Genomic DNA, 47,500 nt, shown 5'->3' on the forward strand with positions numbered 1-47,500 from the left:
GCGAAGCTCTGAACTGAAGCCCCAGTAAACGGCGGCCGTAACTATAACGGTCCTAAGGTAGCGAAATTCCTTGTCGGGTAAGTTCCGACCCGCACGAAAGGTGTAACGATTTGGGCACTGTCTCAACCAGAGACTCGGTGAAATTATAGTACCTGTGAAGATGCAGGTTACCCGCGACAGGACGGAAAGACCCCGTGGAGCTTTACTGTAGCCTGATATTGAATTTTGGTACAGTTTGTACAGGATAGGCGGGAGCCTTTGAAACCGGAGCGCTAGCTTCGGTGGAGGCGCTGGTGGGATACCGCCCTGACTGTATTGAAATTCTAACCTACGGGTCTTATCGACCCGGGAGACAGTGTCAGGTGGGCAGTTTGACTGGGGCGGTCGCCTCCTAAAGTGTAACGGAGGCGCCCAAAGGTTCCCTCAGAATGGTTGGAAATCATTCGTAGAGTGCAAAGGCATAAGGGAGCTTGACTGCGAGACCTACAAGTCGAGCAGGGACGAAAGTCGGGCTTAGTGATCCGGTGGTTCCGCATGGAAGGGCCATCGCTCAACGGATAAAAGCTACCCCGGGGATAACAGGCTTATCTCCCCCAAGAGTCCACATCGACGGGGAGGTTTGGCACCTCGATGTCGGCTCATCGCATCCTGGGGCTGTAGTCGGTCCCAAGGGTTGGGCTGTTCGCCCATTAAAGCGGTACGCGAGCTGGGTTCAGAACGTCGTGAGACAGTTCGGTCCCTATCCGTCGTGGGCGTAGGAAATTTGAGAGGAGCTGTCCTTAGTACGAGAGGACCGGGATGGACGCACCGCTGGTGTACCAGTTGTTCTGCCAAGGGCATAGCTGGGTAGCTATGTGCGGAAGGGATAAGTGCTGAAAGCATCTAAGCATGAAGCCCCCCTCAAGATGAGATTTCCCATAGCGTAAGCTAGTAAGATCCCTGAAAGATGATCAGGTTGATAGGTTCGAGGTGGAAGCATGGTGACATGTGGAGCTGACGAATACTAATAGATCGAGGACTTAACCATATAATATGTAGCAAATGTTATCTAGTTTTGAAGGAATATGCCTTCATAGTTTGGTGATGATGGCAGAGAGGTCACACCCGTTCCCATACCGAACACGGAAGTTAAGCTCTCTAGCGCCGATGGTAGTTGGGACCTTGTCCCTGTGAGAGTAGGACGTCGCCAAGCAACTAAAAACACAAGTCTTTTGACTTGTGTTTTTTTGTGTTTTCAAACAGTATGCAAAAAGAAGTAATGGTAATACAAACACGTTGCCCAAGGATGAATCATATTATATAAGAGATTGATGTATATTTTTCTGTAAATTGTTAAGGAATAGAAGTATAAAATATGTCCATTTAAATAGGGAGGGAAAGATATGAAATCACAAAACGAAGTTTGTATTGTTTGTGAGACAGAAAGAAAAGAAGGGATATATGTTTATAATAATTTAATATGTTATGAATGTGAAAAGGACATGGTGAATACGGAAACAAATGATCCGAAGTATATATATTATTTAAAACAGCTTCGGAAATTAGAAGTATCATATTTTTAAATAGGCATATGCCTATTATTTTTTTTGTTCTGTATAATAGATAAAGAATGAAATAATAAGGAAGAGATATAGATGAATCAAAATCGCATACCTTTATATGAAGCATTAATAGAGTTTAAAGAAAGAAGGCCGTTATCCTTTCATGTCCCAGGTCATAAAAATGGTTTAAACTTCCCTCAGGAGGCGGTAGGAGAGTTTAAAGATATACTATCTATCGATGTAACTGAGTTGTCAGGATTAGATGATTTACATAGTCCGTTTGAATGTATAGATGAGGCACAACAATTATTAGCTGATGTATATGGAGTGAACAAAAGTTATTTTTTAATTAATGGCTCAACAGTCGGGAATCTAGCAATGATTTTGTCTTGTTGTGGGGAACATGATATTGTTCTTGTACAAAGAAATTGTCATAAATCCATTATTAATGGTTTAAAGTTAGCGGGAGCAAATCCTATTTTTTTAGATCCATGGATTGATGAGGCTTATAACGTACCAGTGGGAATTCATGATGAGATTATTAAGGAAGCAATTGAAAAATATCCGAATGCGAAAGCACTCATTTTAACGCATCCTAATTATTATGGTATGGGTATGGATTTAGAGGCAAGCATCGCTTATGCACATGCACATAAAATTCCTGTGTTAGTAGATGAAGCACATGGAGCTCATTTTTGTTTAGGCGGGGCATTTCCAAAGTCAGCGTTAGCATATGGTGCAGACATTGTAGTTCATTCTGCGCATAAAACATTACCCGCAATGACGATGGGATCCTATTTACATATAAATAGTCGCTTAGTGAAAGAAGAAAAAGTTTCTACTTATTTAAGTATGCTACAATCTAGTAGTCCATCGTATCCAATTATGACTTCTCTTGATATTGCACGCTTTACGATAGCGCGTATAAAAGAAAAGGGACATGATGAAATTGTCGAGTTTTTACGGGAATTTAAAGAAGAATTGAGTGCTATTCCACAAATAGCTATTTTACAATATCCATTACAAGACGAGCTAAAAGTTACCGTACAGACGCGTTGTCAATTATCAGGATACGAATTACAGTCTTTATTTGAAAAGGTTGGTATATATACAGAAATGGCAGATCCATATAATGTCTTATTTATTTTGCCTTTGCAAATAAATAAGACATATATGAAGGCTATAGAGATGATCCGAGTGGCATTGCAATATTATGAGGTGAAAGACAAGACGGAATCTATTCGTTATACTTATAAAGGGGAAATTTCTCCTTTACCGTATACATATAAACAATTGGAAGAATACGAAACAAAAGTAGTATCTGTAGAAGAAGCAGTTGGGATGGTAGCAGCAGAAATGGTAATTCCGTATCCACCTGGTATTCCATTGATTATGTATGGGGAAAGAATTACTTCAGAACATAAAGAGCAAATTATGCATTTAGAGAAAGCTGGCGCTCGTTTTCAAGGCAGCACGAAATATATGAAAGTGTATGATATAGAAAGTAGGTTTTAGAATGAAGGGATTATTTGTAACAATTGAAGGTCCAGAAGGTTCGGGTAAAACAACGCTAATTCAAGGTTTATTGCCATACTTTGAACAAAAGGAACAAAAGGTAATGGCGACGAGAGAACCAGGTGGTATTGCAATTTCTGAGGAGATTAGAACGATTTTGCATAAACAAGAATATACGATGATGGAAGCACGTACAGAGGCGTTGTTATATGCTGCTGCACGTAGACAGCATTTAGTAGAAAAAGTTATGCCGGCACTTAATAAGGATTACCTTGTATTATGTGATCGTTTTATAGATAGCTCTTTAGCATATCAAGGATATGCAAGAGGATTAGGTATGGATAAAGTATTTGAAATAAATCGTTTCGCAACAGAGGACTGTATGCCTAGTTTAACAATTTACTTAGATATTGAGCCAGAGGTTGGCTTAGCTCGAATTGCAAAAGATGCAGGACGTGAAGTGAATCGGTTAGATATGGAAGATATCTCTTTCCATAAACGTGTGCGTGAAGGGTATTTACAAGTTGTAGAACGTTTCTCGGATCGTATTGTATTGGTAAATGCTGATCAACCAATGGAAAAACTTATAGAAGAAGTTATTCAGGTTATAGAAGATAAATTGTTATAATAGAAGGAAAGAATGAAATAAGTGAGGTATGCATTATGATGAAGACGTGGGAGCAGCTTTCTGCTATACAACCCATCGGTGTAAAAATGTTGATGAATAGCATCGCAAAAGAGCGTATATCCCACGCTTACTTGTTAGAGGGAGGGAAAGGGACGGGAAAGTTTGCGACAGCAATTCAAATGGCAAAGAGTTTCCTCTGTTCTCAGCGGAATGGGGTAGAACCTTGTCATGTATGTACAAATTGTAAGCGAATTGATTCAGGTAACCACCCAAACTTACATATTGTAAAACCAGACGGATTATCTATTAAGAAGCAGCAAATTCATGATTTACAAGAAGAGTTTTCCAAAACAGGATTAGAAGCAAATAAAAAAGTATATGTTATTGAGCACGCAGACCGTATGACGGCAAACGCAGCGAATACACTGTTGAAATTTTTAGAAGAACCAAGTAGTGATACAACAGCTATTCTACTTACTGAACAAAGTCATCAAATTTTAAATACGATTTTATCTCGCTGTCAAGTTGTTACATTTAGACCGTTACCTACGGAATCTTTAATTAGAAGATTACAGGATGAAGGTATTACGGCATCTTTATCAACACTTGCTGCACAACTTACGAATAGTTTTGATGAAGCTTTAGCTTTATGTAGTGATGAATGGTTTGCACAAGCACGAGCTTTAGTGATAAAATTATGTGAAGCGCTCGAAAAAGATAAAGCCTCTATTTTTTTTGTACAAGAAAAATGGGGAAAACACTTTAGAGAGAAAGAGCAATTACAGCAAGGTTTAGATATGTTACTCCTTATTTATAAGGATTTATTATATGTTCAACTTGGAGAAGAAGATCGTCTTGTTTTTCATGAGCAGAAAGAGATGTTTGAATCTTTCTCCTACGCTCAGAAGCGCATTGTATCAGCTCTCTTTAATATATTAGAGGCAAAAAATAGAATCAACGCTAATGTAAATGCGCAGCTTGTGTTCGAACAGTTAGTGTTGCGGTTGCAGGAGGGATGACCGTTTTGTATGATGTAGTAGGTGTTCGCTTTAAGAAGGCCGGAAAGGTGTATTACTTTGATCCGAATCAGTTCGATATCTCTGAAAATGAGTTTGTAATTGTAGAAACGGTAAGAGGTATTGAATACGGAAAAGTAGTTATTACCAAAAAGCAAGTTGATGAAAACGACGTTGTATTACCACTAAAAAAGGTTATTCGCATTGCAAATGAAAACGATCGTACCATTGTTGAAGAGAACAAACATGCTGCAAAAGAAGCATATCAAGTTTGTCAGCAAAAGGTAGTAGAACATAATCTTGATATGAAACTTGTAGATGTAGAGTATACGTTCGATCGCAATAAAATTATTTTCTACTTTACTGCGGATGGTCGGATTGATTTTCGCGAACTAGTGAAGGACTTAGCAGCAATTTTTAGGACAAGAATTGAACTAAGACAAATCGGTGTTCGTGATGAAGCGAAAATGCTTGGTGGTATTGGTCCATGTGGTCGTATGCTTTGTTGTTCTACTTTTTTAGGGGATTTTGAACCTGTATCCATTAAGATGGCAAAGGATCAAAATTTATCATTAAATCCTGCAAAAATCTCTGGTTTATGTGGTCGCTTAATGTGTTGCTTAAAATATGAGAACGATGAATATGAGGCAGCAAAGGAACAACTTCCTGATTTAGATCAACGTATACAAACCCCGCATGGTACTGGCCGTGTTATCGGATTAAATATTTTAGAAAGATTAATTCAAGTGGAACTAGTAGACAAGGAACGGATAGTAGAATATACGTTAGATGAGTTAGTGAATAAAGGGGTCGTTTCGAGTCAAACCACAGATTAATGAGGTGGGTGCTTGTGGAGAAAAAAGATATTTTTGCATCGGTTTCTAGTATGGAAGAGCAAATTGGACATTTATACAAACAGTTGGGAGAATTAAAACAACATCTTGCAGAGTTACTGGAAGAAAACCAACATATAAAAATGGAAAATGAAAATTTGCGACACCGCTTTGAAGAAGTACAGATTAAAGAAAAACAAAAAACTCAAAAACGTAAAGAAGTGAAGCCGAAGACAGATATTGGTGAAGGCTACGATAATTTAGCAAGACTATATCAAGAAGGTTTTCATATTTGTAATCTGCATTATGGAAGTGTACGTAAAGAGGGAGATTGTTTATTCTGCCTGTCATTTTTAAATAAAAAGTGAAATTACCTTTCCAATAATAATTGGAAAGGTAATTTTTTATACATGAGAGTAGAATCGAATATGTTTTTTATTAGTAGAAGATGAAATAGGGTAGGTTAAGTGTAAGAAAAGGAGCAACATATGAATTTATATGAAGATGAACGTTTAGATTACTTATTAGCACAAGATTTGAAGATTATACAAAGCCCATCAGTATTTAATTTCTCGTTAGATGCTGTTTTACTTGCAGACTTTGCTTGGGTGCCAATTCAAAAAGGTAATTTACTTGATTTGTGTACAGGTAATGCAGTTGTGCCCCTTCTATTAAGTACAAGGACGAAAGGGAATATTACTGGTGTAGAAATTCAAGAACGCTTATATGATATGGGAATAAGAAGTGTCCAATACAATAAGTTGGAAGAAAGAATTCACTTAATACACGGGGATTTGAAAGATATGCCGGAGAAACTTGGGCGTCATCAATATGATGTTGTCACATGTAATCCGCCTTATTTCCAAACACCTGCAACTTCTGAAAAAAATATGAATGAACATTTAGCGATAGCTCGTCATGAAATTATGTGTACACTAGAGGATGTTGTATCTGCAAGTAGTCAGCTAGTAAAGCAAGGCGGGAAAGTAGCATTTGTACATCGTCCAGGTCGTTTATTAGATATTGTTACATTAATGCGTAAATACAAAATTGAACCGAAGCGTGTACGATTTGTTTATCCTAAGGCAGGGAAAGAAGCGAATACATTGTTAATTGAAGGAATTAAGGACGGAAACGCAGATTTGAAAATATTGCCACCTCTTTTTGTATATGAAGAAAATAATGAATATACAAAGGAGATTCGCTCGATTTTATATGGAGAAGAATAAGCATTGTTTTTATGTAGTGGAGTGCTCTGATGGAAGTTACTATGCTGGATATACAAATCATATAGAGAAGCGGATTGAGACCCATAATAGCGGAAAAGGGGCTAAGTATACGCGTGCTAGACTTCCTGTTGCTTTAAAATACGTAGAATTTCATGAAGATAAGCGTACAGCTATGCAAGCAGAGTATTATTTTAAGCAATTAAATAGAAAACAAAAAGAAGAATATATGCAAAAAGGAGAACGCTATGTGGCAACAAAAAAGCTTTCAACAAAGTGAAAAGGGAGTTTTATATTTAGTACCAACTCCTATTGGAAATTTAGAAGATATGACATTTCGTGCAATCCGAATTTTAAAAGAAGCGGATTTAATTGCTGCTGAAGATACGAGACAAACGAAAAAACTTTGTAATTATTTTGAAATTGAAACGCCTGTTATGAGTTACCACGAGCATAATAAAGAAGTAAGTGGAAAGAAAATATTAGAGAAGTTAGATGAAGGAAAGACTGTAGCACTTGTTAGTGACGCTGGTATGCCGTGTATTTCCGATCCAGGCTATGATATTGTTGTCGAGGCAGTAGCTGAGCAATATCATGTAATCCCGCTTCCTGGGGCAAATGCAGCCCTTACAGCATTAATTGCATCAGGACTTGAAACAAAACAGTTTTATTTCTATGGGTTTTTACAAAGAAATAAAAAAGAAAGGAAAATGGAGTTAGAGAAGCTTCGTTACATACAAACTACAATGATGTTTTATGAAGCGCCTCACCGCTTGGATGATACTTTAATCTCGATGCAAGAAGTATTGGGAAATAGAGAAATTGTATTATGTCGAGAGTTAACGAAAAAATTCGAGGAATTTATTCGTGGAACAGTTGAAGAAGCAATTGAGTGGACGAAACAAAATGAAGTTCGTGGTGAGTTTTGTATTTTAGTAGCTGGTTCAACGGAAGAACCTGCTCCAGAGGAACAATGGTGGGAATCTATTTCGGTATATGACCATATTGAACATTATATAAACGAAAAAGGTATGAATTCAAAAGAGGCGATAAAAACAGTTGCTAAAGATCGAGATTTGTCGAAACGCGATGTATATCAAATCTATCATGTCGATAAAAAATAAGCTTCTCATAATTGAGAAGCTTATTTTGCTGTTTCGATATAATCTTGAAGCTCGTTTAAGATTTGCTCAGCGCCTTCTTTGCTTAAGATAATTTTACCTTCAGCTAAAGATAGGTTACCATCAGATACTTCACCAGTTACTTGGCAAGTCATGTTTGGCTTATATTTTTTTAGGATGATTTTCTCGTCATCAACATAGATTTCAAGAGCATCCTTTTCTGCAATACCTAAAGTACGGCGTAATTCGATTGGAATTACTACACGACCTAATTCATCAACTTTACGAACGATACCAGTAGATTTCATAATTCTTTTCCTCCTAAAGAAATAGTTTATAAGTTTCGAGTCTATTTTTAGATTCGTCATTTTTCGACAAAATACCCTATGGACATATGATACCAATCATTTACATTTCCGTCAATTCTTTAATTCTATATTTTTTAAAAAGATTTATAGATTTCTTACTTCTTATATATAATAGAATGGGAGTAATTTCTACTATTATTTCATTTTATTTTCAGAAAAGTTTTTAAATTGTGAGTAGAGATTGTATATTTTCTTGAAATATGAGTAATAGATGATAAATATACTAATCATTAACTCGTTTTTATCACGTATTAACAAGCAATAAGATTCTAAATTTAAAGTTCATCCGGAGCAAAGAAGTTAAGTGGGGGTCGGGCTGCTCTTAAAGGCCCAATTGGTGCGGGCTAATAATCCGCGGGAGGGAACAAAACCCCGAAAGATTAAAGTTTCACTTTATATATAAGTTTTTGATATACTATTTATAAATACATATGAGGTTATCCGGGAGGTCCAAAACAATGACAAAGGAAAACAAATCCTTTTATATTACTACCCCAATTTATTATCCAAGTGGAAAATTACACATTGGACATGCTTATACAACAGTAGCAGGAGATGCGATGGCACGATATAAGCGTATGCAAGGATATAATGTTCATTATTTAACAGGAACTGATGAGCATGGACAGAAGATCCAAAAGAAAGCAGAAGAATTAAATGTTACACCACAAGCATATGTGGATAACATCGTTGCAGGAATTAAAGAGCTTTGGGAGAAAATGGATATCTCTTATGATGATTTTATTCGTACAACGGAAGATCGTCATAAAGATGTTGTTGAAAAAATCTTCAAGCAACTAGTAGATCAAGGCGATATTTACCTTGATGAATATGAAGGTTGGTATTCTGTACAAGATGAGACATTCTATACAGAGCACCAATTAGTAGATCCAATTATGGAAGGTGACAAAGTAGTTGGAGGAAAAAGTCCAGATAGTGGTCATGATGTAGAGCTTGTTCGTGAAGAATCTTATTTCTTTAGAATGGGTAAATACGTAGACAGACTATTAAAATTCTATGAAGAGAATCCACATTTCATTCAGCCAGAGTCTCGTAAGAATGAAATGATTAATAACTTTATTAAACCAGGATTGGAAGATTTAGCAGTTTCCCGTACTTCATTTGACTGGGGAGTTCGTGTTCCAGGTAATCCGAAACACGTTATTTACGTATGGGTTGACGCATTATCTAACTACATTACAGCATTAGGTTATGGAACAGAAAATGAAGAGATGTATAAGAAGTTCTGGCCAGCAGATGTGCATTTAGTTGGAAAAGAAATCGTTCGTTTCCATACGATTTATTGGCCAATCATTTTAATGGCATTAGATTTACCTCTTCCGAAAAAAGTCTTTGCTCACGGTTGGATTTTAATGAAGGATGGAAAGATGAGTAAGTCAAAAGGAAATGTAGTAGATCCAGTTACATTAATTGATCGTTACGGATTAGATGCATTACGTTATTACTTACTTCGTGAAGTTCCATTTGGATCTGATGGCGTATTCACACCAGAAGGATTTGTGGAGCGTATTAATTTCGATTTAGCAAATGACTTAGGTAACTTATTAAATCGTACAGTAGCTATGATTGATAAGTACTTTAACGGAGAAATCCCTGCATTTAAAGAAAATGTAACGGAATTTGATGAAACGTTAGTAACATTTGCGAAAGATACATTGAAAAAAGTGGAAGAAGCAATGGAGAATATGGAATTCTCTGTAGCTCTAAGCTCAATTTGGCAATTGGTTAGCCGTACGAATAAATATATTGACGAAACACAACCGTGGGTATTAGCGAAAGATGAGAATGATCGCGAAAAGTTAGCCTCTGTAATGGCTCACTTAGCAGAAGTACTTCGTCAAACGGGTATTATGCTTATGCCATTCTTAACAGTAGCACCAAGCAAAATGTTTGCTCAGCTTGGCCTTACTGATGAAGCACATATATCTTGGGGAAGCCTATCTACAATCGGCTGTATTCCAGCTGGAACAAAAGTAGAAAAAGGACAACCAATTTTCCCTCGTTTAGAAATGGACGTGGAAGTGGCGTACATTAAAGAACAAATGAAAGCCTCTGCTCCTAAAGTAGAAGAGAAAAAAGAAGAAGAACCGAAGGCAGAAGAAATTACAATTGATGATTTCTTTAAAGTAGAATTGCGTGTAGCTGAAGTTCTATCTGCGGAACCTGTGAAAAAAGCAGACAAGTTGTTAAAAATTCAACTAGACTTAGGTACAGAAAAGCGTCAAGTTGTTTCTGGAATTGCAAAATTCTATTCGCCAGAAGACCTAAAAGGTAAAAAGGTTATTTGTGTAACAAATTTAAAACCTGTAAAATTACGCGGTGAATTATCGCAAGGTATGATTTTAGCGGGTGAAGAGAATGGCGTATTGTCATTAGCATCGATTGACCAAAATCTACCAAATGGTACAAAAATTAAGTAATTAAGACAAGAAAAGAGATGTTTCACGTGTAACATGTGTGAAGCGTCTTTTTTCTTTTTACACTCTCAATTTTTGCATTAAGATTGTAGTATTGTTATCGTTAAGTTATAAAAGAGCTTATTTACGTAGAATAAATTTGATTTCAATATAAAAGGAGTTATGTATTATGTTGTTTGATACACATTCACATTTGAATGCAGAGCAATTTGAAGAAGACTTACAAGAAGTTATTGCCCGAATGAAAGAAGCGGGGGTTACTTATACAGTTGTTGTTGGTTTTGATGAAGTAACGATAAAAAAGGCGATTGAATTAGCTGAAGCCTATGATTTTATTTATGCCGCGGTTGGATGGCACCCAGTTGATGCAGTCGACATGACAGAAGAGCATTTAGCTTGGTTAGAAGAACTTGCTTCTCATCCTAAAGTCGTTGCCCTTGGAGAAATGGGCTTAGATTATCACTGGGATAAGTCTCCAAAAGAAATACAGAAAGAAGTATTCCGTAAACAAATTGCATTAGCGAAAAAAGTAAAATTGCCGATTATTATACATAACCGCGATGCAACCCAAGATATTGTTGATATTCTAGAAGAAGAGAATGCGGCTGAAGTAGGAGGCATTATGCATTGCTTTAGCGGCAGCGTAGAGGTAGCAGAGCGATGTGTTGATATGAACTTTTTAATTTCGTTAGGTGGACCAGTTACATTTAAAAATGCTAAGAAGCCGAAAGAAGTTGCTACTGAGATTCCATTAGAAAAATTGTTAATAGAGACGGATTGTCCGTATTTAACACCACATCCATTTCGAGGAAAACGAAATGAACCAAGTTATGTAAAACTCGTAGCAGAAGAAATTGCAAACTTAAAAGGAATTTCTTATGAAGAGGTAGCGGAAGTAACAACTAAGAATGCAAAAGCTTTATTTGGTGTCGAATAAAAAGAATGGGGAGAGCCCATTCTTTTTATTTTTTGAGAAACGTAATAGTAGAAGTGGTAGAGAAACCGAGGGTGAATGAGTAAGTGTTACAATAAGGAGAGAGAACAAAGTTTTGGACATTCTATTTTTTAAAATGTAACAATGGGGAAAATAATAATGGAAAAGTCGTCATTTTTTTGTTTTACTAAGTAGAGACGAAACGAGTGTGGAGGCAAGCATGAAAATTAAAGAGATTATCGTTGTAGAAGGTAAAGATGATACAGTTGCGATTAAGCGTGCTGTTGATGCGGATACAATTGAAACGAACGGTTCAGCAATCGGTGATCATGTTATTGAACAAGTAAAATTAGCGCTGCAAAAACGAGGCGTTATTATTTTCACAGATCCGGATTATCCTGGAGAGCGTATTCGAAAAATTATTTCTGATAAGGTGCCTGGATGTAAACATGCTTTTTTACCGAAGGAAGAAGCACTTGCTAAGAGGAAAAAAGGTGTCGGAATTGAACATGCTTCTAATGAATCAATTCGCCGTGCTTTAGAGAATATACATGAAGAAATGGAAGCTTACACAAGTGAAATTAGTTGGAGCGATTTAGTCGATGCAGGTTTAGTGGGCGGAGAAATGGCAAAGAGTCGCAGAGAAAGAATGGGTAAGCTATTAAAGATTGGTTATACAAACGCAAAACAGTTACATAAACGTTTACAAATGTTTCAAGTTTCAAAAGAATCATTTGCAGAAGCTTATAAGCAAGTCATACAGGAGGAAAGAAAATGAAGGATATCGCAACGCCAAATCGTACGAAAGATATTGTTGAAAAGTATGGATTTTCATTCAAAAAAAGTTTAGGACAAAATTTTTTAATTGATACGAATGTATTAAATCGTATCGTTGATCACGCTGAAATTGGTTCAGAAAGTGGTGCAATTGAAATTGGACCAGGTATCGGTGCATTAACAGAACAATTAGCGAAGCGTGCTAAAAAAGTAGTGGCTTTTGAAATTGATCAAAGGTTATTACCGATTTTAGATGAGACGTTAGCTCCATATGGCAACGTTACTGTTATCAATAAAGATGTACTAAAGGCAGATGTACATGAGGTGTTTAGTGAGCAATTTGAAGAAGGGCAAGATGTAATGGTAGTAGCTAACTTACCATACTATATTACGACGCCAATTTTATTTAAATTGCTGGAAGAGAAATTACCGGTTCGTGGATTCGTTGTTATGATGCAAAAAGAAGTTGGGGATCGTTTAGCGGCTAAACCTGGAACGAAAGAGTATGGTTCTTTATCCATTGCTATTCAGTATTATACAGAGGTAGAAACAGTTATGACTGTACCGCGTACAGTGTTTGTGCCACAACCGAATGTTGATTCTGCAATTATTCGCCTCCTAAAGCGTCCTAAACCAGTGGTAGAGGTAACAGATGAGACATTCTTCTTTGAAGTAGTACGAGCAAGTTTTGCACAGCGTCGTAAAACTTTAATGAATAATTTATCAAATAATTTAAATGGTTTCCCGAAAGATAAAGAGCTGTTGGATCGGATTTTAACAGAAGTAGGAATTGATCCAAAACGAAGAGGCGAAACGCTATCTATCGAAGAGTTTGCGACATTAAGTAATGCATTAGTTCTTCATAAGTTATCATAAGGGTACAAAAGGGACAGTTCAATTTGAACTGTCCCTTTTGTCACCTTTCTCCTCCTAAATTCATACTTTAAAAACAGGTAAGATGGCCTAACGAGTTTGGAGGTAGGAGAATGGCTTTACATGTTGGAGAATTAGTGGAACGATATTCTCATAATAGGGATATCCTTTTTCGTATTATAGAAATAAAAGGTGAGATAGCTATATTGTTTGGAGAGGAAATTAGATTAGTGGCAGATGCGCCACTTGAAGATTTAATTAGTATAGATCAACGAGAACATAAAAAGAGAGCAAAGCGTGAGAAAGAAACAATGGAGCGGACGTATCGTTTGTTTCAACAAGATTACGTATTAATGAAACAAAGGCATGAACACACTTCAACTGGTGGATATACAAGTGAAGTGAATTATTTTCAAATGCCAGGGCGTGTCTTGCATATAGATGGAGACCCGTTATATTTGCGCAAGTGCCTAGATTTATATAATAAAATTGGTGTTCCTGTACAAGGTATTCATTGTAAAGAAACGGAGATGCATGAAAAGGTAGTAGATTTAATAGATCATTTTCGTCCGGACATTTTAGTTATTACAGGGCACGATGCGTATACAAAATCAAAAGGCGTAAAGGGAGATTTAGCAGCATATAGGCATTCAAGGCATTTTGTACAGGCTGTTCGAGAAGTGCGAAAAAAATATCCATCGTTGGATCAACTCGTTATTTTTGCTGGGGCATGTCAATCACACTTTGAAGCATTAATTCGAGCAGGCGCTAATTTTGCTAGTTCCCCATCTAGAATTAATATTCACGCACTAGACCCTGTATATGTGGTTGGTAAAATTAGTTTTACGTCATTTATGGAAAGGGTTAATGTATGGGATGTTGTACGTAATACGATTACTGGTGAAAAGGGGCTTGGCGGGATTGAGACGAGGGGGATTTTACGAACTGGATTACCTTTTCAACATTATGAAGAATAAGCAAGGTACATATGTATCTTGCTTTTTTATTTGGAGAGGATTTAAATCAGTTTGGATAAAAAGAGACAAGAACGCACAGACTACATAATGATACTTTTACAATATAGTATTTCTTCTATCTATTCGAACGCATGATGCTTTTATAATGATATTGTCTGTGAGTTGCGGTTAATAATTGGGATAGATATATCGTGTTTTAAGTGTTCAATCTAAATTACAGCGAGGTGTAACGAAGTATATGTCAAAACGTTTAGATGAAATTAAAAACGAATTAGATCACCATCTTGGACAGAGACTGATGTTAAAGGCGAACAGTGGGAGAAGAAAAACTGTAGAACAATCGGGTGTACTTGCAGAAACGTACCGTTCTGTTTTTGTTGTACAACTGGATCAACAAGAAGATGCGTTACAACGTGTATCGTATAGTTATGCGGATGTTTTAACAGAGACAGTAGAGTTAACATTTTATGGTGAACCTCATAATGAAGTGATTTTATAATTCATGTATCGTTACATATATTCCCACAAATGAAAAGCTATATTATTTTGCATACTAATGATACCGTAGCAAAATAAGGAGGGACTCTGCATTGAGTAGACGAAGAGGTGTCATGTCGAATCAATTTAAAGAAGAGCTTGCAAAAGAGCTAGGCTTTTATGATGTTGTTCAGAAAGAAGGATGGGGCGGAATTCGTGCGAAAGATGCTGGTAACATGGTGAAACGTGCTATAGAAATTGCAGAACAGCAATTAATGAAACAAAACCAGTAGTTGTAAGATACTTTCTATGCTACGGTAGCCGAGGAGTGATTCCTCGGCTTTTTGTACTATAAAAGGTGCCATCATTTTACATAAGTAGTTTCATTCTGAATGCTTTTCGTTATAATTAGGGAAGTGTCATCGTCTTACTATAAATTTATGGTAAAATAAACGATAAAAGATTGAGTACATAGAGTGGGTGAATAGATTGAAGCTACTAGTGAAAGCACCAGCAAAGATTAATCTGTCGTTAGATGTACTGGGAAAAAGACAAGACGGATATCATGAAGTGAAAATGATTATGACAACAATTGATTTAGCGGATCGTTTAGAACTAATGGAATTAGCAGAAGACCGTATTGAAATTTTATCCCATAATCGGTATGTCCCAGACGACCAAAGAAATCTGGCTTATCAAGCAGCGAAATTATTAAAAGAGAAGTTTAATGTGAAAAAAGGTGTATCTATTACTATTGAAAAAACGATTCCAGTAGCAGCTGGATTAGCGGGTGGAAGTAGTGATGCAGCAGCGACATTACGTGGTCTTAATAAATTATGGAATTTAGGGCTTACAATTGATCAGTTAGCAGAGCTTGGCGCAGAAATTGGGTCAGACGTATCGTTTTGCGTATATGGTGGGACAGCAATTGCCACTGGAAGAGGGGAGCAGATTGAGCACATAAAAACTCCACCTTCTTGTTGGGTTATTTTAGCAAAACCCCATATTGGTGTATCTACTGCTGATGTGTATGGAAATTTAAAGTTAAATCGAGTTACACATCCAAATGTAGATAAAATGGTGGATGTTATAAATGCTGGAGACTACAAAGGGATTTGTGATACTGTCGGTAACGTTTTAGAAGATGTAACGTTTGCGATGCATCCTGAAGTTGCACGTATTAAGGCACAGATGAAGCGATTTGGAGCAGATGCCGTATTAATGAGTGGTAGTGGTCCAACTGTATTCGGTCTGGTGCACCATGATTCGCGAATGCATCGTATATATAACGGATTAAAAGGATTTTGTGAACAAGTATACGCAGTACGTTTATTAGGAGAGCGAGAAACGCTTGAATAAAGACGTATAATACGTTATGATTTGTTTAGAATATTCGTGATTTGAGGTGAGAGTATGAAAATTAGACGAAGTACAAGATTGGTCGATATGACTTATTACTTGTTACAAAACCCTCGTCAGCTAGTTTCTCTCACTTTTTTTGCTGAAAGGTATCAATCAGCTAAGTCTTCTATTAGTGAAGATTTAGTTATTATTAAGCAAACGTTTGAACAACAAGGGGTCGGCACATTGCAAACGATACCAGGAGCAGCAGGAGGAGTGAAATATATACCATATATAAGTGAAGAAGAGGCAGATCTAATTATTGGTGAGCTGTGTAGCTTATTTGAAAATCCAGATCGTATTTTGCCTGGTGGTTACTTATATATGACAGATCTTTTAAGTAATCCTCGTCATATTAATGGCGCAGGTCGTTTGTTTGCTTCTGTTTTTGCTAGGCAACCAATTGATGCAGTTATGACGGTGGCAACGAAGGGGATTCCACTTGCATATGCAGTGGCGAACTACTTAGATGTACCGGTAGTGATTGCAAGAAAAGATAATAAGGTAACAGAAGGCCCCACTGTTAGTATTAACTATGTATCAGGTTCTTCTAAGCGAATTCAAACAATGACGTTAGCGAAGCGTAGCCTTCCAGAAGGATCCAATGTTTTAATTATTGATGACTTCATGAAAGCTGGCGGAACCATTCAAGGTATGATGAGTATGTTAGAAGAGTTTAAAGCTAATGTTGTTGGTATTGGTGTATTAGTAGAGTCTACGGATATTGAAGAAAGACTAATTAATAATTTTGTATCATTAATTCGTCTATCGGAAGTTGATGTGAAAGAAAAAGCGATTCAAGTGGAAAAGGGAAATTATTCACTGGCACCATTTGATGAAGGGCTTGTAGAGGCTGAGTAAAAAGGTAAAGCAAATAGCTTTATCTTTTTTTATTCTATTTATAAGTTATAAAATAGATGGACAAACTGCTTTTCGTGCACTATTTTTAAAGAGTAAAAATAAATAATAAAAGGGTGAAAAGTATGAAAGTTGTTCAAACAAACAATGCACCACAAGCGATTGGACCATATTCACAAGGGATTATTGTAAATAATATGTTTTACAGTTCAGGACAAATTCCGTTGACTGCAAGTGGAGAGCTTGTAGCAGGAGACGTAACAGTACAAACAGAGCAAGTATTTCAAAATTTACAAGCAGTATTAGAAGAAGCAGGTGCTTCATTTGATACGGTAGTAAAAACAACAGTATTCTTAAAAGACATGGATGATTTTAATGCTGTTAATGAAGTATATGGATCTTATTTCTCTGCTCATAAGCCAGCTCGTTCTTGCGTACAAGTAGCAAAATTACCGAAAGATGTTTCAGTTGAAATTGAAGTAATTGCCCTAGTTAAGTAATTCTTTGTAAGCGATAACCTCTACTAATCTCTATATTCAATTACACTAAAAATTTTTATCTTAAAAATTTTTAAAAAATTAAAGGGAAAATAGAAATTTTGTGGAATTTATACAAATATATCGCTTATTTAGAAAAGGGTGGTGAACACAAGATGGAAGTGACTGACGTAAGATTACGCCGCGTAAACACAGAAGGCCGCATGAGAGCAATTGCCTCTATTACTCTAGACCATGAATTTGTTGTTCATGATATTCGTGTAATTGATGGTAATAATGGATTATTTGTAGCAATGCCAAGTAAACGTACTCCAGATGGAGAATTCCGTGACATTGCACATCCAATTAATTCTGGTACACGCTCTAAAATTCAAGATGCGGTTTTAACAGAGTATCATCGTTTAGGCGAGTTAGAAGAGGTTGAGTTTGAAGAAGCGGGCGCTTCGTAAAATTCGAATGAAAAGGGCTTTTTAAAGGAAGCCCTATAATTTTGCAACAAACTCCTGTAAGCATTTACAGGGGTTTGTTTTTTTGTGTTTATACATATATCTCGTTTAGAAAATTCCGAATTAAATAAAATAAAGAGGGGAACTTCTAATTTTTTCAAAATCATTTTAAATAGTATAGCTTATTTCTTAAAAAAGATACTAAAGAGTAAAACATCTTATAAGAATTATGGTAAAATTTAATAGTTAAAATGTGTTTCTTGAAATATATGATGATTTAGGATAATATCGTTAATGGATAAATAGGTTGCGATGGAGGGTCTATATGTCAAACAGATTTGCAGTGATTCTAGCGGCAGGTAAAGGCACACGTATGAAGTCTAAGCTATACAAGGTGCTTCATCCTGTATGTGGAAAACCTATGGTACAACATGTTGTCGATCAAGTATCTCAATTAGGATTGCAGAAACTTGTAACAGTCGTAGGACATGGTGCTGAAATGGTACAAGAACAGCTAGGAAACGTAAGTGAGTTTGCATTACAAGCAGAACAACTTGGTACAGCGCATGCTGTAGATCAAGCTGCAAGTGTACTTGCAAACGAAGAAGGAACAACTTTAGTTATTTGTGGTGATACACCGCTAATAACTGCTGAAACGATGGAAGCATTACTTCAGCAACATAAAGAAGCAGGGGCAATGGCAACGGTATTAACAGCTTACATAGAAGAACCTGCTGGATATGGTCGTATCGTTCGTAATGAGAATGGTCATGTTGAAAAGATTGTTGAGCATAAGGATGCAAATGAGAAAGAATTAGCTATTAAAGAAATCAATACAGGTACGTATTGTTTTGATAATAAAGCTTTATTCGCTTCACTTTCTAAAGTTTCAAATGATAACGTACAAGGTGAATATTACCTGCCAGATGTTATTGAAATTTTAAAAAATGAAGGTCATATTGTATCAGCTTATCAAACAGAGCACTTCGATGAAACGTTAGGTGTTAACGACAGAGTCGCTCTATCGCAAGCGGAAATTATTATGAAAAACCGTATCAACCGAAAGAACATGGTAAATGGTGTTACTATTATTGATCCAAGTAACACGTATATTTCTGCTGATGCAATTATCGGTAGTGATACAGTTCTTCATCCAGGAACAATTATTGAGGGGAACACTGTAATTGGTTCTGATTGTGAGATTGGACCGCATACAGTAATTCGCGATAGTGAAATTGGAGATCGTACGACAATTCGTCAATCTACTGTACATGATAGTAAGCTTGGTACAGAAGTATCGGTTGGCCCATTTGCACATATTCGCCCAGATTCAGTTATTGGAGATGAAGTACGCGTTGGAAACTTCGTGGAAATCAAAAAAACTGTTTTTGGTAATAGAAGTAAAGCTTCACACTTAAGTTATATCGGGGATGCACAAGTTGGAGAAGACGTGAATCTTGGTTGTGGTTCAATTACGGTGAACTATGACGGTAAGAATAAATTCAAAACTGTGATTGGTAACGGGGTATTTATTGGATGTAATTCAAACCTTGTTGCTCCTGTAACAGTTGAAGACGGTGCTTATGTGGCAGCAGGCTCTACAATTACAGAGAATGTTCCATCAAAAGCATTGTCTGTAGCACGTGCACGTCAAGTTAACAAAGAAGACTATGTTGATCAATTGCTGAATAAGAAAAAATCATAATGTGGAGGGTTAATCTAGATGTCGACTCAATATCTAAATTCTAATTTGAAAGTATTCTCTTTAAACTCTAATAAGGAACTTGCTGAGCAAATTGCAAAGCATATTGGAGTAGGACTAGGAAAATGTTCTGTTGATCGTTTTAGTGATGGAGAAGTTCAAATTAACATTGAAGAAAGTATCCGTGGTTGCGATGTATTCATTATTCAATCTACAAGCTTCCCAGTAAACGAACATATCATGGAATTACTTATTATGATCGATGCATTAAAGCGTGCATCTGCAAAAACAATTAATATTGTTATTCCTTACTATGGTTATGCGCGTCAAGACCGTAAAGCGCGTTCTCGTGAACCAATTACATCGAAACTTGTAGCAAACTTGCTTGAAACAGCAGGTGCAACTCGTGTAATCACTCTAGATTTACATGCTCCACAAATTCAAGGGTTCTTTGATATCCCAATCGACCACCTAATGGGTGTACCGATTCTTTCAGATTACTTTGAAACAAAAGGTCTTAAAGATATCGTAATCGTGTCACCTGACCACGGTGGAGTAACTCGTGCTAGAAAAATGGCAGATCGCCTAAAAGCACCAATCGCTATTATTGATAAGCGTCGTCCTCGTCCGAACGTATCTGAGGTAATGAACATTATCGGTAATATTGAAGGTAAAACAGCAATTTTAATTGATGACATCATTGATACAGCTGGTACAATTACATTAGCAGCAAACGCTCTTGTTGAGAACGGTGCTTCTGAAGTATATGCTTGCTGTACACACCCAGTATTATCTGGTCCAGCAATTGAGCGTATCCAAAACTCAAATATTAAAGAGTTAGTTGTAACGAACTCTATCGTATTACCAGAAGAGAAGAAAATCGACAAAGTACATGAACTTTCAGTTGCTCCACTAATCGGAGAAGCAATCATTCGTGTATACGAAGAAGAATCTGTAAGTGTATTATTCAATTAATTGGATAGAATGAGACGTAACCAAGATTGGTTACGTCTTTTCGTATCGAAAAAAGAAAGTAGTGGTACAAGAATGAAATTGATAGTAGGACTTGGGAACCCAGGTAGAGAATATGAATTAACAAGGCATAATATTGGATTTATGGCGATTGATGAACTTGCAAAGCGTTGGAATATTTCTTTGAACGAACAAAAGTTTAAAGGAGTATTTGGTGCAGGATTTGTTAATGGAGAAAAAGTAATCTTATTAAAGCCACTTACATATATGAATTTATCTGGAGAAAGTATTCGTCCGTTAATGGATTACTATAAAATTGATGTAGAGGACTTCGTTGTTCTGTACGATGATTTAGACATCCCTGTAGGTAAATTACGCCTTCGTATGAAAGGCAGTGCGGGTGGACATAATGGTGTGAAATCAACAATTTCACATTTAGGAACACAAGAGTTTCAACGTATCCGCATGGGAATCGATCGTCCAAAAAATGGAATGAAGGTAGTAGATTACGTATTAGGACGTTTTACATCAGAAGAGATTCCTGATGTAAATCATTCTATTGAAAAAGCAGCAGATGCATGTGAAGAATGGTTAAATAAACCTTTTCTTCAAATTATGAATACTTTCAATAGTTAAGAGTACGATTGGGAATATTTTATTTTATTTTTACCCATACTAGCAGTAATTGGATTTTTAGGAGGCTAGTATGGAAGGGTATTATTATTGCAGACATTGCGGGAGTAATGTAGGCTCCGTTACCGCAGAAAAAGTATATAGCGACGTTTTATTTCAACTAACAGAGCAAGAAGTAGTAGAAATGATTCATTTTCATGAGAATGGAAATATATATATAAAAACGATTTGTGAATTGTGTCAAGAAACGCTCGCATCTTATCCTGAGTATTATGAATATGAAAAATTTCTGCAATAAAATGTTGTCGCTTTGGCATGTCCAAAGCATTTTTCTGTTTTCTTTTTCCGAAATATTTGCATAAAATATAGTGGCTTGCTCTTTTATGTTGAGAGGGGTTTTGAAAATGATAGGTTTATTAGAGCAATTTTATAAAAATGAAGAGATCCAATCGGTCATTAATGGATTAGAAGATGGTTTAAAAGAGCAACTTGTATCAGGTATGGCAACCTCTTCTCGTTCGTTATTAATGGCGGCCTTATATAAAAAAACAAAAAAATCACAACTTATTGTGACGCATAATTTATATCAAGCACAAAAAGTACATGAAGATTTAGTGGCGTTACTTGGTGAAAAAGATGTATGGCTATATCCAGTAAATGAATTGATAGCATCAGAACTTGGTGTTGCAAGCCCAGAATTGAAGGCGCAACGTATTGAAGTGTTAAATCGCTTAGCTGCAGGAGAGCATGGGATTATTGTAGCACCAGTTGCAGGACTACGCAGATTTTTACCAATGAAAGAGTTGTGGAAGCAAAGGCAAATCGAAATCAGTCTAGGGCAAGAGATTGATTTAGATACATTTTTGCATACCTTACATCATATTGGCTATGAGCGTAAGTCTATGGTAGAAGCTCCTGGAGAATTTAGTTTGCGTGGGGGAATATTAGATATATATCCACTAACTGAAGAGTTACCATTTCGTATTGAATTTTTCGATACAGAAGTCGATTCTATTCGATTATTTGATGTGGATGAACAGCGCTCTCAAGATAAAAAAGAAAGTGTTAGATTTGGTCCAGCAACAGAGTTTTTATTTTCGCAGGAAGAATTGAAATCAGGAATTAAACATCTTGAAGAAGGTCTGACTAAGACGATGCAAAAACTTTCTGATGATAAGTTGAAGACTACAGTGCTTGAGACGGTAAGTCATGAAATTGAGATGTTAAAAAACGGGCAAAGTATAGAACAGATGTTTAAATATTTATCTATTTTCTATAATGAACCTGCTAGTCTGATAGATTATTTACCAGAAGATGGTGTTGTGATTCTAGATGAGATTTCACGTATTCAAGAAACAGCATCACATCTTGAAACGGAAGAGGCGGAATGGTATATATCCCTTCTCGGTGAGGGAACAATCATTCAAGATTTATCTTTCTCTCATTCGTTTGAAGAATTTCTTCATCATAAAAAAAGAAGTTTTGTATATTTAACGTTATTCTTACGTCATATAGCACATACACATCCGCAAAACATTGTGAATGTGACATGTAAAACAATGCAAGATTTCCATGGGCAGATGCAGTTGTTGAAAACTGAAATTGATAGATGGAACGAAGGGCATTTTACGACTGTTGTGTTAGGTACAGATGATGAACGTGTGAAAAAACTACAACATATTTTAAGTGATTATGATATTGAGGCAGATATTGTAGAAGGTACAGATATATTATTGCCTGGAAGGTTACAAATTGCTGTAGGTGATTTACATGCAGGATTTGAAATGCCGATGCAAAAGCTTGTTGTCATTACTGAAAAAGAGCTTTTTCATAAGAAAGTTAAAAAATCACAACGTAAGCAAAAGTTATCGAATGCTGAACGTATTAAAAGTTATTCGGAATTAAAAGTTGGGGATTATGTAGTTCATGTAAATCATGGTATAGGTAAATTCTTAGGTATTGAAACATTAGAGATTAACGGTGTTCATAAAGATTATTTGAATATTAAATATCAAGGTAATGATAAGTTATACGTTCCAATTGAACAAATTGACCAAGTGCAAAAATATGTAGGATCTGAGGGTAAGGATCCGAAAGTTTATAAATTGGGTGGGAATGATTGGAAGAAGGTCAAAACGAAAGTTGAAAAATCTGTACAAGACATTGCGGATGACCTAATTAAACTATATGCTGAGCGCGAAGCTTCAAAGGGTTATGCATATACACCGGATACGGCAGAACAACAAGAATTCGAGTCCTCTTTCCCGTATCAAGAGACAGAGGATCAATTACGTTCTATTGAAGAGATTAAAAAGGATATGGAACGTGGACGTCCGATGGATAGGCTTCTTTGTGGTGATGTAGGATATGGAAAGACGGAAGTAGCTATTCGTGCGGCGTTTAAAGCAATTATGGATGAAAAACAAGTTGCAATTTTAGTGCCGACAACGATCCTTGCACAACAACACTATGAAACAATTCGAGAGCGTTTTCAAGATTATCCAATCAATATAGGGTTATTAAGTAGATTCCGTACGAGAAAGCAGCAAAATGAAACCATTAAAGGTTTAAAAGATGGCACGGTAGATATTGTAATCGGAACGCATCGTATTTTATCTAAAGATGTTACTTATAAAGATTTAGGTCTTCTCATTATTGATGAAGAACAAAGATTTGGCGTAACGCATAAAGAAAAAATTAAACAATTAAAAGCAAATGTTGACGTATTAACATTAACGGCAACTCCGATTCCACGTACGCTTCATATGTCTATGCTTGGTGTGCGTGATTTATCTGTTATTGAGACGCCGCCGGAAAATCGTTTCCCAGTTCAAACATATGTAGTAGAGTATAATCCAGCGTTAATGCGAGAAGCGATAGAACGCGAACTTGCAAGAGGTGGGCAAGTTTACTTCCTATATAATCGTGTGGAGGATATTGAACGAAAAGCAGATGAAATTTCGATGTTGGTTCCAGATGCGCGTGTAACTTATGCGCACGGTAAAATGAACGAGAGTGAATTAGAGTCTGTTATGCTATCGTTTTTAGAAGGACAGCATGATGTTCTTGTAAGTACAACGATTATTGAGACGGGTGTAGATATTCCAAATGTAAATACATTAATTGTATTTGATGCAGATCGTATGGGATTATCGCAGTTGTATCAGCTTCGTGGGCGTGTTGGACGTTCTAATCGTGTTGCATATGCTTACTTTGCATATAAACGGGATAAAGTGTTATCAGAAGTTGCGGAGAAGCGTCTGCAAGCTATTAAGGAGTTCACAGAGCTTGGATCTGGTTTCAAAATTGCGATGCGAGATTTATCAATTCGTGGTGCTGGTAACTTGTTAGGAGCCGAACAACATGGATTTATTGATTCTGTCGGATTTGATTTATATTCTCAAATGTTAAAAGATGCAATTGAACAGCGTAGAGGAACAGACGGAGTTGAAAATACAGTTAATGTTGAAATTGATTTAGAAGTAGATGCATATTTACCGGATGCTTATATTTCTGATAGTAAACAAAAAATTATGATGTATAAACAGTTTAGAGGTGTTTCTGCAATTGAGGATATTGAAGAGTTGCAGGAAGAGATGATAGATAGATTTGGTGATTACCCGCAAGAAGTTGGTTACTTATTGCAAATCGCAAATATTAAAGTATTAGCAATGAAAGAACAAATTGAATTAATTAAGCAAAATAAATTTGAAGTAACGATTCTGTTCTCAGAACAAGCGAGTCAAAACATTGATGGCGGAAAATTATTCATGCTTGGAAATAGTTTTGGACGAATGATCGGTTTAGGAATGGAAGGATCACAATTGAAAATCGTCATGAAAACAAATGGCTTAGAGACATCGAAGTGGTTAACAATTGCTGAAAATTTATTAAAAGGCTTGCCAGATGTAAAAAAAGAAGTCATAAATGCCTAATATTAGATAAAAAAATGCAATTCGACGTGCATAGAAGAACTAATGTGTAAAATACTATGTCTAACAGTTGGTGATTTTTACATGAACAGGTAAATTCACCACTTTCATCATCAGTAGAAAGTGAGGCAGCATTAGAATGAAAGCAACTGGAATCGTACGTCGAATTGATGATTTAGGTAGGGTAGTAATCCCGAAGGAAATTCGTAGAACTTTACGTATTCGAGAAGGAGACCCACTAGAAATATTTGTAGATCGCGATGGAGAAGTAATTTTAAAGAAATATTCTCCAATTAGCGAGCTAGGTGATTTTGCAAAAGAATATGCAGATGCTTTATATGATAGCTTAGGACATAATGTGCTTGTATGTGATCGAGATTCTATTATCGCAGTATCAGGTGTATCAAAAAAAGAATACTTAAATAAAAGCGTTGGCGATCTAATTGAAAAAACGATGGAAGAAAGAAAGTCTGTTATTATGACGGACGAAAGTGATATTTCCATTATTGATGGTGTAACAGAAAAGGTTCATTCTTATACAGTTGGGCCGATTGTTGCAAATGGAGACCCAATTGGGGCTGTCATTATTTTTTCAAAAGAAGCGATTATAAGCGAAATAGAGCACAAGGCGGTCAATACTGCTGCCAGTTTCTTAGCGAAACAAATGGAACAGTAAAGGTGTATGATTTTAGAAGTAGCAATCTTTCCTAATTATGATATTTCTTCTTGAGAAATCAATTATTTGGAGATATATGTATATTGAATGAAGGTAGCGCTTTGCTACCTTTTTTCATTGAATATTTCTAACGTTGCACGAACGTATTCTTACTTGTGTAGGTAAGGAAGCTTGTCCTTTTCTTTATGATATAATACGAGGGGTGAGAATAGAAAAAGGAGTTTTCTTGCATGGAATCGAAGAAGTATCAAGCCTTTTGGCGTGGGGCTATTATATTAACAATCGCAAGTTTTGTTACAAAGGTATTAAGCGCCTTTTACCGTATTCCATATCAAAATATAGCGGGTGACGTTGGTTTTTATATTTACCAACAAATTTATCCATTTTATGGATTTTGTTTAATTTTAGCTACTTATGGGTTCCCTATTATAATTTCAAAAATGGTTGCGGAACGATTAGAGCGAGGGAAAAAACAAGAAGCAGAGGAAATTATTTGTGTATCTTTTTGGTTTTTATTAGGGATTGGTTTCATAGGATTTTTTACATTGTTCTTTGGTGCCGAAGCAATTGCGATAGCTATGGGCGATATACACTTAGATAAGCTATTACGCGTTATTTCCTTTTCATTCATATTGATGCCGTTTTTATCTGTAGCAAGAGGATATTTCCAGGGGTTCAATAATATGATGCCAACAGCTGTTTCGCAAGTGATAGAACAAACGATTCGTGTTTCTATTATTGTATTTTTATCTCTATTCCTAATTGCTCACGAATTTGATTTATATACAGTTGGTGCAGGTGCTATGCTCGGTTCAATCGCAGGTGGATTGATTGGGATTATCGTACTTATACTTTATATGCGTCATGACTTTCGTTCTATATTCTTCAAAAGTGTAAAGAGGATTAAAGGGAAAAAGAAGATTATAAAAATCCTGTTTTGGCAGGGGTTAGCGATTTGTGTTAGTAACTTAGTACTTATTTTTATACAAATGGCTGATTCTATTTCTTTCTATTCTCTACTTATTGGAGCGGGAGAGCCAGTTGAAAGTGCAAAGGTGTTAAAAGGTGTTTATGACAGAAGTATCCCGCTTATGCAATTGGGTACTGTCGTGACAACTTCCTTCTCGTTGTCGCTTATTCCAATTATTACAGCAGCGAAGGAAAGAGGGGATCTTACCTTTATTCGAGAAAAGGTAAGGTTAGCGATGAAAATAACATTTGTTATCGGATTTGCAGCAGCCATTGGATTAACTTGTATTATCCAACCTACGAATATTATGTTGTTTGAAAATAGTGATGGGTCAGATGTTTTATCTATTTTATCTTTATCTATTTTATTTAGTTCATTGTCGATTACAACTGCTTCTATTTTGCAAGGGTTAGGACAAACATTAAAACCAGCAATATTCGTTATATTTGGCGGTTGTTTAAAGTTAGCTTTAAATTATATATTAATGCCATATTTTAGTGTGAAGGGAGCTGCAATTGCGACGCTAGTTGCGTTAATTGTAATTTCTATACTAAATAGTGTATTACTTATGCGAGCTGTATCCGAATCGCTTATCGACAAACGGAATATGTTAGGTATAGTTATTAGTGGTATCGGTATGGGATTTGTACTAATAATGTTTATGCGTGTATTGCAAATGTCTGGATTAGTAATGGATACAAGTCATAGAGGTGTTGCAACACTTGAGGCGTTGTTAGGTGTAGCCATCGGCGGATTGGCATATATGTTTTTCATTTTAAAATTACGTGTATTTACAAAAACAGAAATAGGAACCGTTATGAAAAAAGAGAAAAAAGAAGGTTCATTGAAGAAGAGTGGATAGAGGTGACAGGTTGTGAGTGGAATCATTACTATTTTAGGATTAGGTGCTGGTGAATTAGATCAGTTAACGATGGGTGTATATAGAAAAATAAAAGAAGCAGATCACATGTTTGTTAGAACGAAGGAACATCCCGTTATAGAAGAGTTAGAGAAAGAAGGTATACGATATACTGCTTTTGACAATGTATATGAAGCACATGATACATTTGAAATTGTATATGAAACAATTGCGAATACATTGCTAAAACAAGCTGAAGGTGCAGAAATCATCTATGCTGTTCCAGGGCATCCACTTGTAGCGGAAAGAACGGTTCAGCTACTATTGGAAAAAAGTGAAGTAGCGAATATTGAAGTGCGAATTGAAGGTGGGCAAAGTTTCCTTGATCCTATGTTTGCAAGTCTTAAGATTGATCCGATTGAAGGATTCCAATTAATTGACGCTACATCATTTGAAAGAGGACAATTAGAATTACGTCAACACTTAATCTTTTGCCAGGTATATGACGCATTCGTTGCATCAGATGTGAAATTAACATTAATGGAGATGCTGCCAGATGATTATGAAGTGTATATCGTAACAGCTGCAGGGACTTCATTTGAGCAAGTGAAAAAGGTGCCGTTGTACATGTTAGATCATGAAACGGAGTTGAATAATTTAACGAGTGTGTACATACCACCAGTTCAGGAACGTGCATCCTTGTATCAACAGTTTGATGTGCTTAGAGAAATTATTGCAGATCTTCGTGGCCCGAATGGCTGTCCATGGGATAAAAAGCAAACACATCAATCTTTAAAGAAATATTTAATTGAGGAAGCTTATGAAGTATTAGAAGCAATTGATGAAGAGGATGATGATCACTTAGTAGAAGAACTGGGTGATGTATTATTACAAGTTATGCTTCATGCCCAAATCGGAGAGGACGAAGGTTGGTTCTCTATAGATGATATTATTCGAACTTTATCTGAGAAAATGGTTCGTCGTCATCCGCATGTATTTGGGAATACGGATGTAAATAATGCCGATGAAGTAATTGCCAATTGGGAAGAAATTAAAAAACAAGAAAAAGGGTTTGTAAAAGAATCTGTTTTAAATGGGGTTCCAAAAAGTTTGCCGCAGTTACTACGCGCTTATGAAATCCAGAAAAAAGCTGGTAAGGTTGGTTTCGATTGGGTTGATGTACAGCCGATGATAGAGAAAGCCTTAGAAGAATGGCAAGAGTTCCAACAAGAAGTTACAAACATGGATGAGGCGAAGATGTTAAGTGAATTTGGCGATTTACTATTTGCGTTTGTTAATATAGCTCGTCATTATAAAATAGATCCAGAAGAAGCGTTACGTTCAACAAATGAGAAATTCGTCAGTCGTTTTTTATACATGGAAGCAAAGGTAGCTGAAATGAAGAAAGAGATGCAAGATTTATCATTAGAGCAGTTAGATGTTTTCTGGGAAGAGGCAAAACAAACAGAGCGTTAATAGGGGGATTTAATATGCGTCTAGATAAGTTTTTAAAAGTATCACGTTTAATTAAAAGAAGAACATTGGCGAAAGAAGTAGCTGATCAAGGAAGAATATCCATTAATGGTCAAGTGGCAAAAGCAAGTTCAGATGTAAAAGTAGCTGATGAATTAACAATTCGTTTTGGTCAAAAAATAGTAACTGTAAAAATAAATGAATTGAAAGAAACGACTAAAAAAGAAGATGCAGCAAATATGTATAGCTTAGTTCGTGAAGAAAAAGTAAAGGCCGAAGAAGGCTTGTTCTAAAATCGATTATCCCTTCATACATTACTATTAGCTAGTATAAATGTATGGGGGGATTTACGTGAATAATGGTTACTCACCTATGTCTTCTAATCAACAAAATGTTTCTGTAGAGCATGATATTATTATGCGTGGCAGACGTGTAATTGATATTACCGGTGTAAAGCAGGTAGAGAGTTTTGATAGCGAAGAGTTTTTACTTGAGACCGTAATGGGCTTTTTAACAATTCGCGGTCAAAATTTGCAAATGAAGAATTTAGATGTAGAAAAAGGTGTTGTATCGATTAAAGGGAAAGTTCATGAGATGCTGTATATTGATGAGAATCAAGGGGAGAAAACTAAAGGCTTCTTTAGTAAGTTGTTTAAATGAGTCTAACAATTCAGTTGTATACGATGCTCTCAATGATCGGAATGGGTGCTTGGATTGGAGCGTCTTTAGATACATACCAACGATTTTTAAAACGTCAAGAACGTAAGCGTTGGATTGTATTTATACATGATATACTATTTTGGATTGTCCAAGCATTATTCGTTTTTTACGTATTACTTCTTGTAAATGAAGCTGAACTACGTATATATGTATTTTTAGCATTATTATGTGGTTTTGCGGCATATCAAAGCATGTTGAAAGCAATATACATGAGACTGTTAAATTTTCTCATCTATATTTTTGTGCAAACAACACACTTTTTTGTTCAAATTATACAGCTACTCATGATAAAACCTGTTATTATTATAGCGCAGCTATTTATTGCATTTATATTATTCTTATTTCGTATACTGCTTTCAATTGGACATGTGTTATGGAAAATGGTGATTTGGATATTACTTTTCATATGGAAAGTTTTTTTCTGGCCTGTTCGATTTATTGCTTCGCTCATATGGAAACTTCTCCCTAATCGTGTTAAACTTTTTATAATGAAGCATGTAGGGTTCCTGCAATATATAGCAAAATTGAAGGGACATATCTTCCAATTATGGGAGCGTATAAAAAAGAAGTTAGGGGGACCTCGGAAATGAGGGAACTGAGACAAAGAACAATCGAAAAACAGAGTCCAAATCCTGTTAAAGAGCATATAATACAAACGGATGAGAACAGGAAGCGACTTTATCGCCGTTTAGCGGTTTTTCTTGTCTTTGCTTTTACAATTATTGCGAGTATTAGTGTAACGTTTTATCAACAAAACAGTTCCATTAAAGCAAAAGAAGCAAAAGTTAAGGACATGAAAAAAGAACTGGATTCATTAACGAACAAAGAAAAGAGTCTAAAAGACGAAGTTCAAAAGTTAAATGATGAAGAGTACGTATTAAAGATTGCTAGAAGGGATTATTTCTTCTCTGGAAAAGGGGAGATAATTTTTCCTGTTTCTAAGTAGAGTATGTCTTATTGACACTATATTTTAGGATTATATATAATAAAGTAAAATTTGACTTTTTAACCACTAAGGAGGAGCATTTTTTTTATGTCAATCGAGGTAGGCAGCAAGTTACAGGGTAAAGTAACAGGTATTACAAATTTTGGGGCTTTTGTGGAGCTGCCAGAAGGCTTAACGGGTCTTGTTCATATTAGTGAAGTTGCTGATAATTATGTGAAAGATATTAACGATCACTTAAAAGTGGGCGACCAAGTAGAAGTAAAAGTTATTAACGTTGAAAAAGATGGTAAGATTGGTCTATCTATTAAAAAAGCGAAAGAGCGTGAAAAAACAGAAGGAGATCGTCCACGTGGTGAATACCAACGCGGTGGTGATCAACAACGTTCTGGACGTCCACAACGTAATCGTTCTTTCAACAGAGATAACCGTGGTGGCGGTAACGACCGTGCTCCAAAAGAAACATTCGAGCAAAAGATGGCACGTTTCTTAAAGGATAGCGAAGATCGTTTAACTTCTTTAAAGCGTAACACTGAATCTAAACGTGGTGGCCGTGGCGCACGTCGCGGATAATAAGAACGTTTAATTCTTAGAATATAGAGAGGTGCCCAGGGCGATTGCTCAGGGTGCTTTTTTATATGTGAAAATATATTTTTAAAAAAGTTTTCAAGATGTGTTGACTTTAAATTATATCTGAGGTAAGATACTAATTGTCCGTTAAATAAGACGACATGGCGGTGTAGCTCAGCTGGCTAGAGCGTACGGTTCATACCCGTGAGGTCGGGGGTTCGATCCCCTCCGCCGCTATATTTAATTTAACGGCCCGTTGGTCAAGTGGTTAAGACACCGCCCTTTCACGGCGGTAACACGGGTTCGAATCCCGTACGGGTCATCTAAAAAGATCATGCAAATGCGCATGATCTTTTTTTGTTAAATAAATTAAGACATACAACACTTCTACAAAATCACCCTATATTTTCTGAATGTTCGATTAAAATATTAAAAATAAAATACATACTGTGTATATATGTAGAGTTATTTCGAATAAAAAGTCGAACGATTATAAAAGTGAAAACTGTTGTTTTGACAAAAATCCCAATAATCATCTTTTATAATGACAGTAATTAAACTATGCAGGTGGTGTTAAAAATATGCCTAAAGCAGGAAGGAATACTATGAATACAAGTGCATTGGCAATGAATGAAGGTCAGCTTGGAGGAGTAAAGTGGACGAGTAAGTTGCGAATGAAGTTTGAGCAAGTTTTCTTTAGATGGGGATTCATTATTGTTGTTATTGGTTTTCTTTTGGGACGAGCATATATATTAACAAACATTTTACCGTTCGCACTACCGTTTTTTGCTGCTGTTTATGTTATGAAGCGGGATAAAATGCCGCTCGCATTCTTGGCCCTAATGGGGGGCGCACTTTCAGTTTCGATAGATAATTTATTCTTTACCTTTGCATCTATTTTTACTTTCTTCATTTATAATATCTTCTTTAGTCGGTTTACACGTAAAACTGTTGGACTTGTACCATTCCAAGTATTTATCTCCGCATTAACTGCACATTTAGTTGTCGTATATTTTGCACAACAAACTGTTACCATGTACGATTTACTCGTTAGTACGATTGAGGCAGGGCTTAGCTTCGTATTAACTATGATATTTTTACAAAGTGTCCCACTTTTAGTAGAAAGAAAAGGGAAACAACAAGCGTTAGAGACAGAAGAAATTGTTTGTTTAATTATATTACTAGCATCTGTTTTAACTGGTACAACAGATTGGTTCATATATGATGCTTCTATTCAACATATTTTTACTAGGTATTTAGTGCTTGTGTTTGCGTTTATCGCAGGAGCGGCTACAGGATCTACAGTAGGGGTCGTCACTGGGTTAATATTAAGCTTAGCAAATGTCTCTAGTTTGTCCCAACTTAGTCTGCTTGCTTTTTCTGGATTGCTTGGTGGTTTGTTAAAAGAAGGGAAACGCTTAGGTGTTAGTTTAGGTTTATTAATTGGGACAAGCTTGATTACGCTATATGTAGACAAGCAAACAAACATTGTGACAACTTTAATTGAATCTGGTGTGGCGATTGCTTTCTTTTTATTAACACCGAAACTTGTTATGGATCGTATTGCTAAATTTATGCCAGGCACACAGGAGCATTCGCAAGATCAACAACAGTATTTAAGAAGAATGCGTGATGTTACAGCGAATAAAATCAATCAATTTGCCAATGTATTTGCTGCTTTATCTAATAGCTTTTCTGTATATGGATATGTGGAGGAGGAAGATAAAGAGACGGAGGCAGATTTGTTCTTAAGTACAATTACTGCAAAAACATGTCAAACATGCTTTAAAAAGGACCAATGCTGGGTAGTTAATTTCGATAAAACGTATGATTATATGAAACAAATAATGAGTGAAACGGAAGAAGGAACTCTGCAGCATAATCGGAAGTTAGTTCGTGAATGGGACAAGCATTGCGTAAGAGGCAAGAAAGTGACGGATTTAGTAGCGGGTGAATTAGATCACTTCTATGAGGGACAAAAATTACGAAAACAAATGAAAGAAAATCGTAGAATAGTAGCGGAGCAATTGTTAGGTGTATCAAAAGTTATGGAGGATTTTGCTAAGGAGATACAAAGAGAAAGAGAAAATCATCAAGTACAGGAAGAACAGATTCTGCAAGCGTTTCGTGATTTTGGTGTAGAAATAGAGCATGTTGATATTTATTGTTTAGATAGAGGAAGTATTGATATTGAAATGTTGATTCCAGTTGCATCTAATGAACATGGAGAGTGTGAAAAATTAGTTGCACCAATGCTTTCTGATATCCTGAAGGAAAACATAGTTGTGAAACATGAAGAAAAATCTTCTTATCCGAATGGGCACAGTTTAATATCATTTGGTTCAGCAAAAACGTATTCCCTTGATACCGGCTTGGCCACAGCCGCGAAAGGCGGTGGGTTTGTTTCGGGTGATTCTTATGCGATGATGGATTTAAGTGTTGGGAAATATGCCCTTGCAATTAGTGATGGCATGGGAAATGGGCAAAGAGCTCATATGGAGAGTAAAGAAACAGTGAAATTATTACAAAAAATACTTCAGTCAGGCATTGATGAGGAGATAGCGATTAAATCTATTAACTCTATTCTCTCTTTAAGAACAACAGAAGAGATGTTTACGACATTAGACTTAGCTATGGTAGATTTGCGGGATGCGAGTGCGAAGTTTTTAAAGATTGGATCGACGCCGAGTTTTGTTAAACGCGCAAATAATATTTTGAAAATTGAAGCAAGTAATTTACCAATGGGAATTATTGAGGATGTTGAAGTTGATGTAGTGGGTGAGCAATTAAAAACAGGTGATATCCTTATTATGATGAGCGATGGAATTTTTGAGGGAGCGCAACATGTGGAGAATCATGAATTATGGATGAAGCGGAAAATTAAAGAGTTACAAACTGAAGATCCGCAAGAGATTGCTGATATCATCATGGAAGAGGTGATTCGCTCTGGTGATGGTTATATAAATGATGATATGACTATTGTGGTGGCGAAAGTGAAGAAAAATATGCCGAAGTGGGCTACCATTCCAATTGTAGGAATGCAAGCGCAATAAAGTGAAACTTGAAGTGTAATGTTTCTTTCTAAAAACCTAGGTGAATACCTAGGTTTTTTTGCTTTAAAAGATAATGTTATTATTTTTGTGAATATGTACGGATGATGTAAGATAAAAATGTAATTTTTGTATATCTTTTTTTTGCACAATGTTTGTAAAAGTTGTACCATTATAAACAAGGTAACTAACGTTGCTGTTCTTGTTTAATGAAAGGTGATTACGAAGTTGAAAGATACATTTGTTGAAAAGGTAGATGACTTTGTAAAGCAGCATGATGTATTAAAGGAACGTTCAACAATTGTTGTAGGGGTTTCTGGTGGTCCTGACTCTTTGGCTCTTCTATATTATTTGTTAGAAAAAAGAGCAGCAAAACAGTTTGAAATTGTAGTGGCGCATGTGGATCACATGTTTAGAGGTGATGAATCTCATGAGGACCTACAGTTTGTGCAGGACCTTTGTAAAGGACTGGAAGTTATTTGCGAAACGATAAGGATTAATGTGTCGCAATATCAACAGCAATACGGGATGAATGCACAGGTTGCTGCTAGAGAATGCAGGTATGCATTTTTGGAAAGAATAATGAAGAAATATGATGCGAGATATGTAGCCCTTGGACATCATGGTGATGACCAAGTAGAGACGATTTTAATGCGTCTTGTACGAGGAAGTACTCCGAAAGGATATGCAGGAATTGCAGTGAAGCGTCCTTTTCATAATGGATATTTAATTAGGCCGTTACTTGGAGTAACAAAGGAAGAAATTGTTGATTACTGTAATAAGCTGAAAATAATTCCTCGTATAGATCCAAGTAATAAAAAGGAAGTATATACAAGGAATCGATTACGTAAATATGTTCTTCCTCATTTGAAAGAAGAAAACCCACAAGTGCATGAGAAATTCCAAAAATTTAGCATGCAGATGCAAGAGGATGAGGCGTATTTGCAGGAATTAGCTTTTGAGAAAATGAATAAAGTAATTACAAAAAAAAGTGATAAACAAATTAGCTTATCAATTCCTGCCTTTGAATCCATGTCTATGCCTTTACAAAGAAGAGGGATTCAACTAATATTAAACTATCTTTATGAATATAAGATTCCATCTTCTCTTTCCTCTATACATATTGACAAAGTGATTGAGTTTTTTAAGCGGACACAACCTTCGGGTTCACTTGATTTCCCAGGTGATTTGAAAATTGTTCGCGCATATGAGGAGTGTAGCTTTGAATTTAAACAAGAAATTGTTTCTCCTTTCTTACAAGATTTATCAGTTCCCGGAACAATTACGCTATCGAACGGGGATAAACTTGTAACAGAGGTGAGCGAAGATATACCAAGTGACATGAATGAAACAGTATTTGTTGCTAAGTATAATGATATATCATATCCACTTCGTATTCGGTCTAGAGAAAATGGAGATCGCATGTCAATACAAGGTATGAATGGCACGAAAAAGATAAAAGCTATTTTTATCGAAGCAAAAGTACCAAGAGAAAAAAGAGAAGAATGGCCGGTCGTTTGTGATGCAAGTGGGAATGTTATTTGGTTACCCTTGTTGAAGCGATCTGCATTTGCTATCTCGAAAGAGACAGCAAAGAAGGATAAATATATGATTATTCACTACAAAAGCAAGGAGTCTTCCGGGAGGATAATGAAATGATGAATCAAGATATCGAAAAAGTATTAATTTCTGAAGAGCAAATACAAGAAAAGGTGCTCGAATTAGGCGCAATTATTGCAGAGGATTATAAAAACACAGTACCTCTTGCGATTGGTGTACTAAAGGGTGCAATGCCATTCATGGCAGATTTATTAAAGAGAACAGATACATATCTTGAAATGGATTTTATGGCTGTATCTAGTTACGGTCACTCAACTGTTTCAACAGGCGAAGTGAAAATTTTAAAAGACCTTGATACTTCTGTAGAAGGTCGCGATATTTTAATCGTTGAAGATATTATTGATAGCGGTCTTACGCTAAGTTACTTAGTAGACCTATTTAAATATCGTAAAGCGAAGTCTGTAAAAATCGTTACGTTATTAGATAAACCAACAGGCCGTAAGGTAGATTTGAAAGCGGATTATGTTGGGTTTACTGTACCGCATGAATTTGTTGTAGGATATGGATTAGATTATAAAGAGCAATACCGTAATCTTCCTTATGTAGGAGTATTAAAACCAAGCGTTTACTCAAATTAATTAAATACAGGCGTCACAATTGTATAGGAAAGTTTTTCTATGTTACGATTTACTATAGTGTTTATGCCGTGAGAGGAGGTTAGGAATGAATCGTATCTTCCGTAATACCATCTTTTATTTACTGATATTCCTAGTAGTAATTGGAATCGTGAGCTATTTTAATGGTTCGACACAAAAAACGACATCAGTTAGCTACGATAAATTCATTACTAAACTAGAAAAAGGTGAAGTGCGTAATGTGCAGCTTCAACCGAAAAATGGTGTGTTTGAAGTAAAAGGACAATTTAATAACTCTAGCCAGGGAGAACAATTTGTTACTTATGCACCAAATACTGAGGAATTACAAAAGAAAATTAATGATAAAGCGCAAGGTGCTGAAGTTAAGTATCAACCAGCAGAAGAAACAAGTGCTTGGGTAACCTTCTTTACTTCTATCATCCCGTTTGTCATTATCTTCATTTTATTCTTCTTCTTATTAAACCAAGCTCAGGGCGGCGGTAGCCGTGTTATGAACTTCGGGAAAAGTAAGGCGAAGTTATATAATGACGAAAAGAAAAAAGTTCGTTTCAGAGATGTTGCTGGAGCAGATGAAGAGAAACAAGAGCTTGTTGAGGTAGTTGAATTCTTGAAAGATCCTCGTAAGTTTGCTGAAGTTGGTGCCCGTATTCCGAAGGGTGTTCTATTAGTGGGACCTCCAGGTACAGGTAAAACTTTACTAGCACGTGCCGTTGCAGGTGAGGCAGGCGTTCCGTTCTTCTCTATCAGTGGTTCTGATTTCGTAGAGATGTTCGTCGGTGTCGGTGCATCACGTGTACGTGATTTATTCGAAAACGCAAAGAAAAATGCTCCTTGTATCATTTTCATTGATGAAATTGATGCGGTAGGACGTCAACGTGGCGCTGGTCTTGGTGGTGGCCATGATGAGCGTGAACAAACGTTAAACCAATTGCTTGTTGAAATGGATGGATTCGGTGCCAACGAAGGTATTATTATCATCGCTGCGACAAACCGTCCTGATATTCTTGACCCAGCATTATTACGTCCAGGTCGTTTTGACCGTCAAATTACAGTAGATCGTCCAGATGTAAATGGCCGTGAAGCTGTACTGAAAGTGCATGCTCGTAATAAACCGCTTGATGAGAATATCAACTTAAGAGCAATTGCAACTCGTACACCAGGATTCTCTGGTGCCGATCTTGAAAACTTATTAAACGAAGCTGCTTTAGTAGCTGCGCGTCAAGATAAGAAGAAAATTGATATGAGTGACATTGATGAAGCGACGGATCGTGTTATTGCAGGTCCGGCTAAGAAAAGTCGTGTTATCTCTGAAAAAGAACGTAATATCGTTGCTTTCCATGAAGCGGGCCACACTGTAATTGGTGTTGTCCTTGATGAAGCTGATGTCGTTCATAAAGTAACAATTGTCCCTCGTGGTCAAGCTGGTGGATATGCAGTAATGCTTCCAAAAGAAGATCGTTACTTCATGACAAAACCAGAGTTACTTGATAAAATCACTGGTTTACTTGGTGGTCGAGTAGCTGAAGAGATTGTATTTGGTGAAGTAAGTACAGGTGCTCATAATGACTTCCAACGTGCGACTGGTATTGCAAGACGTATGGTAACGGAATTTGGTATGAGTGATAAGCTTGGACCAATGCAATTTGGTAGCTCACAAGGTGGTCAAGTGTTCTTAGGAAGAGACTTCCATTCAGAACAAAACTATAGTGATGCGATTGCACACGAAATCGATATGGAAATGCAAACGATTATGAAAGAATGTTATGCTCGTGCAAAACAAATTCTTACTGACAATCGTGATAAACTAGATCTTATTGCGAAAACGTTACTTGAAGTAGAAACGTTAGATGCAGAGCAAATCAATCATTTATGTGACTATGGCAGATTGCCAGAACGTCCAACATCTTCAGCTGATGTGAAAGTAAACATCAACATGAAGAAGGACGATGAAGAATCAGAAGATAAGTAAGAAGAGATGAAGGAGTGACGATAGTCACTCCTTTTTTATTTGTAGAAGGGAACTAAGTAGAAAAAGAATTTAAATAAATCTGGTACTAAAAATTGAAATAGGGAGTAATCTTTTTGTAAAATGATGAGGATAGAAAAGCTGATTATATAAGTATGTGTGATATGATGTTTTTATAAGTTTTATACATACTGCACAAATATAGATTAAATAAGATAAGTGGTGAGAATATGATTTTTGTATTGGATGTAGGGAACACAAATGCTGTACTGGGCGTGTTTGAAGAGGGGGAACTTCGTCAACATTGGCGTATGGAAACAGATCGTCATAAGACAGAAGATGAATATGGAATGCTTGTAAAACAGTTGCTTGAGCATGAGGGTCTTTCGTTTGAAGATGTGAAAGGTATTATCGTGTCTTCAGTCGTACCACCAATTATGTTTGCTTTAGAGCGCATGTGTGAAAAGTATTTTAAAATTAAGCCGCTTGTAGTAGGTCCTGGAATAAAAACGGGGCTAAATATTAAATATGAAAATCCACGTGAAGTAGGTGCGGATCGAATCGTAAATGCAGTAGCAGGAATCCACTTATATGGAAGTCCTCTTATTATTGTCGATTTTGGTACGGCTACTACATATTGTTATATTAACGAAGAAAAGCATTATATGGGTGGAGTTATTACACCAGGAATTATGATTTCAGCAGAGGCTTTATATAGTAGAGCGGCAAAACTTCCTCGTATTGAAATTACAAAACCAAGCAGTGTAGTTGGGAAGAATACGGTAAGTGCGATGCAATCTGGTATTCTTTATGGTTATGTTGGACAAGTGGAAGGTATTGTTAAGCGCATGAAAGAGGAAGCTAAACAAGAACCAAAAGTTATTGCAACAGGTGGATTAGCGAAATTAATTTCAGAAGAATCGAATGTAATTGATGTTGTAGATCCATTCTTAACATTAAAAGGTTTGTATATGTTATACGAGCGTAATGCAAATTTACAGCATGAGAAAGGTGAATAAATAAGTATGAAAGATTATTTAGTAAAAGCGTTAGCATTTGATGGGGAAGTGCGTGCGTATAGTGTACGTACTACAAACACGGTAAGCGAGGCGCAAAGACGTCATGATACATGGAGAACAGCTTCAGCGGCACTTGGTCGTTCTTTAACTGCAGGTACAATGATGGGGGCAATGTTAAAAGGTGACCAAAAGCTAACAATTAAGGTAGAAGGAAATGGTCCGATTGGTCCTATCTTAGTAGATGCTCATGCAAATGGAGATGTACGTGGTTATGTAACGAACCCACATGTTGACTTTGAAGGAACAGAACAAGGGAAATTACGTGTATATCAAGCGGTAGGTACTGAAGGATTTGTAACGGTAATTAAAGATATTGGTATGCGTGAGCCGTTTATTGGTCAATCTCCAATTGTTTCAGGAGAATTAGGAGAAGACTTCACGTATTATTTTGCAGTTTCTGAGCAGACGCCTTCTTCTGTAGGTGTTGGTGTCCTTGTAAATGGAGACGATAGCATATTAGCGGCAGGTGGATTTATCCTTCAAATTATGCCGGGTGCACAGGAAGAGACAATTTCATTCATTGAAGAGCGTTTGCAGAAGATTCCTCCTGTATCAACATTGATCGAACAAGGGCTTTCTCCAGAAGAGTTACTGTATGCAGTCCTTGGAGAAGATAAGGTAAAAGTATTAGAAACGATGGATGTTCAATTTAATTGCACATGCTCACGCGAACGTATCGAGAGTGTGTTAATTAGTTTAGGTAAAACGGAGTTAGAGCAAGTTCGTGAAGAAGAAGAAGAAACAGAAGTTCATTGTCATTTCTGTAATGAGCGATACAAGTTCTCTAAAGAAGATATTACAAATTTAATTGAGAATTTGTAATAAGGGAATTTACCCTCTAAATACATTGACAAACAGGGAATTTTCTGACAAAATCTAAATATAGACAAAACCAATAAAAATACTCGGTGTTAGGAGTGACAGGAATGCGAGTGGCACAATCAGTTTCAGAATTAATCGGGAAAACGCCGATCGTTAAGTTGAACCGCATCGTAGAATCAGACAGCGCAGATATATACTTAAAATTAGAATTTATGAATCCGGGGAGCAGCGTTAAAGATCGTATCGCATTAGCTATGATTGAAGATGCTGAGAAAAAAGGATTATTAAAAGAAGGCGATACAATCATTGAGCCGACAAGTGGTAACACAGGAATTGGTTTAGCGATGGTAGCAGCTGCTAAAGGATATAAGGCAATTTTAGTAATGCCAGAAACAATGAGCGTTGAGCGTCGCAATTTATTACGTGCTTATGGCGCTGAATTAGTATTGACTCCAGGGCCTGAAGGAATGGGCGGAGCAATTCGTAAAGCGACTGAATTGGCAAAAGAACATGGCTACTTTATACCGCAACAGTTCAAAAATCAATCAAATCCAGAAATTCATCGTTTAACAACAGGTCCAGAAATTGTTGAGCAAATGGGCGACCAATTAGATGCATTTATTGCAGGTATTGGTACAGGTGGAACGATTACTGGTGCTGGTGAAGTGCTGAAGGAAGCATATAAAGATATTAAAATTTATGCAGTAGAACCTGCGGATTCACCAGTGTTATCTGGTGGAAAACCGGGTCCACATAAAATCCAAGGAATTGGGGCTGGATTTGTTCCAGAAACATTGGATGTAGAAGTATATGATGAAATCATTCAAGTGAAAACAGAGCAAGCGTTCGAATACGCAAGAAGAGTGGCTAAAGAGGAAGGTATTTTAGTTGGTATCTCTTCAGGAGCAGTTATTTATGCAGCGACAGAAGTTGCGAAAAAGTTAGGTAAAGGGAAAAAGGTACTTGTTATTATCCCAAGTAATGGTGAACGTTATTTAAGTACACCACTTTATCAATTTGAGTCTTAATTACATGTGATTGAAAAAGCATCCTTAAAAAAGGATGCTTTTTCTTTTTGGATTGGAAATAGGAAAAGAGTGAATGACTAGAAAACTTCATGTAAAATAAGAGGTAGTATCATTAATTTATTTTCACTAGCCTTCGAATATAACCCTTCTATATACATAACGAATGTAGCTTGAAGTGGTTAATATAAGAGGGTGGGATAAAAGAAGACGGGGTGTTGATATGCAACGAAGAAAATCTTTAGCGCTTTCTATTCCATATCAGTTAGATTTCTTTAAGCAATATAAATTTCTTTCTAAGGATAAACCGCAACATATTTTGTTAGAGAGTGGACGTGGCGGTCGTTATAACATCGTGGGATTAAACCCAGTAGCGGTAATCCGAGGGAAGGGTGAAACGTTACATATAAGTGAAAGTGGTAAGGAAACAATAAAGCAAGGAAACCCATTAGATTTAATGCAGGAATATATGGAGCGATGGAAAACGGATTATAATCCGGAATACCCGCCTTTTCAAGGTGGTGCAATTGGTTACTTTAGTTATGATTGCATCCGTTATATTGAAAAACTTCCTTCTCTTGCGGAGGATGATATTAATATACCTGATATATTCTTTTTATTATTTGATGATGTGTTTGTGTATGATCAAGAAGAAAAAGTATTATGGATTATTACACATTATGTCGATAAGCATGAAGAGGCAAAAGAGCGATTAAATGAATGGAAGGTTCTTTGGGCGACAGAGGCGCCGGAAGTGACTATACCGTTTGCGTGCCCTGAAAAGAAAAGTGAAGCAGTTGCTTTTACTGAAGAAAGCTTTATGAAGGCGGTTGAATGTATTCAAGAATATATTGGGGCTGGTGATGTGTTCCAAGTAAACTTGTCGACAAGACAAGAAAGAACGTTACAAACACACCCACTAGAAATATATACAAGTCTTCGTGAAATTAATCCATCTCCATATATGGGTTATTTGGAGCTTGGGGATTTTCAAATTGTTAGTGGATCACCGGAGTTGTTAATTAAGAAACAAGGAACTGAAGTAAGTACAAGACCAATTGCTGGAACGAGATCTAGAGGGGCAAATGAGCAAGAGGATGAAGAATTGGCAAGGGAATTAATTGAGAATGAAAAAGAAAGAGCAGAGCACGTCATGCTTGTAGATTTAGAGCGAAATGATTTAGGACGTGTTTGTAAATATGGCACTGTAGAAGTAGACGAGTTTATGGTAATTGAGAAATACTCACATGTTATGCATATTGTTTCTAATGTGCGTGGTGAGGTGGAAGAAGATAAAGATGCTTTCGATTTAGTGAAGGCTGTATTCCCTGGAGGAACAATTACGGGTGCTCCGAAAATACGTACGATGGAAATTATTGAAGAATTAGAACCTGTTCGCCGAGGGATTTATACAGGTTCAATCGGTTGGATCGGTTATTCTGGAGATACAGAATTGAATATTGTAATTAGGACACTTCTTGCTAAAGACGGAAAAGCGCATGTACAAGCAGGGGCGGGAATTGTAATTGATTCAAATCCGGAAAATGAATATAAAGAGTCGTTAAAAAAGGCGATTGCTTTATGGCGTGCAAAAGAACGTAGTGAAGAAACGGTTAGGTGAGAGAAATGATATTAATGATTGATAATTATGATTCTTTTACATTTAATTTAGTGCAGTTTCTTGGAGAACTTGGACAAGATCTTGTTGTTAAACGTAACGATGAAGTGACTATTTCAGATATTGAGAATATGAAACCAGACTTTTTAATGATTTCGCCAGGTCCATGTAGTCCGAATGAGGCAGGAATTAGTATGGAAGTTATTCGATACTTTGCTGGAAAGATTCCGATTTTTGGGGTTTGTCTCGGGCATCAATCTATTGCGCAAGTGTTTGGTGGAGAGGTTGTTCGTGCAGAGCGATTAATGCATGGGAAAACATCGCTTATGCATCATGATGAGAAGACGATTTTTTCGGATATCCCTAATCCGTTTACCGCGACGCGCTATCATTCCCTTATTGTTAAGAAAGAGACGTTACCTGATTGTTTAGAGGTAACGTCTTGGACAGAAGAAGGGGAAATTATGGCGCTCCGCCATACAACATTACCGATTGAAGGTGTGCAGTTCCACCCGGAATCTATTATGACTTCTCACGGGAAAGAGTTGTTGCAGAATTTCATTCGTAAATATAGTCCAAGTGTGACATCATGTTAATTTACGTAAATGGTCAGTATGTAGAATCGAGTGAAGCGAGAATTTCTCCTTATGATCATGGTTATTTATATGGTCTTGGAGTTTTTGAGACTTTTCGTATTTATAATGGTCATCCTTTCTTATTGGATGATCATTATGACCGTTTAATAGATGCGCTGGATACATTGCAAATAAAATGGACAATGACGAAAGATGAAGTAATGCTTATTTTGAAGAATTTAATCGTTAAGAATAAATTAGAGCATGCGTATGTCCGTTTTAATGTATCGGCGGGTATAGATGAAATTGGATTGCAAACAGAAATGTATGAAGAGCCGTCTATTATTGTTTTTATAAAACCTTTAGCGGCCCCGGGAGATGTAGTGGAAAAAGAAGGGGTTGTCTTAAATCAAGTGAGAAATACCCCAGAGGGTGCATCTCGCTTGAAGTCTCACCATTATTTAAATAACATTTTGGGGAAACGTGAAATTGGAAATGGTGTGAATAAGGAAGGGATTTTCCTGACTGAAGTAGGTTATGTTGCAGAGGGTATTGTTTCGAATCTCTTTTTTGTGAAAGGTGATATTTTATATACACCTTCGCTTGAAACAGGGATTTTAAATGGTATCACTCGTGCGTTTATTATAAAGGTTGCTGAAGAGATTGGTATAGAAGTAAAAGAAGGTTTCTTTACAAAAGATGAATTACTTTCAGCCGATGAAGTCTTCGTAACAAACTCGATTCAAGAAATTGTTCCGCTTAATCGTATAGAGGGACGAGATTTCCCGGGTAAAGTAGGTATGGTTACAAAAAGATTTATGAACCTTTATGAAATGCAGAGAGAGAAATTGTGGAGCAGAAATGAATTACGAAGAGGAGATGTGTAGTTTGAAGTGGGATTATGATTTGCGCTGCGGCGAATATACATTGAACTTAAATGAAAAAACGTTAATTATGGGGATTTTAAATGTAACACCAGATTCGTTTTCTGATGGTGGGAGTTACAACGAGGTAGATGCTGCAGTGCGCCATGCGAAAGAAATGCGAGATGAAGGTGCTCATATTATTGATATTGGTGGCGAATCTACTCGTCCGGGCTTTGCTAAAGTGTCAGTGGAAGAAGAAATAAAACGAGTTGTTCCAATGATTCAGGCTGTTTCAAAAGAGGTGAAATTGCCTATTTCTATCGACACATATAAAGCGGAAGTTGCAAAACAAGCAATCGAAGCTGGTGCTCATATTATTAATGATGTTTGGGGAGCGAAGGCGGAACCGAAAATCGCTGAAGTTGCGGCTCATTACGATGTACCTATTATCTTAATGCATAATCGCGATAACATGAATTATCGTAATTTAATGGCTGATATGGTTGCTGATTTATATGACAGTATTAAAATTGCTAAAGATGCTGGTGTACGAGATGAGAATATCATTTTAGACCCGGGCATCGGTTTTGCTAAAACACCTGAACAAAATTTAGAAGCGATGCGTAATTTAGAACAGTTAAACGTACTAGGTTATCCAGTTCTCTTAGGTACTTCAAGAAAGTCCTTTATTGGGCATGTGCTAGATTTGCCGGTAGAAGAACGTCTTGAGGGGACGGGAGCTACCGTTTGTCTTGGTATTGAAAAGGGTTGTGAGTTTGTTCGTGTTCATGATGTGAAGGAAATGGCACGTATGGCTAAGATGATGGATGCGATGATCGGTAAGGGGGTAAAGTAATTGGATAAAATTTATATTCATGATATGGAGTTTTACGGTTATCATGGTGTATTCCCAGAGGAAAATAAATTGGGCCAGAGATTTAAAGTGGACTTAACGGTGGAATTGGATTTGAAACAAGCAGGAGAAAGTGATGACTTAGAGCATTCTGTTAATTATGGAGAGCTTTTCGAATTATGTAGGAAAGTTGTAGAAGATAGAACATATAAGCTTGTAGAGAGTATTGCTGAAAATATTGCTACAGATATATTGAAACAATATGAGAGTATTTCAAGATGTACGATAAAGGTAATTAAACCAGATCCGCCGATACCAGGACATTATCGTGCTGTAGCGGTAGAAATTACGAGAGAACGTCCATGAATAATATAGCTTACATTGCATTAGGTTCAAATATTGGAGAGCGTTATACGTATTTAACTGAAGCGATTCAGTTTCTGAATAAAAATCCTTATATCAAAGTTGAGGATGTTTCGTCTGTATATGAGACGGAACCGGTTGGCTATACTGACCAAAGTTGCTTTTTAAATTTAGTTATAAAAATTTCTACCAATTTATCACCGCAAGAATTATTGAAAGTAACGCAAAAAGTAGAAAATGATCTAGGAAGAAAAAGGGAAATTAGGTGGGGACCTAGGACTATCGACCTTGACATTTTACTATATAATCAAGAAAATATTGAAGCAGAGAATCTTATTGTTCCGCATCCGCGGATGTTCGAAAGAGCTTTTGTTATCGTTCCGTTGTTAGAGATTAATCAAGATATAAAACAAAACATTTCACGTTCACAAGTAGAAGAAATGAAAAGGCGAGAGGGAGTAACGGTATGGAAGCAGAAAAATGGGGAAGACGCATTCGTGCTTTTCGAAAACTAAAAGGTTATACGCAAGAAGGTTTTGCAAAAGAATTAGGGGTATCTGTATCTGTTTTAGGTGAAGTTGAGCGAGGAAATCGATCGCCTTCCCAAGACTTTGTAGTGGAAGTTGCTAAAGCATTAAAGGTCTCGATAGATGAGCTAATGCCAAAGTGAACATGAAGGAAGGAGTAAATCGAGTGTTAAAAATCGCAAATATTGAGATGAAAAATCCGGTTGTATTAGCACCGATGGCGGGAGTGTGTAACTCTGCATTCCGTTTGACAGTAAAAGAATTCGGTGCAGGCCTAGTTTGTGCTGAAATGGTAAGTGATAAGGCGATACTACTGAACAATAAAAGAACATTAGATATGTTATATATTGATGAGAGAGAAAAGCCATTAAGTTTACAAATTTTTGGTGGCGAGAAAGAAACTCTTGTAGATGCTGCGAAATACGTAGATCAATATACGACAGCAGACATCATTGATATTAATATGGGGTGCCCAGTACCAAAAATCGTTAAGTGTGATGCAGGAGCAAAGTGGCTTTTAGACCCAAATAAAATATATGAAATGGTAGCGGCAGTTGTAGATGCTGTAGAAAAACCAGTTACAGTAAAAATGCGTATCGGTTGGGATGAGGATCATATTTTCGCAATCGAGAATGCGAAAGCTGTTGAGCGTGCTGGTGGACAAGCGGTAGCAGTTCATGGGCGCACACGAGTACAAATGTATGAAGGAAAAGCGGATTGGGATATTATTAAACAAGTAAAGCAAGCTGTAAATATCCCGGTTATCGGAAATGGCGATGTCGCAACGCCGCAAGATGCAAAGCGTATGCTTGATGAAATTGGTGTAGATGGTGTTATGATTGGCCGCGCTGCCCTTGGAGATCCATGGATGATTTATCGTACGGTAAAGTATTTAGAGACTGGTGAATTAATGCCGGAACCGACAGTACGTGAGAAAATTGACGTATGTATGTTGCATCTAGATCGTCTGATCGATTTAAAGAATGAAAATGTCGCTGTAAGAGAGATGAGAAAGCACGCAGCTTGGTATTTAAAGGGCATTCGTGGTAATGCAACTGTACGTAATGGTATCAATGCTTGTAATACGCGTGAAGACCTTGCAAATGTATTAGGTACATTTGTAGAAGAAGTAGAAGCGAAACAACAAACAATTCACGTTGGTTA

49 protein-coding genes, 2 tRNA genes and 2 rRNA genes (2 of these 53 cut by a window edge) are annotated in these 47,500 nt (G+C 36.6%); 52 read left to right on the forward strand and 1 reads right to left on the reverse strand.

Annotation, left to right across the window (positions count from 1 at the left end; genetic code table 11):
• From NLJ82_RS00165 to rsmI, 11 genes are all read left to right on the forward strand, one after another.
• A 23S ribosomal RNA gene (locus tag NLJ82_RS00165) occupies nt 1-1,027 on the forward strand; it begins 1,896 nt to the left of the window's first position.
• 49 nt (nt 1,028-1,076) lie between these two features.
• A 5S ribosomal RNA gene (gene rrf, locus NLJ82_RS00170) occupies nt 1,077-1,192 on the forward strand.
• A 190-nt stretch (nt 1,193-1,382) separates the two neighbouring features.
• Nucleotides 1,383-1,562, forward strand: a complete 180-nt coding sequence (locus tag NLJ82_RS00175; RefSeq protein WP_000842028.1) for a sigma factor G inhibitor Gin — start codon at nt 1,383-1,385, stop codon at nt 1,560-1,562.
• Between the two features lie 72 nt (nt 1,563-1,634).
• Nucleotides 1,635-3,056: an aminotransferase class I/II-fold pyridoxal phosphate-dependent enzyme gene (locus NLJ82_RS00180; RefSeq protein WP_001075266.1), complete on the forward strand. Its 1,422-nt coding sequence runs from the start codon at nt 1,635-1,637 to the stop codon at nt 3,054-3,056.
• Nucleotide 3,057: 1 nt separating this feature from the next.
• The gene (gene tmk / locus NLJ82_RS00185) at nt 3,058-3,684 is read left to right on the forward strand and encodes a dTMP kinase (RefSeq protein WP_000677232.1); all 627 of its coding nucleotides are present in this window, start codon (nt 3,058-3,060) and stop codon (nt 3,682-3,684) included.
• 35 nt (nt 3,685-3,719) lie between these two features.
• Complete coding sequence (gene holB, locus NLJ82_RS00190; RefSeq protein ID WP_000978582.1) at nt 3,720-4,703, forward strand: DNA polymerase III subunit delta'; 984 nt, start codon at nt 3,720-3,722, stop codon at nt 4,701-4,703.
• Nucleotides 4,704-4,708: 5 nt separating this feature from the next.
• The gene (locus tag NLJ82_RS00195; RefSeq protein WP_000272429.1) at nt 4,709-5,536 is read left to right on the forward strand and encodes a PSP1 domain-containing protein; all 828 of its coding nucleotides are present in this window, start codon (nt 4,709-4,711) and stop codon (nt 5,534-5,536) included.
• Between the two features lie 14 nt (nt 5,537-5,550).
• Nucleotides 5,551-5,901: a DNA replication initiation control protein YabA gene (yabA, locus tag NLJ82_RS00200; protein ID WP_000412056.1), complete on the forward strand. Its 351-nt coding sequence runs from the start codon at nt 5,551-5,553 to the stop codon at nt 5,899-5,901.
• 120 nt (nt 5,902-6,021) lie between these two features.
• Nucleotides 6,022-6,762, forward strand: a complete 741-nt coding sequence (locus NLJ82_RS00205; protein WP_001055351.1) for a tRNA1(Val) (adenine(37)-N6)-methyltransferase — start codon at nt 6,022-6,024, stop codon at nt 6,760-6,762.
• Entirely contained in the window at nt 6,749-7,039 is a 291-nt protein-coding gene (locus NLJ82_RS00210; RefSeq protein ID WP_000414340.1) for a GIY-YIG nuclease family protein, read from the forward strand. The genes NLJ82_RS00205 and NLJ82_RS00210 overlap by 14 nt, the downstream gene beginning before the upstream one ends.
• Nucleotides 7,008-7,883 carry a 16S rRNA (cytidine(1402)-2'-O)-methyltransferase gene (gene rsmI, locus NLJ82_RS00215; RefSeq protein ID WP_000267830.1) on the forward strand — a complete coding sequence of 292 codons (876 nt, stop codon included), beginning with the start codon at nt 7,008-7,010 and terminating at the stop codon, nt 7,881-7,883. The genes NLJ82_RS00210 and rsmI overlap by 32 nt, the downstream gene beginning before the upstream one ends.
• Before the next feature lie 20 nt (nt 7,884-7,903).
• Here rsmI and abrB read toward each other — a convergent pair whose 3' ends face one another.
• A complete protein-coding gene (abrB, locus tag NLJ82_RS00220; protein WP_000843036.1) occupies nt 7,904-8,188 on the reverse strand; it encodes a transition state genes transcriptional regulator AbrB in 285 nt (94 codons plus the stop codon).
• A gap of 518 nt (nt 8,189-8,706) precedes the next feature.
• On the opposite strand from abrB, the gene metG reads away from it, so the two are divergent.
• The 41 genes from metG to dusB all read left to right on the forward strand — a co-directional run.
• Nucleotides 8,707-10,689 (forward strand): methionine--tRNA ligase, encoded by a 1,983-nt coding sequence (metG, locus tag NLJ82_RS00225; RefSeq protein ID WP_000159679.1) that lies wholly within the window; start codon nt 8,707-8,709, stop codon nt 10,687-10,689.
• A 166-nt stretch (nt 10,690-10,855) separates the two neighbouring features.
• Nucleotides 10,856-11,623: a TatD family hydrolase gene (locus NLJ82_RS00230; RefSeq protein ID WP_000895835.1), complete on the forward strand. Its 768-nt coding sequence runs from the start codon at nt 10,856-10,858 to the stop codon at nt 11,621-11,623.
• 217 nt (nt 11,624-11,840) lie between these two features.
• A complete protein-coding gene (gene rnmV, locus NLJ82_RS00235; RefSeq protein WP_000692830.1) occupies nt 11,841-12,398 on the forward strand; it encodes a ribonuclease M5 in 558 nt (185 codons plus the stop codon).
• Nucleotides 12,395-13,273, forward strand: a complete 879-nt coding sequence (rsmA, locus tag NLJ82_RS00240; RefSeq protein WP_000651552.1) for a 16S rRNA (adenine(1518)-N(6)/adenine(1519)-N(6))-dimethyltransferase RsmA — start codon at nt 12,395-12,397, stop codon at nt 13,271-13,273. The genes rnmV and rsmA overlap by 4 nt, the downstream gene beginning before the upstream one ends.
• 110 nt (nt 13,274-13,383) lie before the next feature.
• Nucleotides 13,384-14,247 carry a sporulation peptidase YabG gene (yabG, locus tag NLJ82_RS00245; protein WP_001173738.1) on the forward strand — a complete coding sequence of 288 codons (864 nt, stop codon included), beginning with the start codon at nt 13,384-13,386 and terminating at the stop codon, nt 14,245-14,247.
• Between the two features lie 238 nt (nt 14,248-14,485).
• Nucleotides 14,486-14,746, forward strand: coding sequence for a biofilm formation stimulator Veg (veg, locus tag NLJ82_RS00250; RefSeq protein WP_000044341.1), 261 nt, complete (start codon nt 14,486-14,488; stop codon nt 14,744-14,746).
• 91 nt (nt 14,747-14,837) lie between these two features.
• Nucleotides 14,838-15,017 (forward strand): acid-soluble spore protein SspF, encoded by a 180-nt coding sequence (gene sspF, locus NLJ82_RS00255; RefSeq protein ID WP_001985066.1) that lies wholly within the window; start codon nt 14,838-14,840, stop codon nt 15,015-15,017.
• A gap of 196 nt (nt 15,018-15,213) precedes the next feature.
• A complete protein-coding gene (gene ispE, locus NLJ82_RS00260; protein ID WP_000772094.1) occupies nt 15,214-16,083 on the forward strand; it encodes a 4-(cytidine 5'-diphospho)-2-C-methyl-D-erythritol kinase in 870 nt (289 codons plus the stop codon).
• Between the two features lie 54 nt (nt 16,084-16,137).
• Entirely contained in the window at nt 16,138-16,986 is an 849-nt protein-coding gene (purR, locus tag NLJ82_RS00265; RefSeq protein WP_000702473.1) for a pur operon repressor, read from the forward strand.
• A gap of 122 nt (nt 16,987-17,108) precedes the next feature.
• Nucleotides 17,109-17,483, forward strand: a complete 375-nt coding sequence (locus NLJ82_RS00270; RefSeq protein ID WP_000869808.1) for a RidA family protein — start codon at nt 17,109-17,111, stop codon at nt 17,481-17,483.
• A 152-nt stretch (nt 17,484-17,635) separates the two neighbouring features.
• Nucleotides 17,636-17,929, forward strand: coding sequence for a septation regulator SpoVG (gene spoVG, locus NLJ82_RS00275; RefSeq protein ID WP_000454041.1), 294 nt, complete (start codon nt 17,636-17,638; stop codon nt 17,927-17,929).
• 322 nt (nt 17,930-18,251) lie between these two features.
• A complete protein-coding gene (gene glmU / locus NLJ82_RS00280) occupies nt 18,252-19,631 on the forward strand; it encodes a bifunctional UDP-N-acetylglucosamine diphosphorylase/glucosamine-1-phosphate N-acetyltransferase GlmU (RefSeq protein WP_000071036.1) in 1,380 nt (459 codons plus the stop codon).
• A gap of 18 nt (nt 19,632-19,649) precedes the next feature.
• Entirely contained in the window at nt 19,650-20,603 is a 954-nt protein-coding gene (locus NLJ82_RS00285; protein WP_000107420.1) for a ribose-phosphate diphosphokinase, read from the forward strand.
• Nucleotides 20,604-20,675: 72 nt separating this feature from the next.
• On the forward strand, nt 20,676-21,236 hold the full coding sequence (gene pth, locus NLJ82_RS00290; protein ID WP_001979768.1) for an aminoacyl-tRNA hydrolase: 561 nt from the start codon (nt 20,676-20,678) through the stop codon (nt 21,234-21,236).
• A gap of 70 nt (nt 21,237-21,306) precedes the next feature.
• Nucleotides 21,307-21,531: an anti-sigma-F factor Fin gene (locus NLJ82_RS00295; protein ID WP_000399440.1), complete on the forward strand. Its 225-nt coding sequence runs from the start codon at nt 21,307-21,309 to the stop codon at nt 21,529-21,531.
• Between the two features lie 106 nt (nt 21,532-21,637).
• Nucleotides 21,638-25,168, forward strand: a complete 3,531-nt coding sequence (mfd, locus tag NLJ82_RS00300) for a transcription-repair coupling factor (protein ID WP_000579716.1) — start codon at nt 21,638-21,640, stop codon at nt 25,166-25,168.
• 136 nt (nt 25,169-25,304) lie between these two features.
• On the forward strand, nt 25,305-25,841 hold the full coding sequence (gene spoVT / locus NLJ82_RS00305) for a stage V sporulation protein T (protein ID WP_000648302.1): 537 nt from the start codon (nt 25,305-25,307) through the stop codon (nt 25,839-25,841).
• Between the two features lie 230 nt (nt 25,842-26,071).
• Nucleotides 26,072-27,673, forward strand: coding sequence for a putative polysaccharide biosynthesis protein (locus tag NLJ82_RS00310; protein ID WP_000444157.1), 1,602 nt, complete (start codon nt 26,072-26,074; stop codon nt 27,671-27,673).
• Between the two features lie 12 nt (nt 27,674-27,685).
• Nucleotides 27,686-29,146 (forward strand): bifunctional methyltransferase/pyrophosphohydrolase YabN, encoded by a 1,461-nt coding sequence (gene yabN / locus NLJ82_RS00315; protein ID WP_000014267.1) that lies wholly within the window; start codon nt 27,686-27,688, stop codon nt 29,144-29,146.
• Nucleotides 29,147-29,160: 14 nt separating this feature from the next.
• Nucleotides 29,161-29,436, forward strand: coding sequence for an RNA-binding S4 domain-containing protein (locus tag NLJ82_RS00320; RefSeq protein WP_001234876.1), 276 nt, complete (start codon nt 29,161-29,163; stop codon nt 29,434-29,436).
• Nucleotides 29,437-29,494: 58 nt separating this feature from the next.
• The gene (yabP, locus tag NLJ82_RS00325; protein WP_001059101.1) at nt 29,495-29,803 is read left to right on the forward strand and encodes a sporulation protein YabP; all 309 of its coding nucleotides are present in this window, start codon (nt 29,495-29,497) and stop codon (nt 29,801-29,803) included.
• Nucleotides 29,800-30,453 (forward strand): spore cortex biosynthesis protein YabQ, encoded by a 654-nt coding sequence (gene yabQ / locus NLJ82_RS00330; RefSeq protein WP_000059762.1) that lies wholly within the window; start codon nt 29,800-29,802, stop codon nt 30,451-30,453. The genes yabP and yabQ overlap by 4 nt, the downstream gene beginning before the upstream one ends.
• Nucleotides 30,450-30,809 (forward strand): cell division protein DivIC, encoded by a 360-nt coding sequence (gene divIC / locus NLJ82_RS00335; RefSeq protein ID WP_001208736.1) that lies wholly within the window; start codon nt 30,450-30,452, stop codon nt 30,807-30,809. Before yabQ ends, divIC begins: the two co-directional genes overlap by 4 nt.
• Before the next feature lie 87 nt (nt 30,810-30,896).
• On the forward strand, nt 30,897-31,379 hold the full coding sequence (locus NLJ82_RS00340; RefSeq protein ID WP_000021452.1) for a S1 domain-containing RNA-binding protein: 483 nt from the start codon (nt 30,897-30,899) through the stop codon (nt 31,377-31,379).
• Between the two features lie 160 nt (nt 31,380-31,539).
• Nucleotides 31,540-31,613: transfer RNA gene (locus NLJ82_RS00345), tRNA-Met, on the forward strand.
• Nucleotides 31,614-31,626: 13 nt separating this feature from the next.
• A tRNA-Glu gene (locus tag NLJ82_RS00350) sits at nt 31,627-31,698 on the forward strand.
• Between the two features lie 259 nt (nt 31,699-31,957).
• On the forward strand, nt 31,958-34,429 hold the full coding sequence (spoIIE, locus tag NLJ82_RS00355) for a stage II sporulation protein E (RefSeq protein WP_001123528.1): 2,472 nt from the start codon (nt 31,958-31,960) through the stop codon (nt 34,427-34,429).
• 225 nt (nt 34,430-34,654) lie between these two features.
• Entirely contained in the window at nt 34,655-36,085 is a 1,431-nt protein-coding gene (gene tilS, locus NLJ82_RS00360) for a tRNA lysidine(34) synthetase TilS (RefSeq protein WP_000655442.1), read from the forward strand.
• Nucleotides 36,082-36,624, forward strand: a complete 543-nt coding sequence (hpt, locus tag NLJ82_RS00365) for a hypoxanthine phosphoribosyltransferase (protein ID WP_000981838.1) — start codon at nt 36,082-36,084, stop codon at nt 36,622-36,624. Before tilS ends, hpt begins: the two co-directional genes overlap by 4 nt.
• Nucleotides 36,625-36,709: 85 nt before the next feature.
• Entirely contained in the window at nt 36,710-38,611 is a 1,902-nt protein-coding gene (gene ftsH, locus NLJ82_RS00370; RefSeq protein ID WP_001079659.1) for an ATP-dependent zinc metalloprotease FtsH, read from the forward strand.
• A gap of 227 nt (nt 38,612-38,838) precedes the next feature.
• A complete protein-coding gene (locus NLJ82_RS00375) occupies nt 38,839-39,627 on the forward strand; it encodes a type III pantothenate kinase (protein WP_000578367.1) in 789 nt (262 codons plus the stop codon).
• A 6-nt stretch (nt 39,628-39,633) separates the two neighbouring features.
• Nucleotides 39,634-40,509: a redox-regulated molecular chaperone HslO gene (hslO, locus tag NLJ82_RS00380; protein ID WP_000656366.1), complete on the forward strand. Its 876-nt coding sequence runs from the start codon at nt 39,634-39,636 to the stop codon at nt 40,507-40,509.
• Nucleotides 40,510-40,613: 104 nt separating this feature from the next.
• Nucleotides 40,614-41,537 (forward strand): cysteine synthase A, encoded by a 924-nt coding sequence (gene cysK / locus NLJ82_RS00385; RefSeq protein ID WP_001261703.1) that lies wholly within the window; start codon nt 40,614-40,616, stop codon nt 41,535-41,537.
• 220 nt (nt 41,538-41,757) lie between these two features.
• On the forward strand, nt 41,758-43,155 hold the full coding sequence (pabB, locus tag NLJ82_RS00390; protein WP_001189687.1) for an aminodeoxychorismate synthase component I: 1,398 nt from the start codon (nt 41,758-41,760) through the stop codon (nt 43,153-43,155).
• Between the two features lie 5 nt (nt 43,156-43,160).
• The gene (gene pabA, locus NLJ82_RS00395) at nt 43,161-43,748 is read left to right on the forward strand and encodes an aminodeoxychorismate/anthranilate synthase component II (protein WP_000602276.1); all 588 of its coding nucleotides are present in this window, start codon (nt 43,161-43,163) and stop codon (nt 43,746-43,748) included.
• A complete protein-coding gene (pabC, locus tag NLJ82_RS00400) occupies nt 43,742-44,614 on the forward strand; it encodes an aminodeoxychorismate lyase (protein WP_000909890.1) in 873 nt (290 codons plus the stop codon). The genes pabA and pabC overlap by 7 nt, the downstream gene beginning before the upstream one ends.
• A complete protein-coding gene (folP, locus tag NLJ82_RS00405) occupies nt 44,589-45,449 on the forward strand; it encodes a dihydropteroate synthase (protein ID WP_002081846.1) in 861 nt (286 codons plus the stop codon). The genes pabC and folP overlap by 26 nt, the downstream gene beginning before the upstream one ends.
• Nucleotides 45,450-45,812 carry a dihydroneopterin aldolase gene (gene folB / locus NLJ82_RS00410; protein WP_000358059.1) on the forward strand — a complete coding sequence of 121 codons (363 nt, stop codon included), beginning with the start codon at nt 45,450-45,452 and terminating at the stop codon, nt 45,810-45,812. It abuts the gene before it with no gap.
• Nucleotides 45,809-46,324: a 2-amino-4-hydroxy-6-hydroxymethyldihydropteridine diphosphokinase gene (folK, locus tag NLJ82_RS00415; protein ID WP_001059445.1), complete on the forward strand. Its 516-nt coding sequence runs from the start codon at nt 45,809-45,811 to the stop codon at nt 46,322-46,324. The genes folB and folK overlap by 4 nt, the downstream gene beginning before the upstream one ends.
• A complete protein-coding gene (locus tag NLJ82_RS00420) occupies nt 46,276-46,479 on the forward strand; it encodes a helix-turn-helix domain-containing protein (RefSeq protein ID WP_000387027.1) in 204 nt (67 codons plus the stop codon). Before folK ends, NLJ82_RS00420 begins: the two co-directional genes overlap by 49 nt.
• 23 nt (nt 46,480-46,502) lie before the next feature.
• Nucleotides 46,503-47,500, forward strand: partial view of a tRNA dihydrouridine synthase DusB gene (gene dusB / locus NLJ82_RS00425; protein ID WP_000912258.1) — the 5' portion only. It continues 1 nt past the right edge of the window; the window shows 998 of its 999 coding nt (coding positions 1-998); its start codon is at nt 46,503-46,505; only part of the stop codon is in view: it crosses the right edge, with 2 bases visible at nt 47,499-47,500.

Source organism: Bacillus paranthracis, from assembly GCF_024296885.1.
Classification (GTDB): domain Bacteria; phylum Bacillota; class Bacilli; order Bacillales; family Bacillaceae_G; genus Bacillus_A; species Bacillus_A paranthracis.

Bases quoted from the DNA above. Each gene is read 5' to 3' on its own strand.
- yabQ (WP_000059762.1), top strand. From the start codon at position 29,800: ATGAGTCTAACAATTCAGTTGTATACGATGCTCTCAATGATCGGAATG.
- veg (WP_000044341.1), top strand. From the start codon at position 14,486: ATGTCAAAACGTTTAGATGAAATTAAAAACGAATTAGATCACCATCTT.
- NLJ82_RS00210 (WP_000414340.1), top strand. From the start codon at position 6,749: ATGGAGAAGAATAAGCATTGTTTTTATGTAGTGGAGTGCTCTGATGGA.
- pth (WP_001979768.1), top strand. From the start codon at position 20,676: ATGAAATTGATAGTAGGACTTGGGAACCCAGGTAGAGAATATGAATTA.
- NLJ82_RS00310 (WP_000444157.1), top strand. From the start codon at position 26,072: ATGGAATCGAAGAAGTATCAAGCCTTTTGGCGTGGGGCTATTATATTA.
- rsmI (WP_000267830.1), top strand. From the start codon at position 7,008: ATGTGGCAACAAAAAAGCTTTCAACAAAGTGAAAAGGGAGTTTTATAT.
- divIC (WP_001208736.1), top strand. From the start codon at position 30,450: ATGAGGGAACTGAGACAAAGAACAATCGAAAAACAGAGTCCAAATCCT.
- NLJ82_RS00320 (WP_001234876.1), top strand. From the start codon at position 29,161: ATGCGTCTAGATAAGTTTTTAAAAGTATCACGTTTAATTAAAAGAAGA.
- folK (WP_001059445.1), top strand. From the start codon at position 45,809: ATGAATAATATAGCTTACATTGCATTAGGTTCAAATATTGGAGAGCGT.
- NLJ82_RS00295 (WP_000399440.1), top strand. From the start codon at position 21,307: ATGGAAGGGTATTATTATTGCAGACATTGCGGGAGTAATGTAGGCTCC.
- cysK (WP_001261703.1), top strand. From the start codon at position 40,614: ATGCGAGTGGCACAATCAGTTTCAGAATTAATCGGGAAAACGCCGATC.
- ftsH (WP_001079659.1), top strand. From the start codon at position 36,710: ATGAATCGTATCTTCCGTAATACCATCTTTTATTTACTGATATTCCTA.
- spoVT (WP_000648302.1), top strand. From the start codon at position 25,305: ATGAAAGCAACTGGAATCGTACGTCGAATTGATGATTTAGGTAGGGTA.
- NLJ82_RS00340 (WP_000021452.1), top strand. From the start codon at position 30,897: ATGTCAATCGAGGTAGGCAGCAAGTTACAGGGTAAAGTAACAGGTATT.
- purR (WP_000702473.1), top strand. From the start codon at position 16,138: ATGAAAATTAGACGAAGTACAAGATTGGTCGATATGACTTATTACTTG.
- abrB (WP_000843036.1), bottom strand. From the start codon at position 8,188: ATGAAATCTACTGGTATCGTTCGTAAAGTTGATGAATTAGGTCGTGTA.
- spoVG (WP_000454041.1), top strand. From the start codon at position 17,636: ATGGAAGTGACTGACGTAAGATTACGCCGCGTAAACACAGAAGGCCGC.
- holB (WP_000978582.1), top strand. From the start codon at position 3,720: ATGATGAAGACGTGGGAGCAGCTTTCTGCTATACAACCCATCGGTGTA.
- pabC (WP_000909890.1), top strand. From the start codon at position 43,742: ATGTTAATTTACGTAAATGGTCAGTATGTAGAATCGAGTGAAGCGAGA.
- rsmA (WP_000651552.1), top strand. From the start codon at position 12,395: ATGAAGGATATCGCAACGCCAAATCGTACGAAAGATATTGTTGAAAAG.
- NLJ82_RS00230 (WP_000895835.1), top strand. From the start codon at position 10,856: ATGTTGTTTGATACACATTCACATTTGAATGCAGAGCAATTTGAAGAA.
- hpt (WP_000981838.1), top strand. From the start codon at position 36,082: ATGATGAATCAAGATATCGAAAAAGTATTAATTTCTGAAGAGCAAATA.
- NLJ82_RS00420 (WP_000387027.1), top strand. From the start codon at position 46,276: ATGGAAGCAGAAAAATGGGGAAGACGCATTCGTGCTTTTCGAAAACTA.
- hslO (WP_000656366.1), top strand. From the start codon at position 39,634: ATGAAAGATTATTTAGTAAAAGCGTTAGCATTTGATGGGGAAGTGCGT.
- NLJ82_RS00285 (WP_000107420.1), top strand. From the start codon at position 19,650: ATGTCGACTCAATATCTAAATTCTAATTTGAAAGTATTCTCTTTAAAC.
- rnmV (WP_000692830.1), top strand. From the start codon at position 11,841: ATGAAAATTAAAGAGATTATCGTTGTAGAAGGTAAAGATGATACAGTT.
- mfd (WP_000579716.1), top strand. From the start codon at position 21,638: ATGATAGGTTTATTAGAGCAATTTTATAAAAATGAAGAGATCCAATCG.
- yabG (WP_001173738.1), top strand. From the start codon at position 13,384: ATGGCTTTACATGTTGGAGAATTAGTGGAACGATATTCTCATAATAGG.
- NLJ82_RS00205 (WP_001055351.1), top strand. From the start codon at position 6,022: ATGAATTTATATGAAGATGAACGTTTAGATTACTTATTAGCACAAGAT.
- pabA (WP_000602276.1), top strand. From the start codon at position 43,161: ATGATATTAATGATTGATAATTATGATTCTTTTACATTTAATTTAGTG.
- NLJ82_RS00180 (WP_001075266.1), top strand. From the start codon at position 1,635: ATGAATCAAAATCGCATACCTTTATATGAAGCATTAATAGAGTTTAAA.
- NLJ82_RS00175 (WP_000842028.1), top strand. From the start codon at position 1,383: ATGAAATCACAAAACGAAGTTTGTATTGTTTGTGAGACAGAAAGAAAA.
- pabB (WP_001189687.1), top strand. From the start codon at position 41,758: ATGCAACGAAGAAAATCTTTAGCGCTTTCTATTCCATATCAGTTAGAT.
- NLJ82_RS00375 (WP_000578367.1), top strand. From the start codon at position 38,839: ATGATTTTTGTATTGGATGTAGGGAACACAAATGCTGTACTGGGCGTG.
- glmU (WP_000071036.1), top strand. From the start codon at position 18,252: ATGTCAAACAGATTTGCAGTGATTCTAGCGGCAGGTAAAGGCACACGT.
- tmk (WP_000677232.1), top strand. From the start codon at position 3,058: ATGAAGGGATTATTTGTAACAATTGAAGGTCCAGAAGGTTCGGGTAAA.
- metG (WP_000159679.1), top strand. From the start codon at position 8,707: ATGACAAAGGAAAACAAATCCTTTTATATTACTACCCCAATTTATTAT.
- spoIIE (WP_001123528.1), top strand. From the start codon at position 31,958: ATGCCTAAAGCAGGAAGGAATACTATGAATACAAGTGCATTGGCAATG.
- folP (WP_002081846.1), top strand. From the start codon at position 44,589: ATGAATTACGAAGAGGAGATGTGTAGTTTGAAGTGGGATTATGATTTG.
- NLJ82_RS00270 (WP_000869808.1), top strand. From the start codon at position 17,109: ATGAAAGTTGTTCAAACAAACAATGCACCACAAGCGATTGGACCATAT.